We start from the raw sequence: 55,401 nt of genomic DNA, 5'->3' as shown, positions 1-55,401 counted from the left end.
GAGTTCCGCGAGGCGCGCGCGGACGGCGGCTTCAAGAGCACTCTCGGGATGATCGAGCGGGAGTTTGATTTCGCTGAGACGTAACATGAGTACCGAGGGATGCAGGAAGGCCGCGAATCGCGGCCAATTCGCAATTTTATAGGTTAAGCGTGGGGCCGGGGACTCGGCGGCGACGAAACAGCTTTTGGCGATTGCGCCCGTCGCTATTGCGGTGACCGCCCCGTCTCAAAAAAATTTATTAACCGACCGGTCGGTTGGTTTATACTGTTCGCACCAGACAACTCCCGCAAAGAGCGTCCCCATGTACACGCAATCCCTGGATATTCCCGGCAACGTAGCTCCGCTGGACTCCGGCGCGACGTCGCCCGAGCAGACGCAGTTCGACGCCGTGATGGCCGCCGACGGCAAGATCGAGCCGCAAGACTGGATGCCCGACGCTTACCGCAAGACTCTGGTGCGCCAGATTTCGCAGCATGCGCATTCGGAGATCGTCGGCATGCTGCCGGAAGGCAACTGGATCACACGCGCACCGAGCCTCAAGCGCAAGGCGATCCTGCTCGCCAAAGTGCAGGACGAAGCGGGCCACGGTCTCTATCTATATAGCGCGGCAGAAACGCTCGGCGTCTCGCGCGACCAGTTGGTTGCGGCGCTGCATTCTGGCAAAGCGAAGTATTCGAGCATCTTCAATTACCCGACGCCCACGTGGGCCGACGTCGGCGTGATCGGCTGGCTTGTAGACGGCGCGGCAATCATGAACCAGATTCCGCTGTGCCGTTGCACATACGGGCCGTACGCCCGCGCCATGATCCGCATCTGCAAGGAAGAGTCGTTCCACCAGCGCCAGGGTTTCGACGCGTTGATGGCGATGATGTCGGGCACCGAAGCTCAGCGCGAGCTCGTCCAGCAGGCGGTGAACCGCTGGTGGTGGCCGGTGCTGATGATGTTCGGGCCGAGCGACAAGGACTCGATCCATAGCAATCAGTCGTCGAAATGGGGCATCAAGCGTATTTCGAACGACGACCTTCGCCAGAAATTCGTCGACGCCACCGTCGATCAGGCCAAAGTCCTCGGCGTCACACTGCCCGACCCGGACCTCAAATGGAACGAGGCTCGCGGCCATTACGACTATGGCGACATCGACTGGGAAGAATTCTGGCGCGTCGTGAACGGCGACGGCCCGTGCAATCGCGAGCGTCTCAGCACCCGCGTCAAAGCTCATAACGACGGCGCCTGGGTCCGCGAAGCCGCCCTCGCCCACGCCGAAAAGCAGCGCCTGCGCGCACAACAGCACGCCGCCTGACAAGCGCGGCACGCCCGGCAAAGAATCAGGAGATCAGGAATGAACAAGGAATGGCCAATCTGGGAAGTCTTCGTGCGCAGCAAGCAGGGACTCGACCATAAACACTGCGGCAGCCTGCACGCCGCCGACGCGCAAATGGCGCTGCGCATGGCACGCGACGTCTACACGCGCCGTCAGGAAGGCGTGAGCATCTGGGTCGTGCCGTCTTCGGCGATTACAGCCTCCGCGCCGCAAGACAAGCCCGAACTGTTCGACCCGGCCGGCGACAAGATCTATCGCCATCCGACGTTCTACACGCTTCCCGACGAAGTCAACCACATGTAAGCGCGGCCATGAACATCACGCCTGAACATCTGCAATACGTGCTGCGCCTCGCGGATACCGCGCTGATACTCGGTCAGCGCAATAGCGAGTGGTGCGGCCACGGCCCGATTCTCGAAGAAGACATCGCGCTGTCGAACATGAGCCTCGATCTTGTCGGCCAGGCGCGCCTGCTTTATACGCACGCGGCCTCGCTGGAGCAGCAACTCACCGGCAAGACGCGCACGGAAGACGATTACGCGTACTTTCGCGCCGAGCGTGAATTCGCGAATTACACGCTGGCCGAACTGCCGCACTGCGGTCCGCTGTCGGCTACCGCCCAAGCAGAGAAGGACTATGCGGTCACAATCGTCCGCAACTTTCTTTACTCCACATTGATGGCGCATCTGTGGACGGCGCTCACGCAATCGGCGGACACGCAGCTTGCCGCGATCGCGTCGAAGTCGATCAAGGAAGCGAGCTACCACGTGCATCACGCGAGCGAATGGCTGATCCGCTTCGGCGACGGCACAGAGGAATCGCATCGACGCGCGCAGGCTGCGCTGGACTATCTGCTGCCGTACACGCGCGAGTTCTTCACTGCCGATCCGGTCGAAGAGACCATCGCCGCCACAGGCATCGGACCGCTGACCGCAGATCTCGAAGCCGCGTGGCTCGACGACGTTCGCGCGACGCTCGAGCAAGCCACGCTCACCCTGCCCGAAGCGGTCAAGCACGTCACGACTGGAAAACACGGCGAGCATTCCGAGCACATGGGCTTCGTGCTGGCCGAAATGCAAAGCCTTGCGCGCCAGCATCCCGGCGCCACCTGGTAATACGGGCCATTCGACGATGACGACCTCGATTACGACGCAAAGAGCCGACGCCACGCTCGAACAGGCGTGGGCAGTGCTCGAAGCGGTGCCCGATCCGGAGATTCCGGTGGTGTCGATTCGTGAACTCGGCATATTGCGCGACGTCCGGCGCGCCGAGGACGGCGCACTCGAAGTCGTGATCACGCCGACCTACTCCGGTTGCCCGGCAATGTCGCAGATCGCGGAAGACGTCGCGCATGCGCTCGACGTCGCGGAACTCAAACCGTACCGGATCTCCACCGTCCTGGCGCCGGCGTGGACCACCGACTGGATGACCGCCGACGCCCGCGAAAAGCTGCGTGCTTACGGCATTGCGCCGCCCACGGGCAATTGCGGGTCGGCGGCCGGTTCTGCCGGTGTGCCGCAGGAAAAGGTGCTGCGCTTCGTGCCGCGTGCTCTACCCGCGCCGTCCTGCCCCAGGTGCGGCTCGGCGCATACAGAACGACTCGCGCAGTTCGGCTCGACAGCTTGCAAAGCCTTGTACCGCTGCATCGACTGCCGCGAACCCTTCGACTATTTCAAACCATACTGATATGGCCACTCCGCAATTTCATCCGCTCCGTATCCGCGAAGTGCGGCCAGAAACCGCCGACGCCGTCTCGGTCGCGTTCGAAGTTCCCGTGGAACTGCGCGAGCTTTATCGCTTCACGCAGGGCCAGTTCGTCACGCTGAAAACGCACATCGACGGAGAGGAAACGCGCCGCTCGTATTCGATTTGCGTGGGCGTGACCGACTACGACCGCGACGGCGAACTGCGCATCGGCATCAAGCGCGTCCGCGGCGGGCGCTTCTCGAACTTCGCTTTCGACACGCTCCAGCCGGGCCATACGATCGACGTCATGACGCCCGACGGCCGGTTCTTCACCCATCTGAACGTGGATCACGGCCAGCAGTACGTCGCCTTCGCGGGCGGCTCGGGCATCACGCCGGTGCTCGCGATCATCAAGACGACGCTCGAGGTCGAACCGCGCAGCACCTTCACGTTGATCTACGGCAACCGCAGCGTCGACCAGATCATGTTCGCCGAAGAGCTCGAAGACCTGAAGAACCGCTTCATGAACCGCTTCGTGCTCTATCACGTGCTGTCGGACGACTTGCAGGATGTCGAACTGTTCAACGGCGTGCTGGACCAGCAAAAGTGCGCTGCCTTCCTCGACAGCCTCGTGCCGGCCGGTTCCATCGACGAAGCGTTTATCTGCGGCCCCGCGCCGATGATGGACGCCGCCGAGGCCGCGCTGAAAGCCGCCGGCGTGCCGTCTGAAAAAGTGCACGTGGAGCGCTTTGGCTCGCCGCTGCCCCAGGCGGGCGTGCCGCCCGTCGAAATCACTGAAGATACGCCCGCTGCGGACCTCGAAATCGTGCTTGATGGTAAACGCCGCAAGCTGCGTCTGCCGTATCAGGGCGTGAGCGTGCTCGACGTCGGTCTGCGCGCCGGCCTTGCGCTGCCGTATGCATGCAAAGGCGGCGTGTGCTGCACCTGCCGCGCCAAAGTGGTTGAAGGCGAAGTGAAGATGGAAAAGAACTACACGCTCGAAGAGCATGAAATCCGCGACGGTTTCGTGCTGACGTGTCAGTGCCATCCAATCAGCGACCGCGTGGTGGTGAGCTACGACGAACGTTGAGCGCGCTTAGGACTCGACGCCGCGAAGCTTTGAGCCGTTCCGCGATCCGCTTACACTAGGGGCCGCTCGCAATCGGACCGTTGAGTCCGTCTCGCGAGCGGCCCCTTTTGGCAATCGCCCAACAAGAATCCACTCACGGCCAATGAGCACGATCCACCTAACCAACGGCGATGTCGCCGCAGAATCATTGCGCACCGCGTTGCGCGAAGTGGGACGCGACGATCGCGTGCACGCACTGCGCGACGATCTGGCGGTCGGCCCACTGCGCGGCATCGACGATGGTCCCGAAGTGCGCGCCGCATTCTGGGACCGCGTGAGCGCCGACACGAAGCGCGATTTCCTTCGCGAGTTCCGTGAGCAGGCTGCAGCGCTGGAAGCCATTGCACGCGACGACGCAAATCTGGTGGTCTGGCATGGCGAAAGCGCATCCGATCAATTGATGCTTCGCCGGGTGTGCTATTACCTGCGCAACAATCCACAGCGTCTGAACGAAGTGCGTCTGTCAATTCGCGATCTCACCGACGCCGGCGCCTGGGCGCATAGCCGCAGGGACCGCGCGACGTCCGTCGGCATGTTCGCGCCGGCCGTGTTGCAGGCACGTTTGCCAGACGCCGCACCTATCTCGGTCTTGCGCATCAGCCGGCTCGCGCTCGAATGGCAGGAAGCTAAACACGCGAACGGCGAAACGCGGCGCTGGCGCGACAACACGTTCACGAGCGGCAGCTTCGCCGATCTCGACACGCTGATACTCGAGCACGTCACGGCCGACTGGCAGCCCGCCGCCCGCGTGGCCGCCGAGGTGATGACCGCTGAGTTGTGGTTCCTCGTCAGCGACAGCATTGTGCTCTGGCGCTTCCGCGAACTGGCCGCCACCCGCCGAATCAGGCTGCGCGGCGACGCCACCGCATGGCGCACGCTGGAATTGTGCGCAGCGCTTGCACCTTGCCCACACCAATAAACAGACCACCATGGCCCGCACCCGAGCCCCCGACCACGAAACCCAGCGCGAACAGATTCTCGAACTAGCGGCAGCGAAGTTCGCGCAGACGAGCTATCCGAGCACGTCGATGTCAGATCTCGCCGCGGCGAGCGGCACGTCGAAAGCGCGCCTGTATCACTACTACGCCAGCAAGGAAGCGATCCTGTTCGATCTACTCGACCGTTACACCAAACGGCTGATGCTGATCATTGCGGAGGTCGAGGGCGCGAGCCAGCGCCGCGGCCTGACCGAGCGCGAGACGTTCGCCGAATTGATCCGCGCCTTCCTCTCCGAATACGAAACCTCGCACAGCCGGCACGTCGCGCTTCTGAACGACGTGAAATATCTCGTCGACGCCCAGCGCGAGGTCATCCTCAACCGCCAGCGGGATGTCGTGGCCGCGTTCGCGCGGCAACTGGCGCGCGCTTATCCGGAGCGCGCCACGCGCGAAAACCAGACCGCGCTAACCATGATGGTGTTCGGCATGATCAACTGGACGTTCACCTGGCTCAAGCCAGGCGGGCGCATGGGCTACCGGGAATTTGCCGAGCAAGTTGTAGCCATGGTGGACCACGGGCTGGGCTCGGCGGCCGCGTAATTGCGCGGGACAGCAATATCCAGGCCGGGTATTCGTGCAAGTTGCATGGGCGCGACAACTTGCCTTGAACGCTCGTTCTTTTTATTTTATTACATTGATTCAAGCACTTAGCAGCAAGGCACTCTGAGATTAGACAGCGGCCTCCATATTTGATACGGGTTTTCCCTAGTGATGGATTCGCATATCCGTTACAATCGTTTTTGCGGTGCAGCAACGCCGCACGATCACAAGGAGAACCTGACCATGAACCTGATTACACCCCGCGCCGCCCAGCCGATCGTCGCGCACGATCGCGCGTCGCTGCCAGCCGGTCGTGCACCCGCTCTGGTTCGTGAACTCACTGCGATCGACCGTGAACGGCTGCTGGCCCACTTCCTCGCGCTAGACGAAGACGACCGCCTGTTGCGCTTCGGGCAGTTCGTGCCGGACCACGTCATCGAAAATTACGTGCGCGCTATCGATTTCACGCGCGACACCGTATTCGGCGTGTTTGACGATCAATTGCAGCTTACCGGCGTCGGTCACCTCGCCTACCTGCCGGCTGAAGGCGACAAGCGCACGGCGGAGTTCGGCGTATCCGTGCTCGAAAGTGTGCGCGGCCAAGGTATCGGTTCCAAGCTGTTCGAGCGCGCTGCAATTCGCAGCCGCAACACCCATGTCACCATGCTGTACATGCACTGCCTGTCGCGCAATTCGACCATGATGCACATCGCGAAGAAAGCGGGCATGAAGATCGAGTACGCGTACGGCGAAGCAGACGCCTATCTGACGCTGCCGCCGGCGGATCAAACCAGCATCATTACGGAAATGCTGCAGGAACAGGCCGCTGTGTTTGACTACGCGCTCAAACGTCAAGCGCGCCGTGCTTCAAAACTGTTCGAAAGCTTTATGCCGACAGCCGCCGCAGCCTGAACATCCGGCCGCACCAAGTGAACATGAAAAAGGGCAGCCTCAGGGCTGCCCTTTCTGTTTGCTGCGTGGATCTTCGCTCGCGCGCCTCATAAGATCGGCAACGCGGTCGTCTCCTTGATCTTTTCGAGCGAAAAGCTCGTCTTCACGTCGATCACCGACGGATGATGCAACAGCTGGTCCTGCACGAAGCGTGAAAAGTGCGCCATGTCTTCCACTTGAACGCGCAGCAGATAGTCCATCTCGCCGGTCATGGCGTGACAAGCCACGACCTCCGGCCACGCCTGAACGGCCGCGCGGAAAAGGTCCGCATGAGTCGCGTCGCCGCGAGGACTCAGTGCCGGCCCGCCGCGTTTTTCCAACCGCACATTGACGTACGCGAGCAAATCGAGCCCCAGGCGCTGGGCATCAAGCAACGCGACGTAGCCGCGGATCACGCCGCTCTCTTCGAGCCGCCGTATGCGTCGCAAACAGGGACTCGGCGAAAGATTGATCCGTTCGGCGATTTCCTGATTCGACAGCCGGCCGTTCTCCTGAAGAATCGCCAGGATACGCCGGTCGATTGCGTCTATCTCTATATTGGCCATTTTCTGCCTTTCCTTCCTCAAACGGAGCTAGAAAATAGCGCGAGCCTAGCTCGACGTGATTAAGTTCGCAAGCCTTCGCCGCGGATCGGCCTTTACACTTGCGTCATTCGGTCGCGGTCGATCATCGGTAACCCCCGCGACTCCGGCGCGACGCGCCCTTCGACATGGAGACAGACAATGCAGGTTGCAACTTGGGAAAATCCCGTCGGCACAGACGGCTTCGAGTTCATCGAATACACCGCGCCCGATCCGAAGGCGCTCGGCAAGCTTTTCGAGCAGATGGGCTTTACCGCGGTTGCGCGGCATCGTCATAAGGATGTGACGCTATACCGGCAGGGCGAAATCAACTTCATCGTCAACGGTGAGCCGGATTCGTTCGCGCAGCGCTTTGCGCGCTTGCACGGTCCGTCGATCTGCGCGATCGCTTTCCGCGTCCAGGATGCGGGGAAGGCCTACCGGCAGGCGGTCGAAAAAGGCGCGTGGGGCTTCGACAATAGAACCGGCCCCATGGAACTGAACATTCCCGCGATCAAAGGCATTGGCGATTCGCTGATCTATTTCGTCGACCGCTGGCGCGGCAAGAACGGCGCAGCGCCGGGCAGCGTGGGCGATATCGATATTTACGACGTCGACTTCGAGCCGATTCCGGGCGCGAATCCCAACCCCGTTGGTCACGGCCTCACGTACATCGACCACCTCACGCACAATGTGCACCGTGGCCGCATGCAGGAATGGGCTGAGTTCTACGAACGCCTGTTCAACTTCCGCGAAGTGCGTTACTTCGACATCGAAGGCAAGGTGACGGGCGTGAAGTCCAAAGCGATGACGTCGCCGTGCGGCAAGATCCGCATTCCCATCAACGAGGAAGGTTCGGAAACGTCCGGTCAGATCCAGGAATACCTGGACGCGTACCACGGCGAAGGTATTCAGCACATTGCGCTTGGCAGCAACGACATTTACCGCACGGTCGACGGTCTGCGTGCGGCGAACATCTCGCTGCTCGACACGATCGACACGTATTACGAACTGGTCGACCGCCGCGTGCCGAATCACGGTGAGCCGCTCGACGAACTGCGCAAGCGCAAAATCCTGATCGACGGCGCGCCGGACGACCTGCTGCTGCAAATTTTCACCGAGAACCAGATCGGCCCGATCTTCTTCGAGATCATCCAGCGCAAGGGCAATCAGGGTTTCGGCGAGGGCAACTTCAAGGCGCTGTTCGAATCCATCGAACTGGATCAGATCCGCCGCGGCGTGGTGCAGGACAAAGCGTGAATTCCTGACGCCGACGGCCGTAACCCGGAATAAGCACCGATAAAACGACAAGGGCGAGGATCGTATGATCCTCGCCCTTGTCGTTTGCGCCGCTGCTCGACTTCGAGCGACGGCGGGTTAGCCAGTGATACGCCGCATTGGCAGCGCGTCAGGAATTCTGGTCTTCCTTGTCAGATTTGCTCTCGCGCGCGATCCGATTGATGGCGATGCGCGCAGGCGCAACGAGCGCCGTACGGCTAATCACGCTTGACGGCGCCCCCGCGCCCGCATTCGAGCGAACCGGCGCACTGATTGCGAAAAATGCGGCCGAAACCATCAGGAAGGTCTGGATATTTCTAGTGTTCATGCGTACTCCTTTTCTAACTGCCCTGTTGTCCTGAAGCGCCACAACATGCAGCGCGTTATACAGACATTGCTCACAGGTGCGCTGTTAGACAGACATGTCCGCTGCGGTTCCGCGAAATTGTAGCTTTTACAGCTTGTTACACCGATGGCCTCGAGCGTCACGCGAAGTTTGCACAAGCGGGCGCGATAGCATGAAGTGCGGCACGGCGATCAGATCGCACGTTTCCGGCATGGTGCGGCGGGTTTTTACCAGTGCTACCATCACTTAAAACACGTCAATATGGCGACCCCGGCCATACGCATTCACAAGATGCCGCGGCCCATAAGTTTTGGCGATCCCAAACTGGGTGGAGGAGTACACATAATGAATGCCCCGCTAGACGCAGGTCAGCGAGCCTCGCTCGAAGCCGCTCTATCTTCCGTCACGCTCGACGACAAATACACCCTCGAACGCGGCCGCGCGTACATGAGCGGCATCCAGGCGCTGGTGCGTCTGCCGATGCTGCAGCAGGAACGCGACCGCGCCGCCGGACTCAATACGGCCGGCTTCATCTCCGGCTACCGTGGATCGCCGCTCGGCGGGCTCGACCGATCTCTGTGGAAGGCGAAACAGCATCTCGCCTCACATCAGGTTGTGTTCCAGCCCGGCGTCAACGAAGACCTCGCGGCAACCGCCGTCTGGGGTTCGCAGCAGGTCAATCTCTACCCCAGCGCCAAATACGACGGCGTCTTTTCGATGTGGTACGGCAAAGGCCCGGGCGTCGACCGTTCGGGTGACGTCTTCAAGCACGGCAACTCGGCGGGATCGTCGCGGCACGGCGGTGTGCTGGTGCTCGCCGGCGATGATCACGCGGCCAAATCTTCCACGCTCGCGCATCAGTCGGAACACATCTTCAAGGCCTGCGGCCTGCCGGTGCTGTTCCCGTCGAACGTTCAGGAATACCTGGACTTCGGCCTGCATGGCTGGGCGATGAGCCGCTACTCCGGTCTGTGGGTTGCGATGAAGTGCGTGACCGACGTCGTCGAGTCGTCGGCTTCGGTCGACATAGATCCGCACCGCACGCAGATCGTTCTGCCAGACGACTTCGCAATGCCCGAGGGCGGCCTCAACATCCGCTGGCCGGATCCGCCGCTCGTGCAGGAAGCGCGTCTGCTCGACTACAAGTGGTACGCGGCGCTCGCCTACGTGCGCGCAAACAAACTGGACCGCGTCGAAATTGATTCGCCGCATGCGCGCTTTGGCATCATGACCGGCGGCAAGGCTTATCTGGATGTGCGTCAAGCGCTGACCGACCTCGGTCTCGACGACGAAACGTGCTCGCGCATTGGCATACGCCTCTACAAAGTCGGTTGCGTGTGGCCGCTCGAAGCGCAAGGCGCGCAAGCCTTTGCTCGCGGCCTCGATGAAATCCTCGTGGTCGAGGAGAAGCGCCAGATTCTCGAATACGCGATCAAGGAAGAGCTCTACAACTGGCCCGACGCGCAGCGTCCGCGTGTGTTCGGCAAGTTCGACGAGAAAGACGGCGCGGGCGGCGAATGGTCCGTGCCGATGGGCAACTGGCTGCTGCCGGCGCATTACGAGCTATCGCCGGCAATCATCGCCAAGGCGATCGCCACGCGGCTCGACAAGTTCGACCTGCCCTCCGACGTCCGCGCCCGCATTGCCGCGCGCATCGCCGTGATCGAAGCGAAGGAAAAGGCGCTCGCGCGCCCACGTGTCGAAGTGGAGCGCAAGCCGTGGTTCTGCTCTGGCTGCCCGCACAACACGTCGACCAATGTGCCGGAAGGCTCGCGCGCAATGGCCGGCATCGGCTGCCACTACATGACGGTGTGGATGGACCGCAGCACGACCACCTTCAGTCAGATGGGCGGCGAAGGCGTCGCGTGGATCGGCCAGGCGCCATTCACGAACGACAAGCACGTGTTCGCCAATCTCGGCGACGGAACCTATTTCCACTCGGGCCTGCTGGCGATTCGCGCGGCGATCGCGTCGAAAGCGAACATCACTTACAAGCTGCTCTATAACGACGCCGTAGCGATGACGGGTGGTCAACCGGTCGACGGCGTGCTGACCGTGCCGCAGATCACGCATCAGCTGGCGGCCGAAGGCGCGACGAAAATCGCGATCGTGACCGACGAGCCCGAAAAGTACTCGGGGAACGTGGGCCTTGCGCCGGGCATCGACATCCACCATCGAGACCAGCTCGACGAAGTGCAGCGCCAGCTGCGCGAGATTCCGGGCACCACGATTCTGATCTACGACCAGACCTGCGCAACCGAGAAACGCCGGCGCAGGAAACGCGGCGCGTATCCGGACCCGGCACGCCGCGTCGTGATCAACGAAGCGGTGTGCGAAGGTTGCGGTGACTGCTCGGTGAAGTCGAACTGCCTGTCGGTCGAGCCGCTCGACACCGAATATGGCACGAAGCGCCAGATCAACCAGTCCACGTGCAACAAGGACTTCTCCTGCGTGAACGGCTTTTGTCCGAGCTTCGTGTCCGTCGAAGGCGGTCAGTTGCGTAAGCCGAAAGCCGCGTCGGGCATTGTCGCTGACGCTATGCCGCCAGTGCCGGAGCCCGAACTCCCGTCGATCGCACGGCCGTACGGCGTGCTCGTGACGGGCGTGGGCGGCACGGGCGTCGTGACAATCGGCGCACTTCTCGGCATGGCCGCGCATCTGGAGAACAAGGGCGTCACGGTGCTCGACGTCACCGGCCTCGCGCAGAAAGGCGGCGCCGTGATGAGCCACGTGCAGATCGCGAACAACCCCGCCGACATCCACGCCACGCGAATTGCAATGGGCGAAGCGAGTCTCGTGATCGGTTGCGATGCCATCGTCACCGCCAGCGACGAATGCGTATCGCGGATGCAAGCCGGCCGAACCCGCGTCGTGCTGAACAGCGCGCACACGCCGACCGCCGAACTCATCAAGAATCCGAACTGGCGCTTTCCGGGCAGCAGCACTGAAGCCGACGTTCGCGCGGGCGCGGGCGACGAATGCGTCGATACCGTCGACGCCAATCACTTTGCAGTGGCCTTGCTCGGCGACGCGATCTACACGAATCCGTTCGTACTCGGCTATGCATGGCAACGTGGCTGGGTGCCGTTGACCTATCAGTCGCTAATGCGCGCAATCGAACTGAACAATGTGCAGGTCGAGAAAAACCGCGCGGCATTCGAATGGGGCCGTCGCGCGGCGCACGATCCGGTGGCCGTGCGCAAGTTCGCCCAATCGCAAGGCCAGGCGGACACGGCTGACACGCCAAGCGGCAAGATTATTTCGCTGCACACGCCGAAGGCGCTCGACACGCTGATCGACAAACGCGCGGCTTACCTTGCGGCATGGCAAAACGACGCGTACGCCGACCGTTACCGCGCGCTGGTATCGCAGGTGCGGGTGGCCGAGTCGGCGCTCGATTCGATCGACGGCCAGTTGCCTCTCACCGAAACAGTCGCTAAGAATCTGCACAAGCTGATGGCCTACAAGGACGAGTACGAGGTCGCGCGCCTGTACAGCGATCCTGCGTTCATCGAAAAACTGAAAGCGGGCTTCGAAGGTGACTGGAAGCTGCACATTCACCTCGCGCCGCCGATGTTCTCCAGGAAGGACGCCCAAGGTCACCTGATCAAGAAGAAGTACGGCCCTTGGGTGTTCAGCGCAATGCACGTGCTGGCGAAGTTCAAGTTCCTGCGGGGCACCGCGCTCGACGTGTTCGGCAAGACTGAAGAGCGTCGCACCGAGCGCGCGCTGATCGGCGAGTACGAAGCATTGGTGCGGGAATTGATCGGTGGGCTGACCGTGCAGAACCGCGAACTGGCGGTGGAACTCGCGAATCTGCCGGACGGCATCCGCGGCTTCGGGCACATCAAGGAAAACAACCTGAAGGGTGTGCGCGTGAAGTGGAACGAGTTGCTGACTCGCTGGCGCTCGCCGCAAGCCGGAACGACGCAGCACGCGGCTTGATCATCGCATTGACCGCGGCAGCCGCCGCGGTCGCGCTGCACGCATAAAAAAACGCCACGGAATCTCTTTCCGTGGCGTTTTTATTTTCGCGGCGCTAGTCACCCACACGCTCGCGAAAAGTGAGCGCCCCAACGGGCGCCGCTTCGCTTACTTGCTGTTCACCGACTTGCGCGCGTTTGCCGAAGCCACCGCCGTCATGTTGATGATCCGACGCACCGTTGCAGCCGGCGTCAGCACATGCACCGGCTTTTCAGCGCCCAGCAGGAACGGGCCGACCGTCACGCCATCGCCGCCGACCATCTTCAGCAGGTTGTACGCAATGTTCGCCGCTTCCACGTTCGGCATGATCAGCAGGTTGGCTTCGCCCGAGAGCGTCGTGCCAGGGAACGCGGCCTTGCGGACCATTTCCGACAGCGCCGCGTCGCCGTGCATCTCGCCGTCGATTTCGAGCGTCGGCGCACGTTCCGCGATCAGCTTGCGAGCCGCGGCCATGCGTTGCGACGACGAAGACGGCGCGCTGCCGAAGTTCGAGTTCGACAGCAGCGCGACCTTCGGCGTGATGCCGAACTTCTCGATTTCGCGCGAAGCCAGCATGGTCATATCGGTGAGTTGCTCGGCCGTGGGCGTTTCGTTCACATACGTATCGCAGATGAACAGATTCCGGCCCGGCAGCATCAGCAGGTTCATGGCCGCGAAGTTCTGCACGTTATCCGCCTTGCCCAGCACCTGTTCGATGAACTTCAGATGCGTGTGGTACTGGCCGATCATCCCGCAGATCATGCCGTCGGCTCCGCCGAGGCGCACGAGGATCGCGCCGATCAGCGTATTGAACTTGCGCATCGCGGCTTTCGCGACGTCCGGCGTCACGCCTTCGCGCGCGCCCAGTTCGTGGTACGCCTGCCAGCATTGCTGATAGCGCGGATCGTCTTCCGGATCGACGATCTCGAAGTCTTCGCCGCACTTGAGCTTCGAGCCCATCTTCTTCAGACGCATCTCAATCACCGATGGACGGCCAACCAGAATCGGCCTGGCGATCTTTTCCAGCAGCACGAATTGCGCGGCGCGCAGCACGCGCTCGTCCTCACCTTCGGCGAACACGATGCGAGCCGGCTCCGACTTGGCCGCCGCAAACACCGGACGCATCACCATGCCCGTGCGATAAACCGTGGTGCCGAGTTCTTCGCGATATGCGTCCATGTCCTTGATCGGACGGGTCGCGACGCCCGAATCCATTGCCGCTTGCGCGACGGCCGGCGCGATCTTGATGATCAGACGCGGATCGAACGGCTTGGGAATCAGATACTCGGGACCGAATTCGAGCGAGTGGCCTTCGTACGCCTTTGCGACTTCATCGCCCTGATCGGTTTCTTCGGCGAGTTCGGCAATCGCGCGCACGCACGCGAGCTTCATTTCTTCCGTGATCGTGGTCGCGCCCACGTCGAGCGCGCCGCGGAAAATGAACGGGAAGCACAGCACGTTGTTGACCTGATTCGGATAGTCCGAACGGCCCGTCGCGATGATGCAGTCCGGACGCACTTTCTTCGCCTCTTCCGGGCGGATTTCCGGCTCCGGATTGGCCAGCGCGAGAATCAGCGGCTGCGTGCCCATTTCGACGACCATTTCCGGCTTCAGCACGCCCGCGCTCGAGCAGCCGAGGAACACGTCGGCGCCGCGACTCGCGTCAGCCAGCGTGCGTGCCTCGGTGTTCGCCGCATAACGTTCCTTCGACGGATCAAGATTGCCACGGCCTTCGTAGATCACGCCCTTCGAGTCGACAACCAGAATGTTCTGCTTCGACAAACCGAGGTTCACCAGCAGATCCAGACACGCGATCGCCGCGGCGCCCGCACCGGAGCAAACCAGTTTCACTTCGTCGAGCTTTTTGCCGACTACCTTCAGGCCGTTCAGAATCGCCGCCGACGCGATGATCGCCGTGCCGTGCTGATCGTCGTGGAAGACCGGAATCTTCATGCGCTCACGCAGCTTCTTCTCGATGTAGAAGCACTCGGGCGCCTTGATGTCTTCCAGGTTGATGCCGCCGAGCGTCGGCTCGAGCATTGCGATGGCTTCCACCAGCTTGTCCGGATCGGACTCGGCGAGTTCGATATCGAACACGTCAATGCCGGCGAACTTCTTGAAGAGGCAGCCCTTGCCTTCCATCACCGGCTTCGCGGCGAGCGGACCGATGTTGCCGAGACCGAGCACGGCCGTGCCGTTCGTGATCACACCGACCAGGTTGCCACGCGAGGTGTACTTCTGCGCGTCGAGCGGCTCGTCGTAGATCGCCATACAGGCCGCGGCCACGCCCGGCGAGTACGCGAGCGACAGGTCGAGCTGATTCGATAGCGGCTTGGTCGGCGTGACCGAAATCTTGCCGGGCTTCGGGTTCTGGTGATATGCGAGGGCGCTTTGCTTCAGTTGTTCGTCCATTTTTTGCCTGCGAGACGTAAGAAATTTGGGCCGGCACACCGCAACGTTGGCGTCGCTTGGATCTATCGAATGGATAATCGACCGAGGCGATTTTCGCGTGCGCCGGTTAGGCGCGGCGTCGGTCCTCGGTGGAGGGCTGGACGGTGCGGAGTGCTACGCGGGTCGGTTAGTGTACACCGCGCAGGAGTCGATGCACTGACTGGTTAACACTGCTCGCCATCGGCGAAACACCCCGCCAGTCTTGCTGCGGCGCCGCATACGCGCAGGCTCCGCGGCAGGCTCATTCAAGCTCGGCGCCGCGCCGTTCGGGGATCAGGAAGAGCGTTGCCAGCACGTCGAGCAGATAGATCGACGCGAGCGACAGCAGCGCCGCGCCAAACGAATAGCGCGCGGCCAGCGCGCCCACCGCCACAGGCCCAAAGCCGCCCACCGCCCGGCCGATATTGAAGAGCACGTTCTGCGCGGTCGCACGCGCATCGGTGGGATAAAGCTCGGAGATCAACGCGCCGTAGCCGCCAATCATTCCGTTGACAAACACGCCCATCGCCGCGCCGCCGATCAGCAGCGCCGCCGGCGTAGCGAGATGCGCGTAGACGAAAACCATTACGACGGCGCCCACCTGATAGAACAGAAACGCCGGCTTGCGACCGAAACGGTCGGCGGCGATGCCGAACAGCCAGATGCCGCACGCCATGCCGACGACCGTGGCCGCCGTCCAGACTCCCGATTTCGTCAGCGAATAGCCAAAGGTTTTCGACAGGTAGCTCGGCAGCCAGATCATCAGCCCGTAGTAGCCGAAGTTCTGCACCGAGCACAGGATCGCCACACCGAGGCTCGCGCGCGCCGTGCGTGCGTCGGCTATCAGCAGTTTCAGCGGTAGCTTGCGCATACCGCGCGCGACGCGCTCGGTGAAGAGCGCGGGCTCCTCGACGCGCCGCCGCACGAAGAACGACACCACGGCAGGCAGTAGCCCCAGCGCGAACATGCCGCGCCAGCCGATGAGCGGCAACAGAAGCGGCGTCAGCAACGCGGCCGCCAGTACGCCCAGTTGCCACCCGAGGCCCACATACGACGACACTCGCGCGCGCTGCGACGCCGGCCACGCTTCGGCCACGAGTGTCATGCCGATGCCGAACTCCCCGCCAAGCCCGATACCCGCAATGGTCCGGTAAGCGAGGAGATCGGTATAGCCTTGCGCGAGCGCACACAGACCGGTGAAAACCGCGAACACCAGGATGGTCCACGTGAGCATGCGCACACGGCCAAAATAGTCGCTCAGCACGCCGAAGATCAAACCGCCAGCTACCGCGCCGATCAACGTCCACGTGACGAGTGAGCCGGCCTGTGCAGAACTGAGATGAAGGTCCGCGGCGATCACCGGCAGCATGAAACCGAGGATCAGCAGATCGAAGCCGTCCATCGCATAGCCGAGCACCGATGCAATCAACGCACGGGCGGCGTAACCGTTCCGGGCGGTAGAGGGACTGTCGGCGGCGGAGGAAGCGGGCGTCATGGGAAGCAATCCGTAGTTCGTTGGGAGGGCGGCGGCGGCCGGCGCCCGAGAAATTCGCGTGAGTGTAAAGGCGGGCAAAGCCGCTCACAAGCTAGCCAAAAAGCCGATCGTCAAGCACGAGATCATGCCGCGACGTCAGGCGAAAGCCGCGCCAAGCCTTGCCGCCCAACGCCTGCCGGGCGCTTCCAGCGCAGCAGCGGCTGCTGCGGTTCACGGCGGCCGCGCGCGACAGCCTCCTCGGAAGGGTCCGTTTCGGGTAAAATGTCGGCCTACGCGCGCAGCAAAAACCGGCCGGCATCCACTGGCCGGCTGCATATTCCGCCCAGTACGGCGCGGCATATCCCGCTTGCTGCGCCACCGGGCTTAGCGCCCGCTTCTCCCGCTCATACCCAAGGATCCGCCCATGACAGGCTTCGATCGCCAGACGATCTCCGACACCACCGCCAAGATGCTGCTTGAAGTACAGGCAGTGCACTTCAACGCGGAGAAACCGTACATTTTCACGTCCGGCTGGGCGAGCCCGGTTTATATCGATTGCCGCAAGCTCATTTCCTACCCGCGCGTTCGCCGCGGCCTGATGGAAATGGCGGAAAGCACCATTCTGCGCGACGTGGGTTACGAGCAGATCGACGCGGTGGCGGGCGGGGAAACCGCCGGCATTCCGTTCGCGGCATGGCTGTCCGACCGCCTGATGGTGCCGATGCAATATGTGCGTAAGAAGCCGAAGGGCTTTGGCCGCAATGCGCAAATCGAAGGTCTGTTGACCGAAGGTCAGCGTGTGCTGCTCGTCGAAGACCTGACTACCGACAGCCGCAGCAAGATCAACTTCATCAACGCGCTGCGCACCGCGGGCGCGACGGTGAATCACTGCTTCGTGCTGTTCCACTACAACATCTTCAAAGAAAGCGTCTCAGTGCTGAAAGACATCGACGTCGATCTGCACGCGCTGGCTACGTGGTGGGACGTGCTGCGCGTCGCCAAGGAAAACAAGTACTTCGACACGAAGACGCTCGACGAAGTCGAAAAATTCCTGCACGCGCCGGCTGAATGGTCGGCAGCGCACGGCGGCGCAACGTCGACGCCCCAGTAAGCGTCACTGCGAAACACCGCACGAACAAAAAGGCCGCCTGTTTTGCACAGGCGGCCTTTTATCTTTTTGCGGCGAAAAATAGCTGCGAACAGTTAAGTCGGGTTGCCGTTATTTTCCACCGAATGCGACGACAGATTCAGCAAGCCGTTGCTTTGCGCGTACTGGAACAACTCCGAATCGCGGTCAATGCCGAGCTTGCGCATCGCCGTGTTCTTCTGTGTGCTGATCGTCTTGATGCTGCGATTCAGCTGTTCGGATATTTCCTTGATGGTCATTCCCGAGACGAAGAGTCGCACGACTTCCAGCTCGCGCCTCGATAACATCACCTCGTCGCTCTTGCCGCCGGCATTCATGCGAAGCGCGTCGAGCGACGCCTTGACCGACGGGCTCATGTATTCGAGGTTGCGGGCCACGTGCTGCACAGCGAGCCCGATGTGGCTCAGGTCGTCCGACTTGTTCACAACCGACGTCACGCCGAGCTCTCGCAAGCGTTGCAGCAGCGCGGCGTTCTCCAGCATCGTCAGTACGACGATGGGAACCTTGGCAAAGTTGCGCCGCAGGTAGCCGATCAACGGCAAACCGTCGCCGAACTGGCCGCCCGGCATTGCGAGGTCGGTCACGAGCACGTCGCACTCAACCGTTTGCAGCACTTTGATCAGTTCCGTCGACTGCCGCGCACGCGCGACCACTTGCATTCCGGGAAACTTGAGCAAAGCCTGTTCTGCGCCGAATAGGATTACTGGATGATCGTCGGCGATGACGACCTTGACTACGTCTTGCATTGCCCGTACCTCGACAGGAAAACCCCTCTCCAAAACTTCAGACATTCTTTTTATTCTTAATGTTTAACGCTACCGAATAGGAACACGGGCCAGTGCACGCGAAAATTCTTCCGACTATAGCCCATTTTTAGGCCCGCAATCCGGTTGGGCACAACAATGATGCATCGTAGAGCTAATGTTAGACTTGATTCGACCTTAGGGCACAAAATAGGGACAATAATCCGCGCGAGACAACCGCCTCGCGCCCTCGCAGCAACCTTGTGCTGCATAGGATCTGAGTAAGCGCTTTGCAGGAGGTCGACTAGGTGCTGAAGCTCCGATCTCACCTTAAGGCGCCACTCTGGTCGACACAGGAGAACCGGCACATGCGCTTGCGTTGCCTGGTTGTTTCGTACGCTTCACCGTTTCGTCGCACGCCGTTCTTTGTCTGCGCCACGCTGGGCCTCGCGCTCTGGCTTGCGCAGCAGCCACGCGCTTTCGCCCAGGGCGCGTTCTCGCTAACAAGTGCCAGCTTCCGGGCCGGCGGCACGTTCGCTATTCCGCAGGTTTTCGATCAGGGCGACTGCAAGGGCGGTAACCGCTCACCGCAATTGACCTGGCGTGACGCGCCGCCCGGAACACGCGGTTTTGCCATCACCATGTCCGATCCCGATGCCCCTGGCCGCGGTTGGTGGCATTGGGCCGTCGCGGGTATCCCGGCGACTGTCGTGAGCCTGCCCGAGAACGCGAGCGCTTCCGGCTTTCTCAGGAAACTCGGCGCGGTGGAAGCCCGCAACGACTTCGACACGGACGGCTATGGCGGCCCCTGCCCGCCGCCCGGCAAACCACACCGCTACGTGATTACGGTGTATGCATTGAACACCGCCGACTTGCGCCTCGCGCAAGGCCGACCGGCGCTGATGTTCGATCACGAGATCGGCACGGCCACGCTCGGCAGCGCCAGGATGGTGGTCAACTACGGTCGATAGTGCGGCACGCGTCTAAGCTGTCCGCGCCGCTCCGGACGCTGATTGGCGCACGGCTTGCATGCGCAAACGTCGTCGCGCGTAGGTTCTGCGATCCGCGAACGTTTATGTGCTGTGAGGCTGCACACCTTGGTGTCACCGGCGCTGCATCGGGTCGCCAACGCATCGGCATCGTGCGTCGTTCAATTCCTCTTCTTTGCTTGGAGCGTCTCATGTCGAAGATCGTCATCGTTTATCACAGCGGCTACGGCCACACGAAGAAAGTCGCCGAGTCGGTGCTCGCCGGCACGCGGGAGGCGGGCGCAGACGCGAAGCTCCTGCCGGTCGGCGACATCGACGAAGCCGCGTGGGCCGAACTCGCCGCCGCTGACGCGATCATCTTCGGCGCGCCGACGTACATGGGCGGACCGTCCGCCGACTTCAAGAGGTTCGCCGACGCGAGCTCGAAGCCGTGGTTCGGCCAAACCTGGAAGGACAAGATCGCGGCCGGCTTTACCAACTCGGCGACGATGAACGGCGACAAGTTCCTGACCATCCAGTACTTCGTCACGCTCGCGATGCAGCACGGCATGATCTGGGTGGGTACCGGTCTGATGCCGTCCAACACCAAGGCCGCGACCCGCAACGACCTGAATTACGTCGGCGGTTCGACTGGCGTGCTCACGCAGTCTCCGGCCGATGCGTCGCCGGAAGAGGCGCCGCCTGAAGGTGACCTCGAGACGGCGCGCCTGTTTGGCGCACGCGTGGCACAGGTGACGGCCCGCTGGATATCCGCCGCTGGCTAATACTCCGCGTTGACTCCGCGTTAACTCCGCGTTAAGTCCCGTTAGCCGGTCCGTCGAGCGGCACCGGCTCCCTCCGCCTCGCCTCGGTCACGCCGCTGTCACCTTGCGCGAGCATCGTCGTTTTCTGCTGTTTTTGCGCCCTTTTCCAGCGCCTGCGCACGCGCACGGCGATGAGGTCTTAAAATGGCGTTTTCGCGCGGCCTCGCGCGCCGTTTCCAGAGAAGCCAGTGAGATCGAGATGAGCACGAAAGTTTTTGTCGACGGACAGGAAGGCACGACCGGCCTGAAGATTTTTGAATACCTGTCGCAGCGCGCCGACGTGGAGATTCTGCGTATCGACGAAGCGAAGCGCAAAGATCTCGAAGAGCGCCGCCGTCTCATCAATGCGTCGGACGTTACGTTTTTGTGCCTGCCCGACGCTGCGTCCCGTGAATCGGCTTCACTCGTTGAGAACGAGCGCACGGTTCTGATCGATGCCAGCACCGCGTTCCGCACCTCCGCAGACTGGGCTTACGGGCTGCCGGAACTTGCCCGTTCGCAGCGCGAGCGCCTGCGCACGGCCAAACGTATCGCCGTGCCCGGCTGTCACGCATCGGCTTTCGTGCTGGCCATGCGCCCGCTCGTCGAAGCAGGCGTGGTCGCGCCCGAGTTCGACGCGCACGCTTATTCAATCACCGGCTACAGCGGCGGCGGCAAGAAAATGATTGCCGACTACGAAGCCGGCGGTAACGCGAAGCTCAAGAGCCCGCGTCCTTACGCGCTTGGCCTCACGCACAAGCATCTGCCGGAAATGGCCGCGCACACGGGGCTCTCGTCGGCGCCGGTGTTCACGCCGATCGTCGGCGACTTTTACAAGGGCCTCGCGGTCACCACCTACTTCTCGCCGCGCCAGCTGGCGAAGAAGACCACGCCGCAACAGGTGCAGGCACATCTCGCCGAGTACTACGCCGGCGAAGCGTTCGTGCGCGTCGCGCCGTTCGACACCGAAGCGAACCTCGACAGCGGTTTCTTCGACGTACAGGCGAACAACGACACGAACCGCGTGGACCTGTTCGTGTTTGGCACGGCGGAGCGCTTCGTGACCGTGGCCCGCCTCGACAACCTCGGAAAAGGCGCTTCCGGCGCGGCGATTCAGTGCATGAACCTGGCAATCGGCGCGCCAGAGGAAAGCGGTTTGAAACGCTAACAAGGTTTTAAATACAGCATCGATTTGATGTTTGTCAGCTTTGCGAAAGCCGGTCTTTAAAGACCGGCTTTTTTGTTTTAAACCAACCCGCAGAAACATTATTTACAGTTATTCACAATTAGCTCGTATTCCTTGAAATCCCAAAATCGCGAGCCTCTCCATTTTTTCAGGTAACTCTTCCCCGGCCGCCACTCGATCAGCATACTTTTCCGCATAGGGAAACTCCGGATTTTTTGTCGAACGATCGTTCGAAGATCATAGAGCCATTTTGCTCCGAGGCTTACCTGGCAAGGGTGTGCCGCCGAACAACGGGTCGCCCTTTCGCGTCGAATTCATGTTTTTGTTTAAAAGCGCCGCTTGCGCCCGCCCACTGGGTGCATGGCCAAAATGCCGTTGTTTGAATCGGCCTTTTTAGACGGCTCATTCAATTGACAGGCGTTAATCCCGCAGCGAAATTAGCTCGCACAAATACATGAAGGGAGACAACAGCATGGCGGACGCCATTATTCGAGGCCTGGCAATGGCTATTGCCACGACTCCTTTTCTTATCGCTTGCGGCGGCGGCAAATCCGATAATCCCGGCCCGATCAATTCGCCGCAATGCTCAGGTTCCAGTTGCGGCGTGCAAGGCCCGCCTGCTTCGAACGGCACTGCGGCGGCGCTCTGTCCGGCCACTGCGGACATCGTCAAAAGCACGTTCCTCGGCGGGGCCGGCAGCGGCGAGGTGGTGCAGGTCAATATCGACGCCACTGCGATGACCTACACGCTGAAGTGGCTCGAGTCGCCGATTCCGCTGCGCACCGGCACGGTCACGCCCACGCGCGCCGGCACGCAGATCGCCGGCGCGGTGATTCACCCGCGCACCGGCACGCTGCCGACCGCCGAGCAAACGCGCTGCGCGTTCATCCTCGGCGCGGGCACCGGCACCGCGGCCGGAGACGGCCAGCCGTACACGACGCCAGGCTTCGCCAACAATCCCAATCCGCCGATGATCTTCGTCGGCCAAGGCGTGGCGGGCGGCGGCATTCCGGGCGCGACGGTCCAGTTCGACGGATTGTCGATTCCGCTCGTCGGCTCGGGCATCGGCGCGGTGCCGAACCGGCATTTCGACTTTTACCCGTTCCTCGGCTTCGCGAGCACGACCACCGACATCACGAGACTGCCGGGCACCTACAACGGCCTGCTGTACCACTTGGCGCCGTCGGGCAACTACTCGACGGTCGCGACCAACACCGTCGAAACGTTCGACGCAAGCGGCACCTGCACGAGCAGCAACACGGCCAACCCGAATTACTCGCCCAACGCCGGCGGCTGCCTGACCACCGGCAACCCGTTGACGCTCAACAGCAACGGCTACTTCGACAGCCAGCAGGCGCCGCAAATCGTGCAGCAGTTCCGGCTTCCGGTGGTCGGCGCGACCGGCAAGTCGGGGACCGCGCACATGATTCTCGGCCAGGTGAACGGCGCAACCGTGCCGCTCGTCGTGCGCACCGGCTACATCAACCTGGGCACGGCGCCGCTTCATCTCGACGCCAAGGTCGACGACGAATCCGGTATCGCGATGCTCACCGCGGCGACGCCGCTCGCATCCGGCGGCTTCGACGGCGGCTACGTCGGCGCGGATTCGAACTTCAAGTACACGGCGACGCTGGTCCAGGGCGCGGTCGGCACGTTCATCAACCCGAGCACTTCGGCGGCCGAAAGCGGCTTCGGTCTCGGCTACGGATTGGCAAGCCCCGGACTCGTCGGCGTGCAGGACACCAACGGCAAGAGCGGCCTCGCGATCGCCTCGGGAGGTCTGTACGCAATCGAGATCCAGGGCGCGGAGAACAACGGCATCGCGTCGACGTCGGCCAACGCGGACACGCCCAGCACGCCGTACTTCGGCATCGGAGCGCAAATCAGCAAGTAGCGGGTGAAGCAAACGCAGTTCGCATGACGAGACATAAAAGAGCAAGCGGTGGCTGGACTGGGAGCCGGCCACCTACAACGAAAAAATTATGGAGGCGGTATGAAATGGAGATTCCTGTCAGTGCTCGCGCTTGCGGCACCTTTACTGGCGGCATGCGGCGGTGGTGGCGGCGGCGACGGACCGATGACAGAAGTTCGACTGTGCCCCGCGTCGCTCGATTACAGCACGGTGTACACGGGCGGTGGCGGTGACGGCGAACTGGTCAAACTTCAACTCGACACCGCAAAGATGACGTGGCAGGTGACCTACGTTGAATCTCCGATTCCCGCGACCACCGGCACCGTCGTCCCAACGCGTGCGGGCCAGGTGGCGAGCGGCACACTGACCCAGGAAACGCTGCTGCCGACCAACAAGCTCAACCAGTGCGCGTTCCGCCTGAACGGCGCAAGCCTCGATCCGAACCGGCCGGCACGGATCTTCGTCGGCGAGGGCGTTGCGGGCGGCACCATCCCCGGTGCGGAAATCTCATTCGGCGGCATTCTCGGCGTCGGCGCCGTGCCGGACACCAAGTTCCCCTACTACCCGTTCATCGGATTTTCGTCGATCGAAACCGACCTTGCGAAGGTGGCCGGCACCTACAACCAGCTCGGCTACCACCAGGTGCCGTCGCAAAATTTCGCGCCCGTCGCCGTGGATACGAAGATCACGATCAACGCCGACGGAACGTGGACCGAGTGCGACAACTCGGGCGTCAACGCGGGCAAATGCCAGCAGCCGGGCAGTAACTTCACGCCGGCCGCCGACGGCAGCGGCGCGTTCCAGACCAACAACTTCCAGGGACAGGCGAAGCCTACGCTCGCCACCACGCCGAAAGCTCGCGGCTACATGATCGTCGGCAAGCTGCGCAACCAGGTGGTGCCGATTCTCGTGCGCACCGGCGCGGCGAACTCGTCCGTCACGGTGCCGCAAAACGGCGCGCTTGGACCGTACGCGGACGACGAATCGGGCATCTCGATTCTCTCGCCGCAGAGCCCGATAACGGTCAACTCGCAAAACGGCGAGTACATCGGCGTGGACAGCCAGTTCGACTATCGCACGACCGCACTGGCAGGCACTCAGGCGACGCTGCTCGATCCGTTCAACGCGTCGCAGCCCTCGCTTGCTACCGCGCTGAATCTCGACTTCACGCAAACAGTGCCGGGCGTGGTCACGACGACGCGTGTCGGCGCATCAACGGGCAATACGGCGACCGGAAAGATGATTTTCACGGGCGGCGTATTCGGCTACCTGGATCTCACCAACGCGACCTCGCCGTACTTCACGATCGGCGCCTTCGTTCAGTAACGGGCGCGCCCCGCGCCGTCAGCACGCAATGAGGCCTTCGCGCCCAGGTCGCCGCCCGCTCTTGCAGCGCGGCGGCCCCGGGGGCGGTGGCGATCCTGCGCGCCGGCCTCGCGGCTGCCGCCAACGCCCGCCGCGCGCACCTCGCGCCCGACGAGCGCCCAAGGAGGAGCAACAACATGAAAAAAATCTATCTCGCGGTGCTGGTCGCGTGTTTGTCCGCCAGTGCGCACGCACAACATGCGGGCGACAACGTCGCCGCGCTCGGCTGGTTCCACGTCATGCCGCAGGATTCGAGCACGCCGCTGACGACCCATGTCGCGCCCACGCCAATCAACACGCCGTTGAGCTTGCCGAGTTCATTCACCTCACAAGGCACGAGTCTGTCGACGAGCAATGCCGACACGGTCGGTCTTGTGTTCAGCCATTATCTGACGGACCACATTGCCGTGACGACGGTGGCGGGCGTGCCGCCGGTGTTCAAGATCTACGGGCACGGCACGATCAAGCCGCCGGGGCCGGCCGGCGCGCTCGGCCAGCAGGACATCGGCGATCCGCAGGTGAATCCGATCGTAAAGAGCGTGCGCCAGTGGAGCCCGGCGCTGCTCTTCCAGTACTACTTCAATGCGCCGACGGCCAAGTTCAGGCCGTTTGTGGGCGTCGGCGTGTCGTACAACTGGTTCTCGGACATTCAGCTGAGCCCGAACTTCGTGCAATCGACGCAGGAGAACCTCGGCGCCATCCTCGCCGCGGGCGCGGGCAAGCCGGGCAAAACACAGGTGTCGGCGAAGGCTTCGTCCTCGTGGGCGCCGGTGTTCAACGCGGGGCTCGCGTACAACATCACGGAACATTGGGGCCTGGTGGCCTCCGTGACTTACATTCCGCTGAAGACGACGTCGTCGGTCATCATCAAGGCGGCGGACGGCACGGAACTGGGCGTATCGAAAGCGGAGCTGAAGGCCGATCCGATCATCTCCTTCCTCGCGGTCTCGTATAAGTTCTGAACCGGGCGACGCGCGACAAAGCCGGCTGACTCCGCGTGGAGAAGCCGGCTTTTTTGCTTGCGGGACAGAGTAAATTCGAGGCAAAAAAAAGCCCGCCTAAGTTGGCGGGCTGAATCCATATCAGAGGAGACATGGAGGAGACAAGACAAACTATAGCAAATGGTTTGGTGCGACGCAACATCAAAATAAGGGTTGTCCCCTCTTGTTGCGGTTTCGCCACATGTGCTTGCGGAGGATCGGCCGCAGGGTCGCCTTCAGTGCCGCACTAACGCCATCATCGCGCCAAAGCCGACAAAAACGCCGCCCGTCAGGCGATTGAATATGCGCGCGACACTGCGGCTCTTCAGACGGCTGCCGATGCGCGTGCCGAATCCGGCGTAGACGAAATACCAGCTGACCTCGATAACGGCGAACGTCGCCACCAGAATGCCAAACTGCGGCAGCTTGGGCAGCGAGGCCTCGATGAATTGCGGGAGCAGCGCTGCGGCGAACAGAATCGCCTTCGGATTGCTGCTGGCCACCAGAAAACCGTTGCGAAACAGCGCGAAAGGCGAGCGAGCCGGTTTTGCGGCCAGCTCATCGGCCGGCGTAGCAGCCTCGGTCGCGGCCGTTTCGTCAGCGGGCGCGCGCCACGCCTTGATACCCAGATACACCAGGTACGCCGCGCCGATCAAACGGAGCGCGTTGAAGAGAGCCGGCCACGCTTCGAGAAACACGCCGAGCCCCGCCGCCGACACCGCCAGCATCAGCACCAGCGCCGACAGACAGCCCGCCATGGTAGCGCCCGTACGGCGCAGGCCGTGTCTCGCGCCGTGCGTCATGACGAGCAGCATGTTCGGGCCGGGAATGGCGCACACGACAAAGACAGTGGCGGCAAACAGCCACCAGGTATGCAAACTCATGACATCACCGGGAAAAGGTTGGGCAGCTATTATGCACGTGAAGCGCCGCCGCCCGCGCGCGCCGCATTCGTCAACGGCCGGCCCGGCGGGCCGCCACCTGGCCCAGCACCGCGAAGTCTTTCTCGCCGTCGCCATGCGCGACCGCCTCCAGCAGGCTGTCCCGGACGACGCTCGCGATCGGCAGCGGCGTCGTGACTGCGTCGGCGGCAGCAAGTGCAAGCCGCAGATCTTTCAGCCCCAGACGCGCCTTGAAGAGCGCCGGCTCGTAGCTCTGTTCCGCGATCATCTTGCCGTAGCCCGCGTAAACCGGTCCGGGGAAAATTCCGCTCGTGATGACGTCGAGAAAATCCTGGATCGCGAGGCCATGTCCCGACACCAGCGCGGCAGCTTCACCCAGCGTCTCAACAGCCGCGCCGAGCATGAAGTTCGCGGCAAGCTTGATGACATTCGCCTGTTGCGGCAGCGAACCGATGCGCCAGGTCTTTTGCCCGATCGCGTCGAAAACGGGCTGCACGCGGTCGATCGACTCCGCAGGCCCTCCGGCCACGATCGTCAGCTTGCCGGCGGTGGCCACGTCCGGCCGACCCAGCACCGGTGCGGCAACGTAATTGACGCCGCGCGATGCATGCGCGGTCGCGAGTTCTTCGGCGAGCGCAACTGAGATCGTCGCCATGTTCACGTGAATCAGGCCACGCGGCGCATGCTCCAGCAGCGATGCCGTCACGACCTCGCGCAACGCTGCATCGTCGGCGAGCATTGAAAACACGGCGTCGCCGGCGAATGCTTCGGCGGGCGTCGCGACGATTCGCGCGCCTGCGGCTGCGAGAGGCTGCGCACGTTCCGGCGAGCGGTTCCATACACGTACCTGATGCCCTGCTTTCAGGATGTTTGCAACCATCGCTGCGCCCATCTCGCCGAGACCGATAAAACCGATGTCCATCTGAAGCTCCGTCTTCTAAAGAACTGGAAGTAAAGCACACCCGTGGGACATATGCAGGAAAACGACGCAACGGCGGGACGCAACCGGGCATGCCATTGCGGCGCGCAATGGCGCACGGTGCGATACTGCTGCGATGGTCACCGCGACTTTCCGCTTCTACGAGGAGCTGAACGATTTTCTCGCCCGGCCGCTGCGCCGGCGAGCGTTCGCTTACGCATGCGCGCGCGACGCCACTACGAAACACGCGATCGAAGCGCTCGGCGTGCCGCACACCGAAGTAGAACTGATCCTGGTGAATGGCGAGTCGGTGGGTTTCAATCATCCTGTCACCGAAGGCGACCGCGTTGCCGTCTATCCGAAATTCGAAGCGCTCGACATCCGGCCGCTGCTGCGTGTGCGCGAACGTCCGCTGCGCGTGGTGCGCTTCATCGCCGACGCACATCTTGGCGGCCTTGCGCCGCTGCTGCGGCTGGCGGGATTCGATACGCTCTACGACAACCACTATCCCGACGCCGATATCGAAGCACTCGCCGCCGCCGAAAACCGTATCGTTCTCACCCGCGACCGCGAGCTACTGAAACGCCGCTCGATCACGCATGGCTGCTACGTCCGCACGCTCCGGCCGCGCGAGCAATTGCGCGAAGTGTTCGAACGGCTGGATCTGGCGGGCAGCGCACAGCCGTTCCGTCTATGTCTGATGTGCAACGCGCCGCTGCGGCGCATTGCACGTGACGAAGTCGGCGACCGCGCGCCCGACGGCGTGCTGCAGCGGCATAACCAGTTTGTCACTTGCGATGTGTGCCGCCGCGTGTTCTGGGAAGGCACGCACTGGCAAAGAATGCGCGCGCTGATGGACAGCATGGCGGCGGCGCCGCTCGACTCCGACGCGCGTGATGCCGGTGCGTCCGCCGCCTCGCCTTGACGCGCAACGCCGTTCGCTCGCGCGACGCAACGCAACGCGCGGTGCGTACAATGCGGGATTACCTATCTGGCAGAGGCCTGACGTATGGCGATGAAAAAGACCGACCTTGAAAAGAACAAGGCACTCAAGCTGAACAATGCAATGAAGCAGTCCACTGCCGAACGCTTCGGCAAGGCTTCGGCTGCGGAGCCGAAACTGGATCGCCGGGAGCAGCGCAAACTGGATCAGGCGCAAGGTCTTGTCGCGTTCGCATGCAAGCTGAACGGCGATCTGGTTGCCGAGCTCAAAGAGCGCGCCGCGACACATCCTGAAGGCATGACTGGACTGCTGAACGAAGTGATCAAACGCGGCCTCGCGGGCTAAACACCGCTAAGGCGTATGCGCGGCGCGGCATGCGTGCGCTCAACGAAGATCGCTGCGAATCGCTGAGACCCGTGACGAACGCGACCGGAATACAAAAGGCCAGAGCAGGAGCTCTGGCCTTTTTGCTTGCGACGCCTGCATCGAACCCGCATGGCATCCGCCGAACGCGCGGCGCGTGCAGCAGGCGAAGCGGCTCGCCTGGCGAAGGGGCGCCTGCTTAGTTCTGCGTGCCCTTGTCGTTCGTGCCCGCTGCCGACGCTGCTGCAGCAACCGGAGCGCGCTTGCCGTGCGTCTTCAGCTTCTTCACGTGATGCTTCTTCGGTGCGCTAGCTGCAGCGGCCGGAGCGGCTGCGTCCGATGCTTGTGCGAAAGCTTGAACCGAGACCAGCGCGATCGATGCTGCTGCGAGCGAGACGATAACTTTTTTCATGTGTTGTTCCCCAAACCTCAACGACTGAGTCAATGTGAATGAAATAGCTGCGCGGTGAAGCAGGCAGCGCTGCAGGCGCCGTACCGCTTCCCGCGGGAGAGTATTACCTGGCGTAGGCGGTTTGTCATGCGCAAAACGGGATATGTATTTTCCGGGAGACAGCTGGCTTTCGAGCCGCTTTCACTCACAAATGCCCGATACCAGGGACATCACCTAGGTCTCGCTACACCAGATTGCGCAGCAGGCTCGCGGTTTCGAGCAGCGTCGGCAGAACGCGGTGCAGCGCGGCGTTCGCCGACTCCTGACCGATCGGCATGCTCACGCTAATCGCCGCGACGACCGTGCCATGCCGGTCGCGCAACGGCACTGCGACGCCGCGCACACCGAGTTCCAGTTGCTGGTCGGTGACTACATAGCCGTTGCGCCGAATCTCGCCGAGCACTTCGCGAAGCCGCTCGATCGTGGAGTATGTGTGCGGCGTGAACACCTTGATCGGATACGACGCCAGCCATTGTTCAATGTTCTCCGGCGCCTGGAACGCCAGCAACACCAATCCCGCCGACGATAACGGCGCCGGCGCGCGCGAGCCGAGCACGAAGCCGACCGCCATCGCCCGGTTCACACCGTTACGGGCGACGTAGACAACGTCGTGCTCGTCGAGAATTGCGACGAGCGCCGTCTCCTGAAGCGTCGCCGTAATGCGTTGAAGGAACGGCTGCACCGTGCGCGGCAAGCGCGCAGAGTCGAGATAGGACTGCCCTAGCCGCAACACGCGTGGCGCGAGCCAGAAGAGCTTGCCGTCTGTGTCGACGTAGCCGAGTTCGCGCAGCGTCAGCAAATAGCGGCGCGCCGCCGTGCGCGACAAACCGGCGCGTCCGGCCACCGCGGTCGGCGTCATGCGGGCGTGCTCTTCGTCGAATGCCTCAATGATCGCGAGCGCTTTAGCGGCGCCGGCGATCCAGTCTTTGTCGTCCATCAGGTTGCCTGGGATTCGGGCTGCGAGCGAAGGCCCTGCTGGCGGCTCTTTGCTGCTTACGCCGCTGGCGCGGCTCGTCGCGTGATTGTGCCCGAAGCCGCCACAGTCTTGCGCGACTACCGCGCGCGGGGGCGTTGGATCAGGCGATGGTTAGGCTTGCGGTCAAATGAACAGGCAAATGAACAGGCGCCTTTCGAGCAGTCGGAACGCGCGATAACACGATGGAGAAGGCGTCCGGCTGAGCGCCGTCAAGCGGCGCGTGGATGCCCGTACATGTGCCTGGCGTCGCCGGTGGGCGGGAACACGCACCAGCAGCCGTCGTCGTGACGGAAGAAGAAAAGTCCGCGCGAGCCGGATTCCGCCGATGTCTCCACGCGCACGTAGCGCCGGCCGCCGACACGCGTACGGCTGAATTCGGTGACGTGCACGGCCGCACAAGGCGCCGGCGCGAGCCATTTCTCGACGAGAAAACGCAACGACTGTTCGCTCGCGGCTCTCATGATCCGCTCCGGGCAGGCTTGTTCTCGCGGACGTCACGGGACGTGTCGGCGCTTTCGTCGCCTTCGTCGCGTTCGTGACTTTCGCCCAGGCCCCCGTCGCGCTCGGCCGATGCAAGCGCGATATCCCGGTTCGTGGCCGCCGCCCGCAACGTGCTGCAATGGGCAGCATGCCTGATATCCGATAGAAGACGGACCAACTGTCGTGCTGTTCTGCGTTTCATCCGGCACCCCCGCACTGCACCAAGAACTTCAGAAACCACTTTAACTCTATGCCCGGATAGGGCATTTACCAACCTGTTTTGACTAAATAGCAACGGTCGCGCTGCAGAAAAGAGACACGCAATCTTCGTTCCGTCTGCCTCAATTTGCGCGCGACTGTGTGTGCGATCTGTACGCTCGCGAGCCATCAGCGGTAAGAGAGGTAGCCCCGCGGGCAGCCTGGTATAGCCTCGCGGTTCACCACTTATCCACAGCGGCCTATGCATAACGTTGGGATAGCGCATGGAACAGCCTGTGCGCGAAATCTTGATAAAACGGATGGGGCGTCGCCAGCAGGGAAAGTTATCCCGCGCTTGTAGATTTTCTACAGCGCGGTCCCCCACGGTTATCGCGACGCCATTACTTTGATCTAACGGAAGAATTCACGGTTATCCACAGACGGGACTAACCCTTGTTAACTACTACTACATATGTATACGTCTTAAGTAAAAGACATAGGAGAACTGCGGCTGCGCGCTGTTTTTGCGGGCTGCGCGCGCATCGATTGGTCGCAGCCCCGACACCTTCGCTAGAACTCAACGCACTGAGGCCGCTTCGCTCGCCGGTTGCACAGAAGCGGCTTTGCCGATCGGGTCCGGCATTTCCGGCGCAGGCGGAGGCGGAGGCGCCGCTGCCTCGACTGGCACCGGCAGCAGATGCGTCTCGATACGGTCATTGACGACAGGCTGAGTGCGCACCACGGTCTGCAGATAGTGGCCGACGAGACCAAAGAAACGGTCGTAGAACTTGCCAGAGGGAATCGTCTCGCTGGAAATCTTCACCATAGCGTCGCTGTTCGAGCGGATTGGCAGCGACAGCGAACCGAGCACGCTCAATCCGACACTCGCCGACGTGTCGCTCTTTTTCAAAGCGAAGCCGTTCTGCACGGCGTTCACATAGACGATGCTGCTACTGCTCGCCTCTTCGCCTGGCGTGCATACCACATGAAATTCGACGACCACGTGCGTATCGCCGGTGGGCTGGAAGTTCTTCGTGCCGTCGACGGTATCGTTGCGGGTCATCGTCGTCAGATAGCCTTGGCTCAACAGTGCTCGACGCGCAGCCTCGCATGTGTCAATCACGCTCGAGTTGAAATTGCGCGCATACGGGCTCGCGCCGGTTTCGAATAGCTCTTGCTGGAATTTGGGCGTCGGCGCGCTGCTGCAAGCGGCGAGCATCAGCAGGCCGCACAGCGAGGCCGCAGTGGTCTTTAAAAGCGAGATGGACATGGTCAATCAGAAACGCTGCGTGAATGCGAAAGAAATCGCAAAGGAAACGCATTGTAGAGCGGTTGTCGCTAGTGCGTAAAAAGCGTGCAGCGAATCGGCCGACGCGCGACTTGCGCCGTCTTTCACCGTGAATCTAGCGAGATGACAACCGTCGCCCCGCACAGCGCGGCTGCGGCAAAGGGCGAACCTGGAGAAAAGAAGAGTTGGCGTTCAGTTCGACGCGGTGGGAAGTGCCGCAGACGTTACCGCGCCGTTCGCGCCCGCGCCGCCAGCACCGGGCGAGGGAACAGTGAACACATCGGACCAGTTGCCGGATGCCGGGCAACCGTCGGACGGGGAGCGGGCGTCGCAGGAGCCCGTTCGCCCGTTGAGATTTTTGGCTGAGTCTTGAGGTGTCGCGACGCCGGCAAAATCGCCTGCACGCGTGCTGACTTTCTGCGCGTACGCTTGCGAGCCGCCGTAGCTCTTGAGCGCGGCGTTCATATCGCCGTTAGCTGAGCGCATGTAGCCGTATAGGATCGCGGAGCCGGCCTCGATATTCGCCGTCGGCTCGGTGAGATCCTTCACGTTTCTTAGAAGTCCGCGATGCGCGCTTGGCACGACCTGCATGAGCCCCGTCGCGCCATTGGCGCCCTTGGCCTTTTCCTTGAAGCGCGACTCGATCGAGATGATCGCCAGCAGCAGCGCCGGCGGCAGTGAATATTTCGATGCGGCGGATTGCACTGCATCGGATATCTTTGCAGCCTTCTCCTTGGCGAGGCCGAACTTCTGCGTCAGATATGCGGACATGCGGTCACCGTTCTCCTCAGCCATCGCCGATTGGGCGAGGCCGAGCGAAAGCAGTATCAGGCAAAGTAACCGACTCATGGCATAGGTCTGAGGAAAAAGTTTGCGCATTATAACCCTGCCTTAAAAATAGGCATCGGTTTGGTTAAAAGCGGACGCCAAGCGTAGATGCTGCGGACAGCGCAGGGTGTGCAGTGGCTGCAAGTGCCGCCGCCGAAGTCGCACGCTGCGTGTCTACGGGTTGAAGGCGTCCCGTTAGTTGCGAAGATGAACGCTTTGTGTGCTCCTCGCCGCTCGGGTGGGAACGTGAAACAGCCTGGCTTCCGCGGATTTGAGACAATGACGGTCGCCGGCGATCATCCGTCCGCGACAATCGCAGGTTAATCGAACACGAGATGTACTCAGCATGAGCAAGACCGCATTTATTCCCAGCGTTCCCGCAGCATCGGAGGACGATTTCGAAATATCGGCGACGTCCAAGCTCGCGGGCTACCGGCGTTTCTACGGCGTTTTGAAAGTCGTTCGAACGACCGACGGCCGTGTGCTATTCCCGTTCGATGGCGCACCGGAACTCGGCCCGTATCCAACGAAGCTGGAGGCGGTCGCGGCCGCGCAGGTCTACGGCGAACACATTGCGTTGTCCGACCTGGCCCGGCCGGAGCTATGAGCCCAATGGGGGCGACGACGAGCCTCGCAGGTAGCAATCAAGGCCCGACGTTGTGCAAACGAAAAAGCGCCGGCTCATAGCCGGCGCTTTTGCTTGGTGCAGTATCTGAATCTGCAACAACTACAACAAAGACCCGCCAAACCCCTCTTACTCCACCGTCACCGACTTCGCCAGATTCCGCGGCTTATCTACGTCCGTACCCCGCGCACAAGCCGTGTGATACGCCAGCAACTGCAGCGGCACCACGTGCAGAATCGGCGACAACAGACCGTAGTGCTCCGGCATCCGGATTACATGGAGGCCCTCGTCGTTGACGATCTTCGTATCCGCGTCGGCGAAAACATAGAGCTGGCCGCCGCGCGCGCGCACTTCTTGGATGTTCGACTTGAGCTTCTCGAGCAACGCGTCGTTTGGTGCGACGGTTACGACGGGCATTGCCTCGGTGACGAGGGCAAGCGGTCCGTGCTTCAGTTCGCCAGCCGGGTACGCCTCGGCGTGAATGTACGAAATCTCCTTCAGCTTCAACGCGCCTTCGAGCGCGATCGGATAATGCATGCCGCGGCCGAGGAACAGCGCATGTTCCTTGCGCGAAAACTCTTCCGACCATGCGATGATCTGCGGCTCGAGCGCCAGCACGCTGTTCAACGCGGCGGGCAAATGGCGAAGCTGCCGCAAGTATTCGGCTTCCTGTTCCGCGCTCACGCGCCCGCGCTGTTTCGCGAGCGTGACGGCCAGCACGAACAGCGCGACCAGTTGCGTCGTAAACGCCTTTGTCGATGCAACGCCGATCTCGCGGCCCGCATGCGTGAGGAACGCCAATTCCGTTTGGCGCACCATCGCGCTCGTGCCGACGTTGCACACGGCGAGCGTATGCCGATGCCCAAGCGCCTGCGCATGCTTGAGCGCCGCAAGCGTGTCCGCGGTTTCGCCAGACTGCGATATCACGACCACGAGCGACTTCGGATTAGGCACCGACTCGCGGTAGCGATACTCGCTCGCAATCTCCACCTGCGTCGGGATCTTTGCGATCGACTCGAGCCAGTATTTAGCGGTGAGTCCCGAGTAATAGCTCGTGCCGCACGCGAGGATCAGCAGATTGTCGATGTCCGCAAACACGCTCTCGGCGTTCTCACCGAACAGCGAAGCATCGAACGAATCCGACTGCGGGATCGTGTCGGAGATCGCGCGCGGCTGCTCGAAAATCTCCTTCTGCATGAAGTGGCGGTACGGGCCCAGCTCCACGGCGCCGCCGTATGCCGCGACCTGACGCACCTCGCGGCTCACTTCGTTGCCCTCGCGGTCGGCAATACGCACGCCCTCGAGCGTCAGTTCGCAGACGTCGCCTTCTTCCAGAAAAATGAAGCGCTCCGTGCTGCCCGCGAGTGCAAGCGCGTCGGATGCAAGGAAGTTCTCGCCGTCGCCGAGTCCCACCACGAGCGGCGAGCCCTGCCGCGCACCCACCACGGTATGCGGCTGGTCCTTATGCAGCACGGCGATCGCATAAGCACCATGCAGTTGCGCCACCGCCTCGCGCACAGCCGCAAACAGATCGCCCCGATACAGGCTATGAATCAGATGTGCGATAACCTCTGTGTCGGTCTGCGAGACGAACGTGTAACCCTTGCCGCGCAACATCTCACGCAACGATTCGTAGTTTTCGATAATGCCGTTGTGTACCAACGCGAGCGCATCTTTCGAAAAGATCGGGTGAGCGTTGTCGGTGACCGGCGCGCCATGTGTGGCCCAGCGCGTATGGGCGATACCGGTGATGCCGCCCAGGTGGCTGTCGCGTACCTGCTCGTCGAGATCGGCGACGCGCGCCACGCTGCGAGCGCGCGCCGGGCCGCCTTCACCCAGCACGGCCACGCCGCATGAGTCGTAGCCGCGATATTCGAGGCGCCGCAGTCCTTCGATCAGGACGGGGACGATATTACGTTGCGCTGCCGCGCCAACAATGCCGCACATGGTCTGTTCCTCGTTCAGTGCTGGAGGCTTGCGGGGCGCATCGCCCCGCGCCGTTCCATCAACTCTTCTTTTTAGTCGGGCGTACGTAGCCCGTCTTGCTGGTTTGCGTCTTGTCGTTCAGGACCAGCGCGTCTGCTTCGACGTCCTTCCAGACCGTGGTGCCCGCCGCGATTGTCGCGCCCCGCTTTACACGCACCGGCGCAACCAGTTGCGTGTCTGAACCGACGAATACGTCGTCTTCGATGATCGTGCGGAATTTGTTGGCACCGTCGTAATTGCACGTGATGGTGCCCGCGCCGATGTTCACTCGCGCGCCAATATCCGAGTCGCCGATATACGTGAGGTGATTCGCTTTCGAGCCACGGCCGAGCACCGCGTTCTTTACCTCGACGAAATTGCCGACATGCGATTCATCGTGCAACGACGCGCCCGGGCGCAAGCGTGCATAAGGCCCGAGCACGACATTCGCGCCGACTTCCGCGCCTTCGATATGCGTGAACGCATCGACCCGCGTACCGGCGCCGATGGTCGCATTGCGGATCACGCAGTTCGGCCCGATCGTCACGTTATCAGCCAGCGTTACGCGGCCCTCGAACACGCAGTTCACGTCGATCGACACGTCGCGGCCGCACTCCAGCGTGCCGCGCACGTCTACGCGCGCCGGATCGGCGAGCGTCACGCCGGACACGAGCAGCGCGTCAGCCACGTTGCGCTGATGAATCCGTTCCAGCTCGGCAAGCTGCTGCTTGCTGTTCACGCCGAGCGTTTCCCATTCATCTTGAGGCTGCGTGGTGACGACTTCGAGGCCCGTTTCGATCGCCATTTCGACCGCATCGGTCAGATAGAACTCGCCTTGCGCGTTGTCGTTCCTCAGCGCGGCGAGCCAGCCAGACAGACGCTCGGTGGGTGCAACGATAATGCCCGTGTTGATCTCGGCAATCAGAACCTGGTCGGCGTTCGCGTCTTTCTGCTCGACGATGCGGGACACCTTGCCCTGCGAATCGCGCACGATGCGGCCGTAGCCGCTCGGGTCGGCAAGCGTCACCGTCAGGACGCCGTAACCATGCTGGCCCGCGCGCTCTACCAGCGCCCGGAGCGTGTTTGCGCGCGTAAGCGGCACGTCGCCGTAGAGCACGAGCGTGGGCACGGACGGATCGAGAAGCGGCAAAGCCTGCTGCACCGCGTGGCCCGTGCCTAGCTGCTGTTCCTGTACGGCGAACTGCACGTCGGGCGCGGCAACGGTTTCGCGGACCAATTCGGCACCGTGACCGATCACCACGACGAGCCGCGTGGGCTTCAGTGTGCGTGCAGTCTCGATGACATGAGCGAGGAGCGGCCGGCCGGCCAGGGGATGGAGCACCTTGGGAAGCGCGGAACGCATGCGCTTACCGGTGCCTGCCGCCAAAATCACGATGTTCATGGCGTCGGCATATAGACGAGTTCGGAGCCGACGATTCTATCACGCACGCTCTTGTCGAAATGACCGCGAAAGCGGCCATTTTGCAAGCGAAAGGACGCGCGCAGACGCCTTTTTTGCGAGCCTTCGAATCAAAGATCGTCGAACTGGACGATCGAGATCGGCCGCGCGGCGCCAAGCGGTGCGCCATTATCGGCGTCGGTCGAGCAAGGTTCTTCGTCGAACGCGATGTCGCCTTGCGGATCGGCCTCGCCGGTGGCACGCAGGCCCGCGAACGGAAACAGCTTGTGATCCATCAAGTGCGACTGCACGACATTCGACAACGCGTTGAACATATTTTCGATGCGCCCCGGAAAGCGTTTTTCCCAATCACGGATCAGTGCCTTCATTTCCGCGCGTTTCAGATTCGGCTGGCTGCCGCACAGATTGCACGGAATGATCGGGAATTCACGCAACTCGGCGTACTTTTCCAGATCGGTTTCCTTCACGTAGGCGAGCGGACGGATCACGATATTCCTGCCGTCGTCCGATTGCAGCTTGGGCGGCATACCCTTCAGCTTGCCGCCGTAGAACATGTTCAGCAACAACGTTTGAAGAATGTCGTCGCGATGATGGCCGAGCGCGATCTTGGTCGCGCCAAGCTCGCCCGCCACACGATACAGAATGCCGCGCCGCAGCCGCGAGCACAGCGAGCAGGTGGTCTTGCCCTCGGGCACCAGTCGCTTGACGATGCTATACGTGTCCTGATTTTCGATGTGAAACGGTATGTCGAGCTGCTTCAGATACTCGGGCAACACATGCTCGGGAAAGCCGGGCTGCTTCTGGTCGAGATTCACCGCAACGATGTCGAAGTTGATCGGCGCGCGTTCGCGCAGCCGCATCAGCACGTCGAGCATCGCATAGCTGTCCTTGCCGCCCGACAGGCAGACCATCACCTTGTCGCCGTCCTCGATCATGTTGAAGTCGCCGATCGCCTCGCCCACCTGGCGCGCGAGCCGCTTGAAGAGCTTGTTGTTCTCATACGCTTCCTTCTGCTCGCGGCGCGTGAGCGGCGACTTCTGACGGGTCGCAGGCGTGGTGTCGTCAATGATTTCCGGAGCATTCATGGCTCAATCCTCTTTGATACGGAAAACTTCGACGCCCACCGCGTCGCAGTCGGGATAAACGTCCGGCTTTTCGGTCGAGACGCGCGCGGCCCGCACTTGCGGATGCTCGAGCATGGTCTTGACGAGGTCGTCGCACAGCGTTTCCTGCAAGTGAATATGGCCTTGCTCGACGCGGCGCGAAATGGTCGAACGCATGAAGTCGTAGTCGACCACTTCGTTCAGCTTGTCCTCAACCGGCGTGGAGAGCGCGAGCGGCACGAACAGTTCGACGTTGATCACGACGCGCTGTTCGCCGCGCTTTTCGAAGTCGTGCACGCCTATGTTGATGTGCACTTCGTAATTGCGCAGAAAGAGTCGGCGGCAATCGGCGAGCCGGGGATGCGAAAGAGCGGCAAACATGTTCGTTCCAGTCCAAAAGAGCGTGGGGGCACGCAAAGAGCACTCAGGCGCCCACTAGAAACCATTAAAAACCCGTTAAAAACATCACGTCGCGCGGCAGCGGCACGAGGTGCTGCCCGCCGTCGACCACCAGCGTCGTTCCTGTGACACCGGTTGCGTCCGCGAGATACAGCGCGGCGGCAACAATATCCTCCGGCCGCGACGCACGGCCCAAAGGCGTCACCCGGTGAGCGGCCGCGAAATTCTCCGCCGTCTGATCGGCGGATTGCATGGTCAGACCAGGCGCGAGTCCGACCACGCGCACTTTCGGCGCCAACGCCTGCGCCAGCGCGACCGTGGCTGTCTGCAACGCCGCCTTCGACAGCGTATACGACAGGTAATCCGGATTCATGTTGTACAGCTTCTGGTCCAGCACGTTGATCACGACGCTGCGCTGGGTCTCGTCGACGAGCGCGGCTTGCGGCGTCGCGTCGAACAGCATGCGGGCCAGCACGAGCGGCGCGCCGAGGTTGATCGCGGTCAGCTTCAGCAGCAGTTCGTAGCCGACGTCGAGGGGCGTGTCTTCCTCGAAGCTCGACGCATTGTTGACGATGCACACCGGCCGTCCGAGCGCCGCGGTGCAGGCCGGCAATAGGGCCGCGACCTGCGCCTCGTCGCTCAGTTCCGCGTGCAAGGCCACCGCCCGGCGGCCCATGCCCGCAATTTCGGCGACCACCTCTTCCGCTTCCCCGCGCGACGCGCCGTAATGGACGGCCACGTCCCAGCCGCGCGCGGCAAAGCCGAGCGCGAGCGAGCGTCCGATGCGGCGCGCGGCGCCGGTAATCAGCACGACACGCGGCGTTTCAGGCGCGCGGGCGGCGGCGGTGTCCATAGAAGCGGTCATTTACAATGCGGGAATGAATCCGAAAGCTCACCAACCCGATAGTTTACCTGCTCCCGGCCCGAGCGCGCTCGCGCAGTCCGAAGCGCTTGTCGCGCTGATTCGAGCGGAACTCGAAGACGCCGGCGGCTGGTTGCCGTTCGACCGCTATATGGAGCGCGCGCTGTACGCGCCCGGACTCGGCTACTACAGCGGCGGCGCCCGCAAATTCGGCTTGCGTGGCGACGACGGTAGCGACTTCGTCACGGCGCCCGAACTATCGCCGCTGTTCGCGGCAACACTGGCGCGTCCCATCGCCGAAGCGCTGCAGGCAAGCGGTACGCGCGACGTGATGGAGTTCGGCGCCGGCACCGGCAAACTCGCGGCCGGTCTGCTGAACGCGCTCGCCGCGCTCGCCGCCGAATTCGACAGCTATTCGATCGTCGATCTGTCGGGGGAATTGCGCGAGCGTCAGCGTGAAACGATCGAAGCCGCCGCACCCGCGCTCGCAGGCAAAGTGCGCTGGCTGGACTCATTGCCGGAGCGCTTCGAGGGCGTGGTGATCGGCAATGAAGTGTTGGACGCGATGCCGGTGCGGCTTTTCGCTTCCGTCGACGGCGCCTGGCGGGAACGCGGTGTTGCATGGCGCGACGGGTGGTTCGCATTCGAAGACCGCCGGGTTTCCGCATCCGCCGATGTGGCATTGCTGTCCGAGATCGACACGGCCGGCGGCGATTACCTCGCCGAAACGCACGACGCCGCACGCGCCTTCACGCGCACCGTCTGCACAATGCTCGCACGCGGCGCGGCGTTTTTCATCGACTACGGTTTCCCGCGTCACGAGTACTACCATGCGCAGCGCGCGCAAGGCACGCTGATGTGCCACTACCGGCACCGCGCGCATGGCGATCCATTTGTCTATCCGGGCTTGCAGGACATTACCGCGCACGTGGAATTCACTGGTATCGCCGAAGCGGGCGTCGAAACAGGCGCCGATCTGCTGGGGTTCACGTCGCAAGCCCGCTTCTTGCTGAATGCGGGCATTACGGACGTGTTAGCCGAAATCGATCCCGCCGACACAGCGCGCTTTCTGCCCGCGGCGAACGCGGTGCAAAAGCTGTTGTCGGAGGCCGAAATGGGCGAACTGTTCAAGGTGATCGCGTTCTCGCGCGGACTGGAAGACACGCTGCAGGCGTTTTCCAGCGGCGACCGGTCGCACACGCTGTAATGCCGGGGTACTTGCGATGATCCGCTGGCTGTTGACTACTTTTGTTGCCCTCGCGGTGCTGTCGGCTTGCTGGCCGTGGCTTCGAAAGCTCGGCATTGGACGAATGCCCGGCGACGTTAGCGTGCGTCTCTTCGGACGCGAATATCACTTTCCGTTTATGTCGACGTTGTTGCTGTCGATGCTGCTGTCGCTTATCGCTAGGCTTTTATAAAGCCGCCTTGCGGTTTGATCGCGGCAGCGACAGCCCAGATAGCACTTCCAGCAACACCGCCCGCACGCTACCGCCCCACTTCACTCACTCTAGCGCCACGGCCACAGCACGCACGCGTTCTTCATGCACGGCGTCCTTGATGCCGGCCGGCGTATCGGCGAGCCGCCTGGCGACGGCGCCCGCGTCCACGCCCCGCGCTGCGACGAGCGCGACTCGCAAACGCTCCGCCTGCGGATACTCTCGCGCTTCGAAACCGAGCCGGCCTCGCGCGTCCGCCTCGCAAGCCTGCAGTGCTTCCGCGAAACGCGAAGGCTTGCGTATCGCGTCGCTGCGCTCGAGCAGCCTCACGAGCGCAGCCGCGCCCATTTCCATCACGCGATGAATGTTGCCGTGCTCGCGCGCCACCAGCACAGCGAGGTCGCGACATTCGTTCGGGACACGCAAGCGCTCGCATAGGGGCTTGAGCAGATCCACGCTGCGTCCTTCGTGGCCGATATGCCGCGGCAGGATATCTTCGGGCGTGGTGGCTTTGCCGAGGTCATGCGTCAGCGCGGCAAACCGCACGGGCAGCGCATAACCCTGCTGCGCAGCGTGGTCGAGCACCATCATTACGTGCACGCCCGTATCGACCTCGGGGTGATAGTCGGCGCGCTGCGGCACGCCGAACAGCGCGTCGATCTCCGGCAGAATTCGCGCCAATGCGCCGCAATCGCGCAGTACTTCGAACATGCGCGACGGCTTCTTCTCCATCAAACCGCGCGACACCTCCTGCCACACGCGCTCTGCGACAAGCGCGTCCACTTCGCCGTCCGCCACCATCTTGCGCATGAGCGCGAGTGTCTCGGGCGCGACGGTGAAATCGGCGAAACGCGCGGCGAAGCGTGCAATCCGCAAGATGCGCACGGGATCTTCGAGAAACGCGTCGCTGACGTGGCGGAAGAGCTTTGCCTGCAAGTCGCGCTGACCGCCGAACGGATCGATCACCGGGCCGGTCAGTTCGCCTCCCGGACGCACCTCGCGAGCCATTGCGTTGATTGTCAGGTCGCGGCGCGCAAGGTCTTCTTCGAGCGTCACGTCGGGCGCGTAGAAAAACTGGAAGCCGTGATAACCCGCCGCGGTTTTCCGCTCGGTGCGCGCGAGCGCGTACTCCTCGTGCGTCTGCGGATGCAGGAACACGGGGAAGTCCTTGCCGACCGGACGGTAGCCCTGCGCGACCATCTGCTCGGGCGTTGCGCCGACCACCACGTAATCGCGATCCTGAACCGGCACGCCCAGCAGTTCGTCGCGAATCGCGCCGCCTACTGCATAGATGTTCATGGGCATTCGTCGAGATATGCAACGGCGTGCGTCTCGCTGAGCGCGTCGTCGATCCAGGCTTTTACGGCGGGCACGGCCTTGATCCGGCGCACATACCCCGCCGACGTCTCGGACAGCGCCGGCTGCCACGTGTTGAAGCGCATGGCCACCGGCGCATACATCGCGTCCGCAATGGTGAACTCGCCGAACAGGAAAGGACCGCCATATGTGTCCAGACAGTTGCGCCAGATCGCCTCGATACGCGCGATGTCGGCCAGCACGCCTGGCTTCGCGTTCTTGCCGGGGAACGACGCGCGAATGTTCATCCACATGTTCGAGCGCAATTCGCCGAAGCCGGAATGCATCTCGGCGCTCACGCTGCGGGCATGCGCACGCGCCGCCGGGTCGCGCGGCCACAGCGCGGGCTGAGGGAAGCGCTCGGCCAGCGTCTCGGCGATTGCCAGAGAATCCCAGACGGCAAGGCCCGCATCGTCGATCAGACATGGGATCTTGCCCGGCCCGTTCGGCGCATGAGCAAGCACGGCAGCATTGGTGCCGGGCTGGTCCAGATGAATCAGGACTTCGTCGAATGCAATGCCGAAATGCTTGAACAGCAGCCACGGACGCATCGACCACGACGAATAGTTCTTGTCACCAATAAGCAGCTTCATGCGGGTTCGTATGAGGAAGAGTATGAGGAAGAAAGTAAAAAGGTTCAGCGCCCCGCGCTTGCGCGAAACGCATCGAAACGCGAGCGTGCCGACGCCCCGGTCAGATAGACAGGCGCGATGGTTTCGATGCTGGCCGGCTCGAGGCCAAGCTCGGGTGCGAGCGGCCGGCTCAGCACATTATCGACTTTCATCGAATCGAGATTGTCGCGCGTGATGACGGGTTCACCGGGCGCCATTTCAAAGGTCATTGCCTGCATGCGCGCCAGCATTTGCGGCAGGCGGATGATGCTCGCGTGCCGGCCGATCACATCGCCGCAATATTTGACGAGCTCTTCGAGCGAATAGATGCTTGGGCCGCCAAGCTCGTAGGTTTTGCCGCTGGCCGCGTCCAGATCGAGCACGTTGACGATCGCCTTCGCGACGTCGCCGACATAGACCGGCTGGAATTTTGCGTCCGGCATTGCAAGCGGGATCACCGGGAAAATGCGCTGCAGGAAAGCGAACTTGTTGAGAAACTGGTCTTCCGGACCGAACACCACGGATGGCCGGAAAACCGTCCACGCAAGATTCGACGCGTGCACGGCTTTCTCGCCGTCGCCCTTCGAGCGCGCGTACATGCTCGGGCCGTTCGAGTCGGCGCCGAGCGCGCTCAAATGAATTAGCCGATGCACGCCCTTGCCTTCGCAAGCCGCCGCAATCTTGGTGGGCAATTCGACGTGAGCGCGCGCGAATTCGGGACCGTATGGCGTGCGGCGCTTGCCGTGCAGCGTGCCGACGAGATTGATCACACAGTCGGTGCCCTCGACGAAGCGCGCGAGTTGGACTGGATCGAAGACATCGGTCTCGACCACGTCGATAGGAAGCAGCGTGAGGTGGCGCGCGTTATAGCGTCGCCGTGTGGCGATGCGCACGTCTTTGCCCACTTCAACGAGGGCGTTGACGAGATGGCTTCCGATAAAACCGGAACCGCCTATGATCGCAATGGCTTTATGTCGCATTTTCGACTCCCTGGTGGAAGCCGCGGCAACGGCTGGCGTGGCGCACCGCTACCTCGCACCGAGGCAGCGGTGGCACGGCGCTTACGGTGCGATGTAACCTAGACGCGCCTTCAGCGATTGCGGACGGCCTTCGAACAATGCCGCGTAGTAGACCGTGTTGGACAACACATTCTTCACGTAGTCACGCGTTTCCTGGAAGGGAATCGCCTCGGCGAAGATCGCGCCTTCAACCGGATGCTGCAACGTCTGCCGCCAGTTGCGCGGACGGCCCGGCCCTGCGTTGTAACCCGCGGTGGCCAGCACGGCGGAACCATCGAACTGATTGTAGATCATCGACAGGTAGTTCGTGCCCAGCAGGATGTTGGTGTTGATGTCGTTCATCTGCTCGCGCGAAATCGGGCCGAGGCCGATCTTCTTCGCGACGAGTTGCGCAGTGCCGGGCATTAGTTGCATCAAACCGCCCGCGCCGACTTCAGAGCGCGCGTTGATGATGAAGCGCGATTCCTGGCGAATCAGCCCGTACGCCCATTCCACGTCGAGGCCGCTCGACTGCGCATCGCGTTCGACGATGTCGCGGAACGGCGACAGGTAACGGAGCGAGAAATCGTGTTCGGTTTTTGTGCGGTCGGCGGTGTTGACGGTGCGGTCATACAGCTGGATACGGCGCGCGTATTCGGCGGTGGCAAGCAGCTGACGGTCGCTCATGGTGCGCAGCGGCCAGTTCCATTCGCGATTGCCTTCCAGCCGCAGGTTCAGCGCGTAGAATCGCTGCGCCAGATCGAAACCAGGCGTGTTGCCGGCCTGCTGGACTTCGGAATCGGTCACCATGGTTTTCGGCGGCACCGAAATCTTCTGCCCGAGTTCTTCAGCGGCCAGTTGCCCGTAGAAGTTAAAACCCTGCGAGATCGACTCGAATTCCTGGTTGGCCGTGGTCGTGTCGCCCGCCTGCTTGAGCGCGCGGGCATGCCAATAGACCCACGACGGCTGATTGCGCAGTGCCACCGGCATCTGCTCGATCGACCAGCGCACCATGTTCCAGTCTCCCGCGAGCAGCGCGGTGCGTGTGCGCCATTCATATGCGGGATTGGATAGCGGCGCGTTCGCCGACAACCTGTACCAGTCGGTGGCACTCGGCATCTGCTTGGCGGCCGCCTGGTAGGCAATGGTGCCCCAACCGATGGCGCGCTCCGGCGAATTCAGCGACGGCGCGACAGACGAGAACGTGGCCGCGGCCATGGCGGGATCGTTGCGAGCCATGCGCGTGATGGCGAGCAACGCGAGTTGATGCGATTGCGCATCGGGACTGACACCGCGCGCGAGCAACAACGGCGGCGTACTGGTAGCCTGGCCGAACAGCACCGGATCGGGCGCCTGGTCGCCCAGCGCGTCGATCAGCTTGCTGCCGGTATTCGGATAATTCTGTTCGTACGCGAGACGGATCTGTTGCCAGATGTCGTCGGTGCTGAACTGCTTGTTCACGCCGAGCACCGTGATCAGATCGACGCAGCCGTCGCCGTACCATTTCGGATCGACGAGCAGTGCGCGCGCCGCGTCCGCCACATTCTCGCCGCGCGACGCACGCGATTCGAGTGCATAGCACTTGACCTGCGTATCGTCGTTCAGCACGAAGCGCGCATATTGCTGGTCGAAGGCGCGCCAGTCGTGGCGCGTGCCGAGCACCGTGAGGTAGTCGTTGCGCATGCGGTCGGCGATCGCCTGGCCGTCGTACTTCTGCAGGAACGCGAGCACCGGCGCGTCTGGCGCGTCGACGCGCGCATGGCCGCTCGAATCGAAGAGTTGTGGCTTGATCTGGAAGTACTCCAGATACGAAGGCGCCGGATAGCTCGGGATCATGCTCGCCAACTGCACGGCACGAGCCGCGTCGTTATTGCGGGCGGCCTCGCGCAACTGGACGAAAATCTGATCGTCGTTGGTGAGCTGCGAAATGGGAAGAGGCTTGACGGCTGACGCCGTGCTGCATGCGACGAGCGCCGCTGCGGCTAACGCCATGCCGGCCGCGCGATATACTCGATAAAGACTTTTTGACATCGTTGTTTCTGGAGCGCGAATTGAACCCAAGCATAGCATGCAACCCTGTCGCGGAATCGAAAAAGGCGCTGCGTAGAATGCTATTGGAAGCAAGGCTACAAGCGGCTTCCGAGCCGACGAACAATGCCGCGCTCGGGCGCCGCGTTCTCGATGCGCTCAAGCATTTCGACGCGCAAAGCGTGGGGTTCTACTGGCCGCTGGCGGGCGAATTCGATGCGCGCGCAGCGATCTCCATCTGGCTCACCGGCAGTCCGCAACGCGAAGCCAGTATGCCGATCATCAAGGAACGCGGGCTGCCGCTCGAGTTCCACGCATGGTCGCCGGATACGCCGATGAAAGTCGGTCATCACAAGATCGCGGAGCCCACTACCGGGCGAATGGTGATTCCCGAACTACTGCTCGTGCCCTGCGTCGGTTTCGACGCCGACGGCTACCGGCTCGGTTATGGCGGCGGCTATTACGACCGCACGCTCGCCGGCTGGCCCGGCGCGAAGAAGCCGATCACGGTGGGTGTGGCGTATGACGCATGCCGCACCCCTGCGCTGGAGCGCGAGGTGCATGACATTCCGCTAGACATGATCGTGACCGAGACAGGGCTTCACGCGCGGGCCGTCGGCTAGGTGCGTCTGGTGAGCGACCGGCGCGACGCCGCTTAGTGTGGCTCACGCGGTTTGCGCGCGGCCAGCAAGCTCATGCGCGCGGGTGCGCACCTCAGCGCCTCACTTTCATAGCGACGCCGCCGCGCGCGCGGCCGTGTCGTACATTCCTGACGCGTTGCGCATCAGTTGCGCCGCGTCGCCGATCTGCTCGTTGGTGAGGCCGCTTTCCTTCAGCGTCGAGATGAGACAACTCTCGCGCACCTCCCGATACTTCAGGCACAGTGCGCGGCCCGCTTCCGTCGCCGAAAAAAACACTTCCTTGCCGGTCTTTTCGCTTTTTACATACCCTCTAGCTACGAGCTTCTTCAGCGCATAGGTCGCGACGTGCGTGTCTTCTATGTTGAGCACGAAGCAGATGTCGGCCAGCTTTTTGCGGCGCTCGCGATGACTCACGTGATGCAGCAGCGAAACCTCGATGGCGGTCATGTCCTTGTCCCCGGCGGCCGACATGCAGCGCACCATCCATCGGTTGAATGCGTTGCCGGCCATGATGAGCGCGTACTCGAGCTCGGACAGTTCCGCGCTCGTGTCCGACACGAGATGTTCCGACGAGACGATCTTGGTGGGATGCCGCGACATGTGAATTTCTCAGGAAAACGGGATGGAGAGTGTCGGCAGTGTACGACGAGCAGCACACGGCGGCGAGCCTGGCGAAAACTCTTATTGATAAATTGTTGATATTTTATTGACAATGTACGCTTCAGACGTCGCGTAACCCGCCCCCGTGGTTTCCGACGGCGTCCAACGCAGAACTCTTCGACTTCTTCGGGTCTTCAAGCCATGAGCCAACCCAGAATTTTTCCGCTCGGCGACGCCGCGCTTGTCTGCGAGGCGCCCCCACCCGCGACGCTGGACTGCCAGCGCCGCGTGTGGGCGGCTGCCGAGTTGGCGCAGGACTGGCCTCATGTGCTCGAGGTCGTGCCGGGCATGAACAACCTGACGCTCGTGTTCGATCCCGTCGAAGGCGACCGTGACGCGCTAACCGCCCGGCTGCAGGATGCCTGGCAAGCGGTCAGCGCAGCGCCCGCGGCGGGCCGCGAAGTCGAAGTCCCGGTTCAGTACGGCGGGGAGTTCGGTCCCGACCTCGGTGCCGTGGCGAACCACACGGGCTTGAGCGTGCGCGAGGTGATCGAGCGACATTCGGGTGGCGAATACGTGGTGTTTTTCCTCGGCTTTCAGCCGGGCTTCGCCTATATGGGCGGACTGGAAGAGGCGCTGCACACACCGCGCCGCGCATCGCCGCGACTCGAAGTGCCGGCCGGTTCGGTCGGCATCGGCGGGGAGCAGACGGGCATTTACCCGGCCACGTCGCCCGGCGGCTGGCAACTGATCGGCCGCACCGAACTGCCGCTGTTCGACCCGACGCGCCGCCCGCCCACCTTGTTGCAGCCGGGGGACCGGGTGCGCTTTACGATTGCGGGGATACACGCATGATCGACGTGATTCGCGCAGGTCTTCTGACCACGATTCAGGACCTCGGCCGTCACGGCTACCGGCATCTGGGCGTCGCGATGGGCGGGGCGCTCGACCGCCTGTCGCTGGAAGTCGGCAACCGGCTCGTCGGCAACCGGCCCGACGCCGCAGGTCTCGAAATTACCTTCGGCCCCACCGTGCTGCGCTTTTTGCGCGCGACGCGGGTGGCCATCACCGGCACCGAATTCGGCGCGACGCTCGACGGCAAGCCCGTCTACTCCTGGTGGAGCCTGCCCGTGAAGGCCGGCCAGGAGCTGGTGCTGAACGCGGCGAAGCGCGGCATGCGCGGCTACGTGTGCATAGCGGGCGGCATCGACGTATTGCCGATGCTCGGCTCGCGCAGCACCGACCTCGCCGCTCACTTCGGCGGCCTCGGGGGCCGCGCGCTGCGCGACGGCGACCGCCTGCCGGTCGGCGCGCCGCCGCAGCGCGCGCACGTCGGCTTCTCGCCCGAGGCGCCGGAGTTCGGCGTCAAAGCGCCTGCCTGGTGCAAGTTCGTGCTCGTGGACGAACCGCTGCGGCGCGGCCGTCACCCGACAGGCGTGCCTTGGGCGGTCCCTATTCGCGTGTTGCGCGGCCCCGAGTACGACAGCTTCACCGAAGAAGCCCACGAGTCTTTCTGGTCCGACGAGTGGCTGGTCACGCCGAACAGCAACCGCATGGGCTACCGGCTCGCCGGCACGGAACTGAAGCGCAAAGTCAAAGCGGATCTGCTGTCACACGCGGTGCTGCCGGGCACGATTCAGGTGCCGCCGAACGGCCAGCCGATCGTGCTGATGAGCGACGCGCAGACTACCGGCGGGTATCCGAAGATCGGCGCGGTCATTCAGGCCGACTTGTGGAAGCTCGCCCAGGTGCGGCTGAATGCGGCGGTCCGCTTCATTCCCACCACACCCTACGAAGCGCGCCACGCTTTACTGGAAGAGCGCACCTATTTGCGGCAAATCGACGCCGCCATAGCAATGCATGAAGAACGTTGCGCACGGCAGATGGCCGCCGCAGCGTTGTGACAATGACCGCCCCGAAACCTGGCGCGTCGCGCCCGGCCTATCGAGGGGCAAGAAAACTTGGGGCGGCCCGGCGTTTTCTTGAGAGTAGAGGAACATCATGGAAATCGATCTGAACGCCGACCTCGGCGAAGGCTGCGGCTCCGACGAGGCGCTGCTCGACCTCGTCAGCTCCGCGAATATTGCGTGCGGCTGGCACGCGGGCGGCGCCAATGCAATGCGCGACTGCGTGCGTTGGGCGGTGCAAAAAGGCGTGTCGATCGGAGCGCATCCGAGCTTCAACGATCCGGAGAATTTCGGCCGCAAGGAGATGGACTTGCCGGCTGGCGACATCTACGCGGGCGTGCTGTATCAACTCGGCGCACTGTCGGCGATCGCGCAGGCCGAGGGCGGGCGCATCGCGCACGTGAAACCGCATGGCGCTCTTTACAATCAGGCCGCGCGCGACGCGAAGATCGCCGACGCGATCGTCTCGGCCGTGCATGACTTCGATCCGTCGGTCGCGGTCTTCGCGCTTGCCAACAGCGGTCTCGTGACGGCCGCGCGCAACGCGGGGCTGACCGCCATCGAAGAGGTGTTCGCCGATCGCGGCTATCGCGCCGACGGCTCGCTCGTGCCGCGCAAGGAACCCGGCGCGCTCCTCGAAGATGAAGACGAAGTACTCGAACGCACGCTTGCGATGGTGCGCGAGCAGCGGGTGCGCGCTGTCGACGGTCAATGGGTGCCGCTTAACGCGCAGACCATTTGTCTGCACGGCGACGGGCCGCATGCACTCGCGTTCGCGCGGCGCATCCGCAGCGCGCTCGAACAGGCCGGTATCGACGTGCACGCGGCCGGCGCAGCAAGCGTCTGAAGCACGCGCCGCCGTATCCTGGCCATGTCCTGAACGCCCCGCTACATGCGGGGCGTTCGCCAGGTGCGAGGCGCTGTACCGTATTTGCAGTATCGGCAGTCGATTCATCGCAGTGAATGCAGGTGCATGAGCAGTTGCAGTGCGTAGCAACGCGGCCATCAAGAGCCGCGGAAACAAGACGGCGCGCGGATCGCCACGCGCCGGCCCATGTTAGCCGTCACAAGCGGCGACGTTGAAACCTGTTTGGAGATCCAGATGCAGACAACAGTCAGTCTATGGCCGCTCATCGGCGTGGCCGTCATCATCGTTGGCTTTTTATTGCGGTTCAATCCGATGCTGATCGTCGCAGTCGCCGCGATCATCACCGGTCTGGCCGCGCATTTTCCGGTCGAGAAAATTCTCGCCGAGATCGGCACTGGCTTCATCAAGACGCGCAACATTCCGTTGATCATTCTTCTGCCGCTCGCGGTGATCGGCCTGCTCGAACGGCATGGCCTGCGCGAGCGCGCGCAGACGTGGATCAGCGGCATCAAGGCCGCCACGGCCGGGCGCCTCCTGATCGTCTATCTGCTCGTGCGCGAGCTGACTGCGGCAGTTGGACTGACCGGGCTCGGCGGGCATCCGCAGATGGTGCGCCCGCTCATCGCGCCGATGGCCGAAGGTGCAACCGAAACCCGCTTCGGCAAGATCAGCGACGCAGTGCGTTTCAAGCTGCGGGCGTTTTCGGCGGCAACGGATAACGTGGGCCTCTTCTTCGGCGAAGACATTTTCGTTGCGTTCGGTGCGATCGTGCTGATGACCACCTTCCTCAAGGAGGCGGGCATTATCGTCGAGCCGATCCACGTTGCGGTCTGGGGCATTCCCACTGCAATCTGCGCGTTCCTCATTCACGGCTTCCGCCTGTATCTGCTTGACCGCAAGCTCGACCGCGAATTGCGCGGCAACGCGAAAGCGGGCAATGCCGCCGTATCGCCGACGCAATCCGCCGCAGGAGACAAAGCATGACGCTCTCGATTACCTATCTTTTCTGGCTGTTGGGCGTGGTGCTGCTGATCGTCGGCGGCATGATCGTCGCCGATAAGGAACATCCGCGCCGCCTGACGGCCGGCGGCTTCTGGATTCTCTATGCGCTGATCTTTCTGATCGGCGACAAACTGCCGCCCGCAGTGGTCGGCGTCGCGGTAATCGTGATGGCGCTGATTGCAGGCTTCGGCGGCGTCACCGCGGGCAAGCCGCGAGTGCTGTCGCTCGAAGCGCGCAAGGCGAGCGCCGCACGCCTTGGCAACAAGCTTTTCGTGCCTGCGCTGACCATTCCCGTGGTCACCGTGATCATCACGTTGTCGGCGAGCCACCTCGTGTTCGGCGGCGTTCCGCTGATCGAGAAGGCCAACGTCACGTTGATCGGCTTCGGCATCGGCTGCGTAATCGCGCTCGCGATTGCTTGCGTGCTGACGCGCGACACCGTCGGGCAGTCGATGAAGGAAACGCGCCGCCTCGTCGACGCGCTCTCGTGGGCCGCCGTGTTGCCGCAAATGCTCGGCATGCTCGGCCTCGTGTTCTCGGACGCGGGTGTCGGCAAAGCCGTCGCTCACGTGACCACGGCGTATATCAGCCTCGACTACCGGTTTATCGCGGTGGCCGTGTACTGCATCGGCATGGCGCTCTTCACGATGGTCATGGGCAACGGCTTCGCCGCGTTTCCGGTGATGACGGGCGGCGTCGGCGTGCCGATTCTCGTCGGCGTGTTCCATGGCAACCCGGCGGTAATGGTGGCAATCGGCATGTTCTCGGGCTACTGCGGCACGCTGATGACGCCGATGGCCGCGAACTTCAACATGGTGCCGGCGGCGTTGCTGGAGCTGCCGGATAAGAACGCGGTGATCAAGGTTCAGATACCGACCGCGCTGACCTTGCTGGTGGTGAACATCTTCCTGCTTAATTTCCTGATGTTCATGTAAAAGCGTTCCTTAAAATGCAGCAATTTCCGATGTGTCGCACGACGTTTCCGCGGCACATCGGCGAAGCACCTCAAACATGAAAAGCCTGCAAGGGAAATAGGATGCGTCCGATCGTCGGTCCATGATGCCGATCATAAGATGCAGGGCGATCTCCCATCCACACGCGCCGGCGCGTGCAGCGCGCGCCGCCGGAGCCTTTCCCGCAGGTTTCCATGGAACGTCAATCCCAGCGCACTGGCGCGCATACCGCGCCGCCGTCAGCCAGCGTTGCCTCGCTCGTGAAGGCCGCGCTCGATGCGCATCAGGCCGGCAGGCTCGACACCGCCGACTCCATCTACCGAGAAATCCTGACGCTCGCGCCGACGGATTCTCAGGCTTTGCATTACTTCGGGGTACTGCATTATCAGCGCGGGCAACACGCGGACGCCGCCGCGCTGATGAGCCACGCGCTCAAATACGACCGTCACGACGCCGCCTGCTGGAGCAACCGGGGCCTTGCCGCCGCAGCGCTCGGTCATCTCGACGAAGCCACCATCTGTTACGACCAGGCGTTGCAGCTGCAACCCGATTTCGCCGACGCGCGCAACAATTTCGGCGTCGCTTTGCAGGCGCAAGGCGCGTTGAACGAAGCGGTCGAGCAGTATCGGCTTGCGATCGCGTCGAACCCGGCACTGGTGGATGCCTATCTGAATCTGGGCACCGCGCTCGGCAAGCTTGGCCGTTTTGCGGAAGCGCTGGCGTGTTATCGCGATGCGTTGCGAGTCGATCCGGCTTCAGCGGAAGCGCACTTCAACACGGGCAACGCGCACAACGCACAGGGCGAGCACGAGGCGGCGGTCGCCAGTTTCGAGCGTGCGCTCGCATTGCGTCCCGACTACGCCGAAGCGCACATCAACCTGGGTAGTGCGATCGGCAAGCGCGGCGACTATGCGGGCGCGGAGTCGCACTATCGTCGCGCGGTTGCAATCGCGCCGAATCCGACCAACCTCGTGTGCCTGGGCGGCTCGCTCGGCGCGCAGGGACGGCTCGACGAAGAAGAGACGTTCTATCGCGAGGCGCTCGCCCGCGATCCGCATTACGCCGACGCCCATCAGAACCTTGCGTGGCTGCTGCTCAAGCGCGGCGATTTCAAGCAGGGTTGGGCCGAGTTTGCGCTGCGCTGGCGTAAGAGCGATTACGAAGCGCTCGCGGTTCCGGGCGTGGCCGAATGGCGCGGCGAGCCACTCAAGGGGCGTCGTTTGCTGATCGTCGGCGAGCAGGGTTTCGGCGATCATTTCCAGTTCCTGCGTTATGCGCGCTTGCTGCACGAACGCGGCGCGACAGTGGACGTCTGCGTGCGCGAGCCGTTGCTGAGTCTTGTCCAACGCATGCCGGGGGTAGATTGCGTGTTCAGCGGCAAGCCGGAAACCAGCTACGACTTCTGGGTCCCGATGATGAGCGTGCCCTCATGCGTCGGCACCGAGTTGTCCACCATCCCGGCCGAACTGCCGTATCTGTTCGCGGACGACGCCAAGGTCAAAGTCTGGCGCAAGAAACTGAAGAAAACCGGCCATGCGAACCGTAGAGCGGGCCTCGTGTGGGCGGGCAGTCCGACCTTCGGCAACGACCGCTATCGGTCAATGGCGCTTGCCGACCTGCACGCACTCGCCGGTGTCGCCAATGTGGAGTGGTATCCGTTGCAGAAGGGCCCGGCGCACGCGCAACTCTCCGTCGCCCCACAAGCCTTCCGTGCCCACGACTTCAGCGGCGAGTTGAACGACTTTGAAGACACCGCCGCGCTGATCATGAACCTCGATCTGGTGATCGCCGTCGACACCGCCGTCGCGCATCTGGCCGGCGCGCTTGGCAAGCCGGTGTGGCTGCTGCTGCCGGCCAATTCAGACTGGCGCTGGCTCGAAGAACACAGCGACTCGCCGTGGTATCCGGGAATGCGGCTGTTCCGGCAGAAGGTGCTGGGGGAATGGGCGGGGGCGGTGGGGGAAGTAGTGCAGGCTTTGCAAAGGAGCAGCCAATGAGCAAATCACCCTATAGCGCGGCGTTGGACGAATCTTCGCGCGCCCGGGCGTGCCGTATAAATGTGCTACATTTGTTGCACATCAACGGCTCGTCAGCGAGCGGAGAAAGGACCATGGCCGTGACATCTAAAATTCGGCGCCAGGGCGGCGCGCTTGTGATGACGATTCCGCCGGCGCTTCTGAAGCTCTTGCACGTAGATGCCGGAGATCAAATGTCATTGGACGTCTCCGACGGGCAATTAATCGCCCGTCCAGTTGCGTCAACGTCAAAGCGTTACACCCTTGCGGAACTGCTTGAAGGCTCCGACAGTATCGCCGATCTGAATGCCGACACGGCATGGGCGCGTGACGGAGGCCCTGTCGGGGGCGAGCTAGCGTAATGGTGAAACGGAATGTGCCGCAGCGCGGCGACGTCTACTGGATCGACCCGAACCCGGTGGCTGGCCGGGAGATGAAGGACCGGCACCGCTTTGTCGTCATCACGCCAACCGAGATCAATGCACTGGGCGTCTGCATGACGGTGCCCGTCACCAGCGGCGGGAATTTCACGCGCAACGCGGGGCTTGCGGTGCCGGTTACGGGACACGATACGAGCGGCGTCGCAGTGTGCAATCAGGTGCGCACTTTTGACATCAACACCCGCGTGCTAGGCGGTTCGGCGCGTTACATCGAAACACTCGACAAACACACCGTCGAAGAAATCGTTGCCCGGGTGATCAGCGCAATCGATCCCGCGCCATAGATCGCGCATCGCCTCACCCCGCCTCCACCACAAACCCATGCTGTCGCAAAAGCTGCAGAACGCCTTTGCGGCCGCCAAGATGCAACGCGCCGATCGCCACGAACACCGGCTTGTTCGGAGCGGCGATCAGCAGCATGCGCGAGACGAAGCGCCGGTTGCGCGCGTACACGATCCTGTCGTCGATCGAGTTGGACACCTGCTTGTCGCGCGCCAGCTTTTCGGTTTTCGCAGCCTCCCAGGCGGCGATTGCATCCGCATCGCCAACACGCCACAGGCGGTGCAAGGTCCGCACGTCGTCGACGTTTTGCGCGGGCGTCTGCATCAGATCCTGCGCGAGCATCTCGCGTTGCTGAGCGAGCGTGAGCCCGGTGAAGGCGCGCATCTGCTGCGGCAGGGTTTCGAGGCCGATGATCTTGCCGCGCGTACGCAGATATACGTTCTGCAACTGCGCTTCAGTGCCGTACTCGGTCTGCAAGCCGGCGCTGAGCGAGTCGTAGGTTTCGACCAGCAACGACGCGAGCCACGGGCGCATCTTCTTGATTTCATCCAACGCCGCGGGATTGCCGCGCAATCGGAACGCGAGCTTGCGCCACAGCGGCTCTGGCAAGAGGCCAGGCAGGCAGTCGCGGCGGCATACGCCGTACTTGGAGACGTCGTCTTGCGAGACCAGTAGCTCGTCCGGCGAGAGTTCGAGCGCGAGGGTCTGCGAAGCCCCCAACGCGCCCATGATCGGCGGACGAAACGGCTGAGCCGGCGGGTA

General features: G+C 62.6%; 55 protein-coding genes (2 of these 55 only partly in view). 31 read left to right on the top strand and 24 right to left on the bottom strand.

Annotation, left to right across the window (positions count from 1 at the left end; translation table 11 throughout):
• Positions 1 to 87, bottom strand: partial view of an NAD(P)/FAD-dependent oxidoreductase gene (locus tag JMY24_RS21920; protein ID WP_128595946.1) — the beginning only. It extends 1,539 nt beyond the left edge of the window; the window shows 87 of its 1,626 coding nt (coding positions 1–87); its start codon is at positions 85 to 87; its stop codon lies beyond the left edge, outside the window.
• Positions 88 to 301: 214 nt separating this feature from the next.
• Here JMY24_RS21920 and paaA point away from each other — a divergent pair, with 214 nt between their 5' ends.
• From paaA to JMY24_RS21880, 8 genes are all read left to right on the top strand, one after another.
• On the top strand, positions 302 to 1,300 hold the full coding sequence (gene paaA, locus JMY24_RS21915; protein WP_128595947.1) for a 1,2-phenylacetyl-CoA epoxidase subunit PaaA: 999 nt from the start codon (positions 302 to 304) through the stop codon (positions 1,298 to 1,300).
• A gap of 39 nt (positions 1,301 to 1,339) precedes the next feature.
• Positions 1,340 to 1,624 (top strand): 1,2-phenylacetyl-CoA epoxidase subunit PaaB, encoded by a 285-nt coding sequence (gene paaB / locus JMY24_RS21910; protein WP_020070840.1) that lies wholly within the window; start codon positions 1,340 to 1,342, stop codon positions 1,622 to 1,624.
• Between the two features lie 8 nt (positions 1,625 to 1,632).
• The gene (paaC, locus tag JMY24_RS21905; RefSeq protein WP_128595948.1) at positions 1,633 to 2,436 is read left to right on the top strand and encodes a 1,2-phenylacetyl-CoA epoxidase subunit PaaC; all 804 of its coding nucleotides are present in this window, start codon (positions 1,633 to 1,635) and stop codon (positions 2,434 to 2,436) included.
• 16 nt (positions 2,437 to 2,452) lie between these two features.
• Complete coding sequence (gene paaD / locus JMY24_RS21900; RefSeq protein ID WP_128595949.1) at positions 2,453 to 3,007, top strand: 1,2-phenylacetyl-CoA epoxidase subunit PaaD; 555 nt, start codon at positions 2,453 to 2,455, stop codon at positions 3,005 to 3,007.
• Position 3,008: 1 nt separating this feature from the next.
• Positions 3,009 to 4,097, top strand: coding sequence for a 1,2-phenylacetyl-CoA epoxidase subunit PaaE (paaE, locus tag JMY24_RS21895; RefSeq protein ID WP_128595950.1), 1,089 nt, complete (start codon positions 3,009 to 3,011; stop codon positions 4,095 to 4,097).
• Between the two features lie 142 nt (positions 4,098 to 4,239).
• The gene (locus tag JMY24_RS21890; RefSeq protein WP_128595951.1) at positions 4,240 to 5,055 is read left to right on the top strand and encodes a DUF1835 domain-containing protein; all 816 of its coding nucleotides are present in this window, start codon (positions 4,240 to 4,242) and stop codon (positions 5,053 to 5,055) included.
• Positions 5,056 to 5,065: 10 nt separating this feature from the next.
• Complete coding sequence (locus JMY24_RS21885; protein ID WP_128585326.1) at positions 5,066 to 5,674, top strand: TetR/AcrR family transcriptional regulator; 609 nt, start codon at positions 5,066 to 5,068, stop codon at positions 5,672 to 5,674.
• Between the two features lie 243 nt (positions 5,675 to 5,917).
• A complete protein-coding gene (locus JMY24_RS21880; protein WP_128585325.1) occupies positions 5,918 to 6,586 on the top strand; it encodes a GNAT family N-acetyltransferase in 669 nt (222 codons plus the stop codon).
• Between the two features lie 86 nt (positions 6,587 to 6,672).
• Here JMY24_RS21880 and JMY24_RS21875 read toward each other — a convergent pair whose 3' ends face one another.
• Positions 6,673 to 7,170, bottom strand: coding sequence for an Lrp/AsnC family transcriptional regulator (locus JMY24_RS21875; protein WP_128585324.1), 498 nt, complete (start codon positions 7,168 to 7,170; stop codon positions 6,673 to 6,675).
• Positions 7,171 to 7,347: 177 nt separating this feature from the next.
• Between JMY24_RS21875 and hppD the strand changes: the two genes are divergently transcribed.
• A complete protein-coding gene (gene hppD / locus JMY24_RS21870; RefSeq protein WP_128585323.1) occupies positions 7,348 to 8,445 on the top strand; it encodes a 4-hydroxyphenylpyruvate dioxygenase in 1,098 nt (365 codons plus the stop codon).
• A 148-nt stretch (positions 8,446 to 8,593) separates the two neighbouring features.
• On the opposite strand, the gene JMY24_RS21865 is transcribed toward hppD, so the two are convergent.
• On the bottom strand, positions 8,594 to 8,791 hold the full coding sequence (locus JMY24_RS21865) for a hypothetical protein (RefSeq protein WP_201702880.1): 198 nt from the start codon (positions 8,789 to 8,791) through the stop codon (positions 8,594 to 8,596).
• Between the two features lie 363 nt (positions 8,792 to 9,154).
• Here JMY24_RS21865 and JMY24_RS21860 point away from each other — a divergent pair, with 363 nt between their 5' ends.
• Positions 9,155 to 12,754 carry an indolepyruvate ferredoxin oxidoreductase family protein gene (locus tag JMY24_RS21860; protein ID WP_128595952.1) on the top strand — a complete coding sequence of 1,200 codons (3,600 nt, stop codon included), beginning with the start codon at positions 9,155 to 9,157 and terminating at the stop codon, positions 12,752 to 12,754.
• A 147-nt stretch (positions 12,755 to 12,901) separates the two neighbouring features.
• Here the strand turns inward: JMY24_RS21860 and JMY24_RS21855 are convergent, their stop codons facing one another.
• Together JMY24_RS21855 and JMY24_RS21850 are read right to left on the bottom strand one after the other, a co-directional pair.
• Positions 12,902 to 15,184: an NADP-dependent malic enzyme gene (locus JMY24_RS21855; protein WP_128595953.1), complete on the bottom strand. Its 2,283-nt coding sequence runs from the start codon at positions 15,182 to 15,184 to the stop codon at positions 12,902 to 12,904.
• A 280-nt stretch (positions 15,185 to 15,464) separates the two neighbouring features.
• Positions 15,465 to 16,697: an MFS transporter gene (locus JMY24_RS21850; protein WP_128595954.1), complete on the bottom strand. Its 1,233-nt coding sequence runs from the start codon at positions 16,695 to 16,697 to the stop codon at positions 15,465 to 15,467.
• A gap of 403 nt (positions 16,698 to 17,100) precedes the next feature.
• Between JMY24_RS21850 and JMY24_RS21845 the strand changes: the two genes are divergently transcribed.
• Positions 17,101 to 17,787, top strand: coding sequence for an orotate phosphoribosyltransferase (locus JMY24_RS21845; protein ID WP_128585320.1), 687 nt, complete (start codon positions 17,101 to 17,103; stop codon positions 17,785 to 17,787).
• A 92-nt stretch (positions 17,788 to 17,879) separates the two neighbouring features.
• On the opposite strand, the gene JMY24_RS21840 is transcribed toward JMY24_RS21845, so the two are convergent.
• Entirely contained in the window at positions 17,880 to 18,569 is a 690-nt protein-coding gene (locus JMY24_RS21840; RefSeq protein ID WP_128585319.1) for a response regulator, read from the bottom strand.
• Between the two features lie 365 nt (positions 18,570 to 18,934).
• Here JMY24_RS21840 and JMY24_RS21835 point away from each other — a divergent pair, with 365 nt between their 5' ends.
• The 6 genes from JMY24_RS21835 (at position 18,935) to JMY24_RS21810 (ending at position 25,762) form a co-directional block, all read left to right on the top strand.
• Positions 18,935 to 19,537 carry a YbhB/YbcL family Raf kinase inhibitor-like protein gene (locus JMY24_RS21835; protein ID WP_128585318.1) on the top strand — a complete coding sequence of 201 codons (603 nt, stop codon included), beginning with the start codon at positions 18,935 to 18,937 and terminating at the stop codon, positions 19,535 to 19,537.
• Positions 19,538 to 19,746: 209 nt separating this feature from the next.
• A complete protein-coding gene (locus JMY24_RS21830) occupies positions 19,747 to 20,319 on the top strand; it encodes a flavodoxin family protein (protein ID WP_128595955.1) in 573 nt (190 codons plus the stop codon).
• A 238-nt stretch (positions 20,320 to 20,557) separates the two neighbouring features.
• The gene (gene argC, locus JMY24_RS21825; RefSeq protein ID WP_201702879.1) at positions 20,558 to 21,505 is read left to right on the top strand and encodes an N-acetyl-gamma-glutamyl-phosphate reductase; all 948 of its coding nucleotides are present in this window, start codon (positions 20,558 to 20,560) and stop codon (positions 21,503 to 21,505) included.
• Between the two features lie 490 nt (positions 21,506 to 21,995).
• Positions 21,996 to 23,417, top strand: coding sequence for a DUF2957 domain-containing protein (locus JMY24_RS21820; RefSeq protein WP_201702878.1), 1,422 nt, complete (start codon positions 21,996 to 21,998; stop codon positions 23,415 to 23,417).
• Between the two features lie 99 nt (positions 23,418 to 23,516).
• A complete protein-coding gene (locus JMY24_RS21815; RefSeq protein WP_128595957.1) occupies positions 23,517 to 24,761 on the top strand; it encodes a DUF2957 domain-containing protein in 1,245 nt (414 codons plus the stop codon).
• 176 nt (positions 24,762 to 24,937) lie between these two features.
• Positions 24,938 to 25,762 (top strand): OmpW/AlkL family protein, encoded by an 825-nt coding sequence (locus tag JMY24_RS21810; protein WP_128595958.1) that lies wholly within the window; start codon positions 24,938 to 24,940, stop codon positions 25,760 to 25,762.
• A gap of 254 nt (positions 25,763 to 26,016) precedes the next feature.
• Here the strand turns inward: JMY24_RS21810 and JMY24_RS21805 are convergent, their stop codons facing one another.
• Positions 26,017 to 26,664: a LysE family translocator gene (locus JMY24_RS21805; RefSeq protein ID WP_128588717.1), complete on the bottom strand. Its 648-nt coding sequence runs from the start codon at positions 26,662 to 26,664 to the stop codon at positions 26,017 to 26,019.
• A gap of 70 nt (positions 26,665 to 26,734) precedes the next feature.
• Positions 26,735 to 27,604: an NAD(P)-dependent oxidoreductase gene (locus JMY24_RS21800; RefSeq protein WP_201702877.1), complete on the bottom strand. Its 870-nt coding sequence runs from the start codon at positions 27,602 to 27,604 to the stop codon at positions 26,735 to 26,737.
• A gap of 133 nt (positions 27,605 to 27,737) precedes the next feature.
• On the opposite strand from JMY24_RS21800, the gene JMY24_RS21795 reads away from it, so the two are divergent.
• On the top strand, positions 27,738 to 28,526 hold the full coding sequence (locus tag JMY24_RS21795) for a Mut7-C RNAse domain-containing protein (protein WP_128588719.1): 789 nt from the start codon (positions 27,738 to 27,740) through the stop codon (positions 28,524 to 28,526).
• Positions 28,527 to 28,610: 84 nt separating this feature from the next.
• Positions 28,611 to 28,889, top strand: coding sequence for a hypothetical protein (locus JMY24_RS21790; protein WP_020070816.1), 279 nt, complete (start codon positions 28,611 to 28,613; stop codon positions 28,887 to 28,889).
• A 217-nt stretch (positions 28,890 to 29,106) separates the two neighbouring features.
• Here the strand turns inward: JMY24_RS21790 and JMY24_RS21785 are convergent, their stop codons facing one another.
• The 5 genes from JMY24_RS21785 to JMY24_RS21765 all read right to left on the bottom strand — a co-directional run bounded on the left by JMY24_RS21785 (position 29,107) and on the right by JMY24_RS21765 (position 33,149).
• Positions 29,107 to 29,319: a hypothetical protein gene (locus JMY24_RS21785; RefSeq protein ID WP_020070814.1), complete on the bottom strand. Its 213-nt coding sequence runs from the start codon at positions 29,317 to 29,319 to the stop codon at positions 29,107 to 29,109.
• 223 nt (positions 29,320 to 29,542) lie between these two features.
• Positions 29,543 to 30,295 (bottom strand): IclR family transcriptional regulator domain-containing protein, encoded by a 753-nt coding sequence (locus JMY24_RS21780; protein ID WP_020070813.1) that lies wholly within the window; start codon positions 30,293 to 30,295, stop codon positions 29,543 to 29,545.
• Between the two features lie 248 nt (positions 30,296 to 30,543).
• The gene (locus tag JMY24_RS21775) at positions 30,544 to 30,795 is read right to left on the bottom strand and encodes a hypothetical protein (RefSeq protein WP_128595960.1); all 252 of its coding nucleotides are present in this window, start codon (positions 30,793 to 30,795) and stop codon (positions 30,544 to 30,546) included.
• A gap of 794 nt (positions 30,796 to 31,589) precedes the next feature.
• Positions 31,590 to 32,282 (bottom strand): DUF2242 domain-containing protein, encoded by a 693-nt coding sequence (locus JMY24_RS21770; RefSeq protein WP_128595961.1) that lies wholly within the window; start codon positions 32,280 to 32,282, stop codon positions 31,590 to 31,592.
• Between the two features lie 210 nt (positions 32,283 to 32,492).
• On the bottom strand, positions 32,493 to 33,149 hold the full coding sequence (locus JMY24_RS21765) for a lytic transglycosylase domain-containing protein (protein WP_128595962.1): 657 nt from the start codon (positions 33,147 to 33,149) through the stop codon (positions 32,493 to 32,495).
• Between the two features lie 325 nt (positions 33,150 to 33,474).
• On the opposite strand from JMY24_RS21765, the gene JMY24_RS21760 reads away from it, so the two are divergent.
• Positions 33,475 to 33,735 carry a DUF6723 family protein gene (locus JMY24_RS21760; protein ID WP_128588731.1) on the top strand — a complete coding sequence of 87 codons (261 nt, stop codon included), beginning with the start codon at positions 33,475 to 33,477 and terminating at the stop codon, positions 33,733 to 33,735.
• A 147-nt stretch (positions 33,736 to 33,882) separates the two neighbouring features.
• Here JMY24_RS21760 and glmS read toward each other — a convergent pair whose 3' ends face one another.
• From glmS to JMY24_RS21735, 5 genes are all read right to left on the bottom strand, one after another.
• Entirely contained in the window at positions 33,883 to 35,700 is a 1,818-nt protein-coding gene (glmS, locus tag JMY24_RS21755; RefSeq protein WP_128595963.1) for a glutamine--fructose-6-phosphate transaminase (isomerizing), read from the bottom strand.
• Positions 35,701 to 35,758: 58 nt separating this feature from the next.
• Positions 35,759 to 37,120, bottom strand: a complete 1,362-nt coding sequence (glmU, locus tag JMY24_RS21750) for a bifunctional UDP-N-acetylglucosamine diphosphorylase/glucosamine-1-phosphate N-acetyltransferase GlmU (protein WP_201702875.1) — start codon at positions 37,118 to 37,120, stop codon at positions 35,759 to 35,761.
• 128 nt (positions 37,121 to 37,248) lie between these two features.
• Complete coding sequence (gene ttcA, locus JMY24_RS21745) at positions 37,249 to 38,223, bottom strand: tRNA 2-thiocytidine(32) synthetase TtcA (protein ID WP_128595964.1); 975 nt, start codon at positions 38,221 to 38,223, stop codon at positions 37,249 to 37,251.
• 3 nt (positions 38,224 to 38,226) lie between these two features.
• Complete coding sequence (locus JMY24_RS21740; RefSeq protein WP_128589190.1) at positions 38,227 to 38,622, bottom strand: dihydroneopterin aldolase; 396 nt, start codon at positions 38,620 to 38,622, stop codon at positions 38,227 to 38,229.
• Between the two features lie 64 nt (positions 38,623 to 38,686).
• Positions 38,687 to 39,505: an SDR family oxidoreductase gene (locus JMY24_RS21735; RefSeq protein ID WP_201702874.1), complete on the bottom strand. Its 819-nt coding sequence runs from the start codon at positions 39,503 to 39,505 to the stop codon at positions 38,687 to 38,689.
• A 13-nt stretch (positions 39,506 to 39,518) separates the two neighbouring features.
• Here JMY24_RS21735 and JMY24_RS21730 point away from each other — a divergent pair, with 13 nt between their 5' ends.
• Together JMY24_RS21730 and JMY24_RS21725 are read left to right on the top strand one after the other, a co-directional pair.
• Complete coding sequence (locus JMY24_RS21730; protein WP_128595966.1) at positions 39,519 to 40,709, top strand: class I SAM-dependent methyltransferase; 1,191 nt, start codon at positions 39,519 to 39,521, stop codon at positions 40,707 to 40,709.
• A 16-nt stretch (positions 40,710 to 40,725) separates the two neighbouring features.
• Positions 40,726 to 40,920, top strand: a complete 195-nt coding sequence (locus tag JMY24_RS21725) for a DUF2905 domain-containing protein (RefSeq protein WP_020070801.1) — start codon at positions 40,726 to 40,728, stop codon at positions 40,918 to 40,920.
• A gap of 84 nt (positions 40,921 to 41,004) precedes the next feature.
• Here the strand turns inward: JMY24_RS21725 and JMY24_RS21720 are convergent, their stop codons facing one another.
• From JMY24_RS21720 to JMY24_RS21705, 4 genes are all read right to left on the bottom strand, one after another.
• Positions 41,005 to 42,237 (bottom strand): multifunctional CCA addition/repair protein, encoded by a 1,233-nt coding sequence (locus JMY24_RS21720; protein ID WP_201702873.1) that lies wholly within the window; start codon positions 42,235 to 42,237, stop codon positions 41,005 to 41,007.
• On the bottom strand, positions 42,234 to 42,887 hold the full coding sequence (locus tag JMY24_RS21715) for a glutathione S-transferase family protein (protein WP_128595968.1): 654 nt from the start codon (positions 42,885 to 42,887) through the stop codon (positions 42,234 to 42,236). Before JMY24_RS21715 ends, JMY24_RS21720 begins: the two co-directional genes overlap by 4 nt.
• Before the next feature lie 44 nt (positions 42,888 to 42,931).
• The gene (locus tag JMY24_RS21710; protein WP_128595969.1) at positions 42,932 to 43,885 is read right to left on the bottom strand and encodes a complex I NDUFA9 subunit family protein; all 954 of its coding nucleotides are present in this window, start codon (positions 43,883 to 43,885) and stop codon (positions 42,932 to 42,934) included.
• A gap of 81 nt (positions 43,886 to 43,966) precedes the next feature.
• On the bottom strand, positions 43,967 to 45,934 hold the full coding sequence (locus JMY24_RS21705; protein WP_128595970.1) for a lytic transglycosylase domain-containing protein: 1,968 nt from the start codon (positions 45,932 to 45,934) through the stop codon (positions 43,967 to 43,969).
• A 77-nt stretch (positions 45,935 to 46,011) separates the two neighbouring features.
• Here JMY24_RS21705 and JMY24_RS21700 point away from each other — a divergent pair, with 77 nt between their 5' ends.
• Complete coding sequence (locus tag JMY24_RS21700; protein ID WP_236597471.1) at positions 46,012 to 46,554, top strand: 5-formyltetrahydrofolate cyclo-ligase; 543 nt, start codon at positions 46,012 to 46,014, stop codon at positions 46,552 to 46,554.
• A gap of 105 nt (positions 46,555 to 46,659) precedes the next feature.
• On the opposite strand, the gene JMY24_RS21695 is transcribed toward JMY24_RS21700, so the two are convergent.
• Positions 46,660 to 47,172, bottom strand: coding sequence for a winged helix DNA-binding protein (locus JMY24_RS21695; protein WP_020070795.1), 513 nt, complete (start codon positions 47,170 to 47,172; stop codon positions 46,660 to 46,662).
• A 201-nt stretch (positions 47,173 to 47,373) separates the two neighbouring features.
• Here JMY24_RS21695 and pxpB point away from each other — a divergent pair, with 201 nt between their 5' ends.
• The 8 genes from pxpB to mazF all read left to right on the top strand — a co-directional run bounded on the left by pxpB (position 47,374) and on the right by mazF (position 54,641).
• Positions 47,374 to 48,027: a 5-oxoprolinase subunit PxpB gene (gene pxpB, locus JMY24_RS21690; protein ID WP_201702872.1), complete on the top strand. Its 654-nt coding sequence runs from the start codon at positions 47,374 to 47,376 to the stop codon at positions 48,025 to 48,027.
• Positions 48,024 to 49,076: a 5-oxoprolinase subunit C family protein gene (locus JMY24_RS21685; RefSeq protein WP_201702867.1), complete on the top strand. Its 1,053-nt coding sequence runs from the start codon at positions 48,024 to 48,026 to the stop codon at positions 49,074 to 49,076. The genes pxpB and JMY24_RS21685 overlap by 4 nt, the downstream gene beginning before the upstream one ends.
• A gap of 97 nt (positions 49,077 to 49,173) precedes the next feature.
• The gene (gene pxpA / locus JMY24_RS21680) at positions 49,174 to 49,926 is read left to right on the top strand and encodes a 5-oxoprolinase subunit PxpA (protein ID WP_128586138.1); all 753 of its coding nucleotides are present in this window, start codon (positions 49,174 to 49,176) and stop codon (positions 49,924 to 49,926) included.
• A 255-nt stretch (positions 49,927 to 50,181) separates the two neighbouring features.
• Complete coding sequence (locus tag JMY24_RS21675; RefSeq protein WP_128595972.1) at positions 50,182 to 50,931, top strand: DUF969 domain-containing protein; 750 nt, start codon at positions 50,182 to 50,184, stop codon at positions 50,929 to 50,931.
• Positions 50,928 to 51,884 (top strand): DUF979 domain-containing protein, encoded by a 957-nt coding sequence (locus tag JMY24_RS21670; protein ID WP_128595973.1) that lies wholly within the window; start codon positions 50,928 to 50,930, stop codon positions 51,882 to 51,884. Before JMY24_RS21675 ends, JMY24_RS21670 begins: the two co-directional genes overlap by 4 nt.
• Before the next feature lie 212 nt (positions 51,885 to 52,096).
• A complete protein-coding gene (locus tag JMY24_RS21665) occupies positions 52,097 to 53,899 on the top strand; it encodes a tetratricopeptide repeat protein (protein WP_128595974.1) in 1,803 nt (600 codons plus the stop codon).
• Complete coding sequence (gene mazE / locus JMY24_RS21660; RefSeq protein WP_236597470.1) at positions 53,896 to 54,279, top strand: type II toxin-antitoxin system antitoxin MazE; 384 nt, start codon at positions 53,896 to 53,898, stop codon at positions 54,277 to 54,279. The genes JMY24_RS21665 and mazE overlap by 4 nt, the downstream gene beginning before the upstream one ends.
• A complete protein-coding gene (gene mazF, locus JMY24_RS21655; RefSeq protein WP_128595975.1) occupies positions 54,279 to 54,641 on the top strand; it encodes a type II toxin-antitoxin system toxin MazF in 363 nt (120 codons plus the stop codon). The genes mazE and mazF overlap by 1 nt, the downstream gene beginning before the upstream one ends.
• Before the next feature lie 13 nt (positions 54,642 to 54,654).
• Here the strand turns inward: mazF and JMY24_RS21650 are convergent, their stop codons facing one another.
• Positions 54,655 to 55,401 carry the 3' portion of a TraB/GumN family protein gene (locus tag JMY24_RS21650; RefSeq protein WP_201702865.1) on the bottom strand. The gene runs 426 nt beyond the window's last position, so only the last 747 of its 1,173 coding nucleotides appear in the window; the start codon falls outside the window, past its right edge; its stop codon occupies positions 54,655 to 54,657.

The organism is Paraburkholderia kirstenboschensis, from assembly GCF_904848585.1.
In the GTDB taxonomy this organism is placed as follows: domain Bacteria; phylum Pseudomonadota; class Gammaproteobacteria; order Burkholderiales; family Burkholderiaceae; genus Paraburkholderia; species Paraburkholderia kirstenboschensis.
The sequence above is the reverse complement of the archived record's forward strand: the minus strand, read 5'-3'. Positions and strand labels throughout refer to the sequence as shown.

Excerpts from the sequence above, each read along its gene's own strand:
- JMY24_RS21835 (WP_128585318.1), top strand. The coding sequence starts at position 18,935 with ATGCGCTTGCGTTGCCTGGTTGTTTCGTACGCTTCACCGTTTCGTCGC.
- JMY24_RS21685 (WP_201702867.1), top strand. The coding sequence starts at position 48,024 with ATGATCGACGTGATTCGCGCAGGTCTTCTGACCACGATTCAGGACCTC.
- pxpB (WP_201702872.1), top strand. The coding sequence starts at position 47,374 with ATGAGCCAACCCAGAATTTTTCCGCTCGGCGACGCCGCGCTTGTCTGC.
- JMY24_RS21675 (WP_128595972.1), top strand. The coding sequence starts at position 50,182 with ATGCAGACAACAGTCAGTCTATGGCCGCTCATCGGCGTGGCCGTCATC.
- JMY24_RS21815 (WP_128595957.1), top strand. The coding sequence starts at position 23,517 with ATGAAATGGAGATTCCTGTCAGTGCTCGCGCTTGCGGCACCTTTACTG.
- JMY24_RS21795 (WP_128588719.1), top strand. The coding sequence starts at position 27,738 with ATGGTCACCGCGACTTTCCGCTTCTACGAGGAGCTGAACGATTTTCTC.
- JMY24_RS21670 (WP_128595973.1), top strand. The coding sequence starts at position 50,928 with ATGACGCTCTCGATTACCTATCTTTTCTGGCTGTTGGGCGTGGTGCTG.
- JMY24_RS21820 (WP_201702878.1), top strand. The coding sequence starts at position 21,996 with ATGGCGGACGCCATTATTCGAGGCCTGGCAATGGCTATTGCCACGACT.
- JMY24_RS21810 (WP_128595958.1), top strand. The coding sequence starts at position 24,938 with ATGAAAAAAATCTATCTCGCGGTGCTGGTCGCGTGTTTGTCCGCCAGT.
- JMY24_RS21890 (WP_128595951.1), top strand. The coding sequence starts at position 4,240 with ATGAGCACGATCCACCTAACCAACGGCGATGTCGCCGCAGAATCATTG.
- JMY24_RS21845 (WP_128585320.1), top strand. The coding sequence starts at position 17,101 with ATGACAGGCTTCGATCGCCAGACGATCTCCGACACCACCGCCAAGATG.
- JMY24_RS21785 (WP_020070814.1), bottom strand. The coding sequence starts at position 29,319 with ATGAAAAAAGTTATCGTCTCGCTCGCAGCAGCATCGATCGCGCTGGTC.
- JMY24_RS21700 (WP_236597471.1), top strand. The coding sequence starts at position 46,012 with ATGCTATTGGAAGCAAGGCTACAAGCGGCTTCCGAGCCGACGAACAAT.
- JMY24_RS21885 (WP_128585326.1), top strand. The coding sequence starts at position 5,066 with ATGGCCCGCACCCGAGCCCCCGACCACGAAACCCAGCGCGAACAGATT.
- JMY24_RS21705 (WP_128595970.1), bottom strand. The coding sequence starts at position 45,934 with ATGTCAAAAAGTCTTTATCGAGTATATCGCGCGGCCGGCATGGCGTTA.
- pxpA (WP_128586138.1), top strand. The coding sequence starts at position 49,174 with ATGGAAATCGATCTGAACGCCGACCTCGGCGAAGGCTGCGGCTCCGAC.
- JMY24_RS21740 (WP_128589190.1), bottom strand. The coding sequence starts at position 38,622 with ATGTTTGCCGCTCTTTCGCATCCCCGGCTCGCCGATTGCCGCCGACTC.
- JMY24_RS21790 (WP_020070816.1), top strand. The coding sequence starts at position 28,611 with ATGGCGATGAAAAAGACCGACCTTGAAAAGAACAAGGCACTCAAGCTG.
- JMY24_RS21665 (WP_128595974.1), top strand. The coding sequence starts at position 52,097 with ATGGAACGTCAATCCCAGCGCACTGGCGCGCATACCGCGCCGCCGTCA.
- JMY24_RS21765 (WP_128595962.1), bottom strand. The coding sequence starts at position 33,149 with ATGAGTCGGTTACTTTGCCTGATACTGCTTTCGCTCGGCCTCGCCCAA.
- paaC (WP_128595948.1), top strand. The coding sequence starts at position 1,633 with ATGAACATCACGCCTGAACATCTGCAATACGTGCTGCGCCTCGCGGAT.
- JMY24_RS21695 (WP_020070795.1), bottom strand. The coding sequence starts at position 47,172 with ATGTCGCGGCATCCCACCAAGATCGTCTCGTCGGAACATCTCGTGTCG.
- mazE (WP_236597470.1), top strand. The coding sequence starts at position 53,896 with ATGAGCAAATCACCCTATAGCGCGGCGTTGGACGAATCTTCGCGCGCC.
- paaE (WP_128595950.1), top strand. The coding sequence starts at position 3,009 with ATGGCCACTCCGCAATTTCATCCGCTCCGTATCCGCGAAGTGCGGCCA.
- JMY24_RS21780 (WP_020070813.1), bottom strand. The coding sequence starts at position 30,295 with ATGGACGACAAAGACTGGATCGCCGGCGCCGCTAAAGCGCTCGCGATC.
- paaA (WP_128595947.1), top strand. The coding sequence starts at position 302 with ATGTACACGCAATCCCTGGATATTCCCGGCAACGTAGCTCCGCTGGAC.
- glmS (WP_128595963.1), bottom strand. The coding sequence starts at position 35,700 with ATGTGCGGCATTGTTGGCGCGGCAGCGCAACGTAATATCGTCCCCGTC.
- paaB (WP_020070840.1), top strand. The coding sequence starts at position 1,340 with ATGAACAAGGAATGGCCAATCTGGGAAGTCTTCGTGCGCAGCAAGCAG.
- glmU (WP_201702875.1), bottom strand. The coding sequence starts at position 37,120 with ATGAACATCGTGATTTTGGCGGCAGGCACCGGTAAGCGCATGCGTTCC.
- JMY24_RS21865 (WP_201702880.1), bottom strand. The coding sequence starts at position 8,791 with ATGAACACTAGAAATATCCAGACCTTCCTGATGGTTTCGGCCGCATTT.
- JMY24_RS21860 (WP_128595952.1), top strand. The coding sequence starts at position 9,155 with ATGAATGCCCCGCTAGACGCAGGTCAGCGAGCCTCGCTCGAAGCCGCT.
- JMY24_RS21805 (WP_128588717.1), bottom strand. The coding sequence starts at position 26,664 with ATGAGTTTGCATACCTGGTGGCTGTTTGCCGCCACTGTCTTTGTCGTG.
- JMY24_RS21875 (WP_128585324.1), bottom strand. The coding sequence starts at position 7,170 with ATGGCCAATATAGAGATAGACGCAATCGACCGGCGTATCCTGGCGATT.
- JMY24_RS21855 (WP_128595953.1), bottom strand. The coding sequence starts at position 15,184 with ATGGACGAACAACTGAAGCAAAGCGCCCTCGCATATCACCAGAACCCG.
- JMY24_RS21735 (WP_201702874.1), bottom strand. The coding sequence starts at position 39,505 with ATGACCGCTTCTATGGACACCGCCGCCGCCCGCGCGCCTGAAACGCCG.
- argC (WP_201702879.1), top strand. The coding sequence starts at position 20,558 with ATGAGCACGAAAGTTTTTGTCGACGGACAGGAAGGCACGACCGGCCTG.
- JMY24_RS21800 (WP_201702877.1), bottom strand. The coding sequence starts at position 27,604 with ATGGACATCGGTTTTATCGGTCTCGGCGAGATGGGCGCAGCGATGGTT.
- JMY24_RS21725 (WP_020070801.1), top strand. The coding sequence starts at position 40,726 with ATGATCCGCTGGCTGTTGACTACTTTTGTTGCCCTCGCGGTGCTGTCG.
- JMY24_RS21840 (WP_128585319.1), bottom strand. The coding sequence starts at position 18,569 with ATGCAAGACGTAGTCAAGGTCGTCATCGCCGACGATCATCCAGTAATC.
- JMY24_RS21880 (WP_128585325.1), top strand. The coding sequence starts at position 5,918 with ATGAACCTGATTACACCCCGCGCCGCCCAGCCGATCGTCGCGCACGAT.
- JMY24_RS21720 (WP_201702873.1), bottom strand. The coding sequence starts at position 42,237 with ATGAACATCTATGCAGTAGGCGGCGCGATTCGCGACGAACTGCTGGGC.
- JMY24_RS21850 (WP_128595954.1), bottom strand. The coding sequence starts at position 16,697 with ATGACGCCCGCTTCCTCCGCCGCCGACAGTCCCTCTACCGCCCGGAAC.
- mazF (WP_128595975.1), top strand. The coding sequence starts at position 54,279 with ATGGTGAAACGGAATGTGCCGCAGCGCGGCGACGTCTACTGGATCGAC.
- JMY24_RS21710 (WP_128595969.1), bottom strand. The coding sequence starts at position 43,885 with ATGCGACATAAAGCCATTGCGATCATAGGCGGTTCCGGTTTTATCGGA.
- ttcA (WP_128595964.1), bottom strand. The coding sequence starts at position 38,223 with ATGAATGCTCCGGAAATCATTGACGACACCACGCCTGCGACCCGTCAG.
- JMY24_RS21830 (WP_128595955.1), top strand. The coding sequence starts at position 19,747 with ATGTCGAAGATCGTCATCGTTTATCACAGCGGCTACGGCCACACGAAG.
- paaD (WP_128595949.1), top strand. The coding sequence starts at position 2,453 with ATGACGACCTCGATTACGACGCAAAGAGCCGACGCCACGCTCGAACAG.
- hppD (WP_128585323.1), top strand. The coding sequence starts at position 7,348 with ATGCAGGTTGCAACTTGGGAAAATCCCGTCGGCACAGACGGCTTCGAG.
- JMY24_RS21715 (WP_128595968.1), bottom strand. The coding sequence starts at position 42,887 with ATGAAGCTGCTTATTGGTGACAAGAACTATTCGTCGTGGTCGATGCGT.
- JMY24_RS21730 (WP_128595966.1), top strand. The coding sequence starts at position 39,519 with ATGAATCCGAAAGCTCACCAACCCGATAGTTTACCTGCTCCCGGCCCG.
- JMY24_RS21775 (WP_128595960.1), bottom strand. The coding sequence starts at position 30,795 with ATGAGAGCCGCGAGCGAACAGTCGTTGCGTTTTCTCGTCGAGAAATGG.
- JMY24_RS21760 (WP_128588731.1), top strand. The coding sequence starts at position 33,475 with ATGAGCAAGACCGCATTTATTCCCAGCGTTCCCGCAGCATCGGAGGAC.
- JMY24_RS21770 (WP_128595961.1), bottom strand. The coding sequence starts at position 32,282 with ATGTCCATCTCGCTTTTAAAGACCACTGCGGCCTCGCTGTGCGGCCTG.